Annotated in this window: 55 protein-coding genes (2 of these 55 running past the window's edge); 14 read left to right on the top strand and 41 right to left on the bottom strand. The window is 26.2% G+C overall.

The annotated features are described in order from the left end of the window. Positions 1–629, bottom strand: the 5' portion of a protein-coding gene (locus I4U66_RS06640; protein WP_330383729.1) for a TVP38/TMEM64 family protein. The gene continues 91 nt to the left of window position 1, outside the view; 629 of the gene's 720 nt are visible here — the first part of the coding sequence; it begins with the start codon at positions 627–629; the stop codon falls past the left edge of the window. Positions 630–911: 282 nt separating this feature from the next. Here I4U66_RS06640 and I4U66_RS06645 point away from each other — a divergent pair, with 282 nt between their 5' ends. Beyond that, complete coding sequence (locus tag I4U66_RS06645; RefSeq protein ID WP_092925366.1) at positions 912–1,262, top strand: hypothetical protein; 351 nt, start codon at positions 912–914, stop codon at positions 1,260–1,262. A 40-nt stretch (positions 1,263–1,302) separates the two neighbouring features. Here the strand turns inward: I4U66_RS06645 and I4U66_RS06650 are convergent, their stop codons facing one another. The 4 genes from I4U66_RS06650 to I4U66_RS06660 form a co-directional block, all read right to left on the bottom strand. After that, entirely contained in the window at positions 1,303–1,527 is a 225-nt protein-coding gene (locus I4U66_RS06650; protein ID WP_092925364.1) for a hypothetical protein, read from the bottom strand. Between the two features lie 87 nt (positions 1,528–1,614). Beyond that, entirely contained in the window at positions 1,615–2,415 is an 801-nt protein-coding gene (locus I4U66_RS06655; RefSeq protein ID WP_330617299.1) for a DUF362 domain-containing protein, read from the bottom strand. Positions 2,416–2,417: 2 nt separating this feature from the next. Further along, positions 2,418–2,546: a hypothetical protein gene (locus I4U66_RS14935; protein WP_330617298.1), complete on the bottom strand. Its 129-nt coding sequence runs from the start codon at positions 2,544–2,546 to the stop codon at positions 2,418–2,420. Positions 2,547–2,712: 166 nt separating this feature from the next. Next, entirely contained in the window at positions 2,713–3,462 is a 750-nt protein-coding gene (locus tag I4U66_RS06660; protein WP_092925360.1) for an acyl-[acyl-carrier-protein] thioesterase, read from the bottom strand. A 234-nt stretch (positions 3,463–3,696) separates the two neighbouring features. Here I4U66_RS06660 and I4U66_RS06665 point away from each other — a divergent pair, with 234 nt between their 5' ends. After that, positions 3,697–4,545: a DegV family protein gene (locus I4U66_RS06665; RefSeq protein ID WP_166505580.1), complete on the top strand. Its 849-nt coding sequence runs from the start codon at positions 3,697–3,699 to the stop codon at positions 4,543–4,545. Positions 4,546–4,696: 151 nt separating this feature from the next. Here I4U66_RS06665 and I4U66_RS06670 read toward each other — a convergent pair whose 3' ends face one another. From I4U66_RS06670 to I4U66_RS06685, 4 genes are all read right to left on the bottom strand, one after another. Further along, positions 4,697–6,961 (bottom strand): xanthine dehydrogenase family protein molybdopterin-binding subunit, encoded by a 2,265-nt coding sequence (locus tag I4U66_RS06670; RefSeq protein ID WP_195928627.1) that lies wholly within the window; start codon positions 6,959–6,961, stop codon positions 4,697–4,699. Further along, positions 6,962–7,411, bottom strand: coding sequence for a (2Fe-2S)-binding protein (locus I4U66_RS06675; RefSeq protein WP_092925355.1), 450 nt, complete (start codon positions 7,409–7,411; stop codon positions 6,962–6,964). Then, entirely contained in the window at positions 7,411–8,199 is a 789-nt protein-coding gene (locus I4U66_RS06680; RefSeq protein WP_092925352.1) for an FAD binding domain-containing protein, read from the bottom strand. The genes I4U66_RS06675 and I4U66_RS06680 overlap by 1 nt, the downstream gene beginning before the upstream one ends. Positions 8,200–8,399: 200 nt before the next feature. After that, positions 8,400–9,197 (bottom strand): HAD family hydrolase, encoded by a 798-nt coding sequence (locus I4U66_RS06685; RefSeq protein WP_092925350.1) that lies wholly within the window; start codon positions 9,195–9,197, stop codon positions 8,400–8,402. A gap of 96 nt (positions 9,198–9,293) precedes the next feature. Here I4U66_RS06685 and I4U66_RS06690 point away from each other — a divergent pair, with 96 nt between their 5' ends. Then, the gene (locus I4U66_RS06690; protein ID WP_092925348.1) at positions 9,294–9,647 is read left to right on the top strand and encodes a hypothetical protein; all 354 of its coding nucleotides are present in this window, start codon (positions 9,294–9,296) and stop codon (positions 9,645–9,647) included. Between the two features lie 158 nt (positions 9,648–9,805). Further along, positions 9,806–10,009, top strand: a complete 204-nt coding sequence (locus tag I4U66_RS06695) for a hypothetical protein (protein WP_092925346.1) — start codon at positions 9,806–9,808, stop codon at positions 10,007–10,009. Between the two features lie 126 nt (positions 10,010–10,135). On the opposite strand, the gene msrA is transcribed toward I4U66_RS06695, so the two are convergent. The 3 genes from msrA to I4U66_RS06710 all read right to left on the bottom strand — a co-directional run bounded on the left by msrA (position 10,136) and on the right by I4U66_RS06710 (position 13,439). Continuing rightward, positions 10,136–11,089 carry a peptide-methionine (S)-S-oxide reductase MsrA gene (gene msrA, locus I4U66_RS06700; protein ID WP_166505584.1) on the bottom strand — a complete coding sequence of 318 codons (954 nt, stop codon included), beginning with the start codon at positions 11,087–11,089 and terminating at the stop codon, positions 10,136–10,138. 122 nt (positions 11,090–11,211) lie between these two features. Further along, positions 11,212–12,027, bottom strand: coding sequence for a CPBP family intramembrane glutamic endopeptidase (locus I4U66_RS06705; RefSeq protein ID WP_195928628.1), 816 nt, complete (start codon positions 12,025–12,027; stop codon positions 11,212–11,214). Between the two features lie 218 nt (positions 12,028–12,245). Further along, positions 12,246–13,439 carry a pyridoxal phosphate-dependent aminotransferase gene (locus I4U66_RS06710; RefSeq protein ID WP_092925342.1) on the bottom strand — a complete coding sequence of 398 codons (1,194 nt, stop codon included), beginning with the start codon at positions 13,437–13,439 and terminating at the stop codon, positions 12,246–12,248. Between the two features lie 248 nt (positions 13,440–13,687). Here I4U66_RS06710 and I4U66_RS06715 point away from each other — a divergent pair, with 248 nt between their 5' ends. After that, positions 13,688–14,530 (top strand): sulfurtransferase, encoded by an 843-nt coding sequence (locus I4U66_RS06715; protein ID WP_195581576.1) that lies wholly within the window; start codon positions 13,688–13,690, stop codon positions 14,528–14,530. A gap of 52 nt (positions 14,531–14,582) precedes the next feature. On the opposite strand, the gene I4U66_RS06720 is transcribed toward I4U66_RS06715, so the two are convergent. The 4 genes from I4U66_RS06720 to I4U66_RS06735 all read right to left on the bottom strand — a co-directional run bounded on the left by I4U66_RS06720 (position 14,583) and on the right by I4U66_RS06735 (position 20,618). Next, positions 14,583–16,295 (bottom strand): GGDEF domain-containing protein, encoded by a 1,713-nt coding sequence (locus I4U66_RS06720; RefSeq protein ID WP_195581577.1) that lies wholly within the window; start codon positions 16,293–16,295, stop codon positions 14,583–14,585. Between the two features lie 172 nt (positions 16,296–16,467). Next, positions 16,468–18,360, bottom strand: coding sequence for an endonuclease MutS2 (locus tag I4U66_RS06725; protein ID WP_195928629.1), 1,893 nt, complete (start codon positions 18,358–18,360; stop codon positions 16,468–16,470). A gap of 301 nt (positions 18,361–18,661) precedes the next feature. Next, a complete protein-coding gene (locus I4U66_RS06730) occupies positions 18,662–19,387 on the bottom strand; it encodes a YwaF family protein (RefSeq protein ID WP_195928630.1) in 726 nt (241 codons plus the stop codon). A gap of 112 nt (positions 19,388–19,499) precedes the next feature. Continuing rightward, positions 19,500–20,618: a 4-hydroxybutyrate dehydrogenase gene (locus tag I4U66_RS06735; protein WP_195928631.1), complete on the bottom strand. Its 1,119-nt coding sequence runs from the start codon at positions 20,616–20,618 to the stop codon at positions 19,500–19,502. Positions 20,619–21,227: 609 nt separating this feature from the next. Here I4U66_RS06735 and I4U66_RS06745 point away from each other — a divergent pair. The 3 genes from I4U66_RS06745 (at position 21,228) to I4U66_RS06755 (ending at position 23,138) form a co-directional block, all read left to right on the top strand. Further along, the gene (locus I4U66_RS06745) at positions 21,228–21,923 is read left to right on the top strand and encodes a hypothetical protein (protein WP_092925330.1); all 696 of its coding nucleotides are present in this window, start codon (positions 21,228–21,230) and stop codon (positions 21,921–21,923) included. Between the two features lie 282 nt (positions 21,924–22,205). Beyond that, positions 22,206–22,697, top strand: a complete 492-nt coding sequence (locus I4U66_RS06750) for an HdeD family acid-resistance protein (RefSeq protein WP_092925328.1) — start codon at positions 22,206–22,208, stop codon at positions 22,695–22,697. Positions 22,698–22,808: 111 nt separating this feature from the next. Continuing rightward, a complete protein-coding gene (locus I4U66_RS06755) occupies positions 22,809–23,138 on the top strand; it encodes a hypothetical protein (RefSeq protein WP_092925326.1) in 330 nt (109 codons plus the stop codon). A gap of 281 nt (positions 23,139–23,419) precedes the next feature. Here the strand turns inward: I4U66_RS06755 and I4U66_RS06760 are convergent, their stop codons facing one another. The 3 genes from I4U66_RS06760 to I4U66_RS06770 form a co-directional block, all read right to left on the bottom strand. Further along, positions 23,420–24,658 carry a chloride channel protein gene (locus I4U66_RS06760; RefSeq protein WP_195928632.1) on the bottom strand — a complete coding sequence of 413 codons (1,239 nt, stop codon included), beginning with the start codon at positions 24,656–24,658 and terminating at the stop codon, positions 23,420–23,422. Between the two features lie 239 nt (positions 24,659–24,897). After that, entirely contained in the window at positions 24,898–25,827 is a 930-nt protein-coding gene (locus I4U66_RS06765; protein WP_195928633.1) for an LCP family protein, read from the bottom strand. Between the two features lie 70 nt (positions 25,828–25,897). Continuing rightward, the gene (locus tag I4U66_RS06770; protein ID WP_195928634.1) at positions 25,898–26,533 is read right to left on the bottom strand and encodes a cyclase family protein; all 636 of its coding nucleotides are present in this window, start codon (positions 26,531–26,533) and stop codon (positions 25,898–25,900) included. A gap of 200 nt (positions 26,534–26,733) precedes the next feature. Between I4U66_RS06770 and grpE the strand changes: the two genes are divergently transcribed. Beyond that, a complete protein-coding gene (gene grpE, locus I4U66_RS06775; RefSeq protein WP_166505595.1) occupies positions 26,734–27,318 on the top strand; it encodes a nucleotide exchange factor GrpE in 585 nt (194 codons plus the stop codon). Positions 27,319–27,353: 35 nt separating this feature from the next. Here grpE and I4U66_RS06780 read toward each other — a convergent pair whose 3' ends face one another. The 4 genes from I4U66_RS06780 to I4U66_RS06795 all read right to left on the bottom strand — a co-directional run bounded on the left by I4U66_RS06780 (position 27,354) and on the right by I4U66_RS06795 (position 30,220). Continuing rightward, positions 27,354–28,031 (bottom strand): DUF3298 and DUF4163 domain-containing protein, encoded by a 678-nt coding sequence (locus I4U66_RS06780; protein ID WP_195928635.1) that lies wholly within the window; start codon positions 28,029–28,031, stop codon positions 27,354–27,356. A gap of 93 nt (positions 28,032–28,124) precedes the next feature. Next, positions 28,125–28,973, bottom strand: a complete 849-nt coding sequence (locus tag I4U66_RS06785) for a hypothetical protein (RefSeq protein ID WP_195928636.1) — start codon at positions 28,971–28,973, stop codon at positions 28,125–28,127. Beyond that, the gene (locus I4U66_RS06790) at positions 28,973–29,848 is read right to left on the bottom strand and encodes an ATP-binding cassette domain-containing protein (protein ID WP_092925312.1); all 876 of its coding nucleotides are present in this window, start codon (positions 29,846–29,848) and stop codon (positions 28,973–28,975) included. Before I4U66_RS06790 ends, I4U66_RS06785 begins: the two co-directional genes overlap by 1 nt. Then, positions 29,849–30,220 (bottom strand): GntR family transcriptional regulator, encoded by a 372-nt coding sequence (locus tag I4U66_RS06795; RefSeq protein ID WP_092925310.1) that lies wholly within the window; start codon positions 30,218–30,220, stop codon positions 29,849–29,851. A gap of 181 nt (positions 30,221–30,401) precedes the next feature. On the opposite strand from I4U66_RS06795, the gene I4U66_RS06800 reads away from it, so the two are divergent. Beyond that, positions 30,402–30,818, top strand: coding sequence for a DUF3783 domain-containing protein (locus tag I4U66_RS06800; protein WP_195238202.1), 417 nt, complete (start codon positions 30,402–30,404; stop codon positions 30,816–30,818). Between the two features lie 176 nt (positions 30,819–30,994). On the opposite strand, the gene I4U66_RS06805 is transcribed toward I4U66_RS06800, so the two are convergent. Both I4U66_RS06805 and I4U66_RS06810 read right to left on the bottom strand, forming a co-directional pair. Beyond that, positions 30,995–31,879, bottom strand: a complete 885-nt coding sequence (locus tag I4U66_RS06805) for a sigma-70 family RNA polymerase sigma factor (protein ID WP_092925306.1) — start codon at positions 31,877–31,879, stop codon at positions 30,995–30,997. A gap of 696 nt (positions 31,880–32,575) precedes the next feature. Next, positions 32,576–33,079: a type I restriction enzyme HsdR N-terminal domain-containing protein gene (locus I4U66_RS06810; RefSeq protein WP_092925304.1), complete on the bottom strand. Its 504-nt coding sequence runs from the start codon at positions 33,077–33,079 to the stop codon at positions 32,576–32,578. A gap of 301 nt (positions 33,080–33,380) precedes the next feature. On the opposite strand from I4U66_RS06810, the gene I4U66_RS06815 reads away from it, so the two are divergent. The 3 genes from I4U66_RS06815 to aspD all read left to right on the top strand — a co-directional run bounded on the left by I4U66_RS06815 (position 33,381) and on the right by aspD (position 38,275). Further along, entirely contained in the window at positions 33,381–34,319 is a 939-nt protein-coding gene (locus I4U66_RS06815; RefSeq protein ID WP_195928637.1) for a CAP domain-containing protein, read from the top strand. A 206-nt stretch (positions 34,320–34,525) separates the two neighbouring features. Continuing rightward, positions 34,526–35,821 carry a DUF1002 domain-containing protein gene (locus I4U66_RS06820; RefSeq protein ID WP_195238205.1) on the top strand — a complete coding sequence of 432 codons (1,296 nt, stop codon included), beginning with the start codon at positions 34,526–34,528 and terminating at the stop codon, positions 35,819–35,821. An 828-nt stretch (positions 35,822–36,649) separates the two neighbouring features. Beyond that, positions 36,650–38,275 carry an aspartate 4-decarboxylase gene (gene aspD / locus I4U66_RS06825; protein WP_195928638.1) on the top strand — a complete coding sequence of 542 codons (1,626 nt, stop codon included), beginning with the start codon at positions 36,650–36,652 and terminating at the stop codon, positions 38,273–38,275. Positions 38,276–38,327: 52 nt separating this feature from the next. Here aspD and I4U66_RS06830 read toward each other — a convergent pair whose 3' ends face one another. The 3 genes from I4U66_RS06830 to I4U66_RS06840 form a co-directional block, all read right to left on the bottom strand. Then, positions 38,328–39,947, bottom strand: coding sequence for a hypothetical protein (locus I4U66_RS06830; protein WP_195928639.1), 1,620 nt, complete (start codon positions 39,945–39,947; stop codon positions 38,328–38,330). 1 nt (position 39,948) lies between these two features. Further along, a complete protein-coding gene (locus I4U66_RS06835; protein ID WP_092925294.1) occupies positions 39,949–40,722 on the bottom strand; it encodes an ABC transporter ATP-binding protein in 774 nt (257 codons plus the stop codon). Positions 40,723–40,865: 143 nt separating this feature from the next. Beyond that, complete coding sequence (locus I4U66_RS06840) at positions 40,866–42,131, bottom strand: SulP family inorganic anion transporter (RefSeq protein WP_330383727.1); 1,266 nt, start codon at positions 42,129–42,131, stop codon at positions 40,866–40,868. Between the two features lie 186 nt (positions 42,132–42,317). On the opposite strand from I4U66_RS06840, the gene I4U66_RS06845 reads away from it, so the two are divergent. After that, the gene (locus I4U66_RS06845) at positions 42,318–42,932 is read left to right on the top strand and encodes a hypothetical protein (RefSeq protein WP_092925292.1); all 615 of its coding nucleotides are present in this window, start codon (positions 42,318–42,320) and stop codon (positions 42,930–42,932) included. Between the two features lie 135 nt (positions 42,933–43,067). Here I4U66_RS06845 and I4U66_RS06850 read toward each other — a convergent pair whose 3' ends face one another. From I4U66_RS06850 to I4U66_RS06910, 13 genes are all read right to left on the bottom strand, one after another. Next, positions 43,068–43,982, bottom strand: a complete 915-nt coding sequence (locus I4U66_RS06850; RefSeq protein WP_092925290.1) for a sensor histidine kinase — start codon at positions 43,980–43,982, stop codon at positions 43,068–43,070. Between the two features lie 31 nt (positions 43,983–44,013). After that, positions 44,014–44,811, bottom strand: a complete 798-nt coding sequence (locus I4U66_RS06855) for a hypothetical protein (protein ID WP_195928640.1) — start codon at positions 44,809–44,811, stop codon at positions 44,014–44,016. Next, positions 44,811–45,728 carry an ATP-binding cassette domain-containing protein gene (locus tag I4U66_RS06860; RefSeq protein ID WP_092925286.1) on the bottom strand — a complete coding sequence of 306 codons (918 nt, stop codon included), beginning with the start codon at positions 45,726–45,728 and terminating at the stop codon, positions 44,811–44,813. Before I4U66_RS06860 ends, I4U66_RS06855 begins: the two co-directional genes overlap by 1 nt. 77 nt (positions 45,729–45,805) lie before the next feature. Further along, positions 45,806–46,504: a response regulator transcription factor gene (locus I4U66_RS06865; protein WP_195928641.1), complete on the bottom strand. Its 699-nt coding sequence runs from the start codon at positions 46,502–46,504 to the stop codon at positions 45,806–45,808. Between the two features lie 52 nt (positions 46,505–46,556). Then, positions 46,557–47,186, bottom strand: a complete 630-nt coding sequence (locus tag I4U66_RS06870) for a DNA-3-methyladenine glycosylase (RefSeq protein ID WP_092925282.1) — start codon at positions 47,184–47,186, stop codon at positions 46,557–46,559. 155 nt (positions 47,187–47,341) lie between these two features. After that, on the bottom strand, positions 47,342–48,040 hold the full coding sequence (locus I4U66_RS06875; protein ID WP_092925280.1) for a response regulator: 699 nt from the start codon (positions 48,038–48,040) through the stop codon (positions 47,342–47,344). 16 nt (positions 48,041–48,056) lie between these two features. Then, positions 48,057–50,753 (bottom strand): sensor histidine kinase, encoded by a 2,697-nt coding sequence (locus I4U66_RS06880; RefSeq protein WP_195928642.1) that lies wholly within the window; start codon positions 50,751–50,753, stop codon positions 48,057–48,059. Between the two features lie 14 nt (positions 50,754–50,767). Further along, on the bottom strand, positions 50,768–51,337 hold the full coding sequence (gene kdpC / locus I4U66_RS06885) for a potassium-transporting ATPase subunit KdpC (RefSeq protein WP_092925276.1): 570 nt from the start codon (positions 51,335–51,337) through the stop codon (positions 50,768–50,770). 20 nt (positions 51,338–51,357) lie between these two features. Further along, on the bottom strand, positions 51,358–53,424 hold the full coding sequence (kdpB, locus tag I4U66_RS06890; protein ID WP_195928643.1) for a potassium-transporting ATPase subunit KdpB: 2,067 nt from the start codon (positions 53,422–53,424) through the stop codon (positions 51,358–51,360). A gap of 17 nt (positions 53,425–53,441) precedes the next feature. Beyond that, a complete protein-coding gene (gene kdpA / locus I4U66_RS06895) occupies positions 53,442–55,184 on the bottom strand; it encodes a potassium-transporting ATPase subunit KdpA (RefSeq protein ID WP_195928644.1) in 1,743 nt (580 codons plus the stop codon). 136 nt (positions 55,185–55,320) lie between these two features. Then, positions 55,321–55,485 carry a hypothetical protein gene (locus I4U66_RS06900; RefSeq protein ID WP_166505610.1) on the bottom strand — a complete coding sequence of 55 codons (165 nt, stop codon included), beginning with the start codon at positions 55,483–55,485 and terminating at the stop codon, positions 55,321–55,323. A gap of 58 nt (positions 55,486–55,543) precedes the next feature. After that, a complete protein-coding gene (locus tag I4U66_RS06905; RefSeq protein WP_092925270.1) occupies positions 55,544–57,037 on the bottom strand; it encodes a glycine betaine uptake BCCT transporter in 1,494 nt (497 codons plus the stop codon). Positions 57,038–57,224: 187 nt separating this feature from the next. Next, positions 57,225–57,671 carry the 3' portion of a hypothetical protein gene (locus tag I4U66_RS06910; protein ID WP_195928645.1) on the bottom strand. 252 nt of this gene lie beyond the right edge of the window, so 447 of the gene's 699 nt are visible here — the last part of the coding sequence; the start codon falls outside the window, past its right edge — the gene reads right to left on this strand; it ends in the stop codon at positions 57,225–57,227.

Genomic DNA, 57,671 nt, shown 5'->3' on the forward strand with positions numbered 1-57,671 from the left:
ATCATAAGGCCTGTTACTACAAATTTTAAGGAACCTGTTAACATATCTCCAACATAAGAATATATTATAGTTGCAGGAAGCTGTCCTATGCCTGTTGCTATAAAAAATGAACTAAACTTCATTGAAGTAAGACCTGCTGCGTAGCTAACAAGGTCAAAAGATATAAATGGTAGTAATCTAGCTATTAAGATTGTATGTTTTCCGTACTTGTCAAAGAAGTTATCTATGTTATCTAATGCATATTTGCTTGTAAGCTTTATAACTACATCTCTACCTAAAAACCTTGCTATATAAAAGCATAATGCTGCTCCTACCATTGAACTAGTCCATGAAAGCATTGCTCCTTTTACCCACCCAAATAAAGCCGCATTAGCAAAAGTTATTAAAAATGCTGGAAGTGGTGCTGCCACTGATTGAAGTATCATAAGTAAAAAAGATATTATAGGTGCTAATATACCAAAAGATAATATATATTCTTTTATAGCATCTATGTTTAGCATACTTAAATAAAATATCATCTGATTTATACCTTTATTTATCTGCGGTATAAATAAATATATACCTATTACTAATAACGATACACCTATTTTTACTGATATATTTTTTAATTTATTATCTATTTTTATCACCTACTATGTCCTATTTATATATTTTTTATGACATTATGACCATTTTTAATATAATTCATAATAATATTTAAATTTTTAAAGTCATTCTTAAATATTTTAGCATAAACAGTGCAAAATTCTTATAAATATATATATTGTAATTTTATATACCAATAACTACATATATTGATTTTTTCTATACATAATTTATATTTTACAAAAATTTATTTATATATAAATTTTGTGTAACAATTTTTATCAAGATGCATATCATAAATATTAATATGTATAATTGGAGGTTTTATGCCTAGAAATAAAGGTCTTAATAACTGTAATTTACTAGTCAATAATTGTAATTCATTTTCTAATCAAAATCTTATACTAGTTACTATATTGGCAGCAATCATAGGTCAAGAAATAGAAAACGATGAAGAATTAGCACTTCTTGGTACATTTTTTATAGTTTTAGGAGAACAGTTATCTTTAGTCTCTGAAAGTAGAATAGTATGTAGAGAAGTCAATAAAGAATTAGAAAATTTAAATGATGAAGCAGAAGTTGATGAAATTAATGAAGTATTTTTAAGAAATACCTCAAGAAAAAAAGTAAAAAAAATTAAGAAAAAATACATAAAAAAATATAGTGACAAAAAATAAAAAGGCTATAATTTATGCATTATAGCCTTTTTATTTAACATTACTCTCTATAGTAATTTTTTTCTCTTGCTGTTTTTTGATCATTATTTAAATTACTATTTTTAGTTCTAGTTTTGCTGCTATAGATAGCTTCATTTTCTGATGCCATCTTAGCATTTACTTCAGTTTCATTAGCTCCATTTATACCTAATTCATGTGCTATTTCTATTTTTTCATTTTCATAATCTTGCATTCTTCTAGTGCTATGTTTTTTTTGGTTAGTCATGTTGCCACATCCTTTGGTTTTATTTCTATATATATTATTTCACTTCTATAATTTAAAATTCTTATAAAACATTACCAATTTATATATCTATCTACCATGTATATCTTTAAGCTTTTCTTTATCAACCCTTACTTCACTATCACCATATGCACACTTGCTAAATATCTTTTCTGCTTCTTCTAAGCTTAACCCTTTTATTTCCATATTCTTAGGGTCAGATTCTCCTATGTTATCTTTATCTAATCCATAGAGATAACATACTGCTTGTGGTAAAAAGCCTAGAAGCCTTGCTCCTATGCAATCTGCTGCTAGTGGATCTGTTGATGCTATAATAAGTCCTGGTGTATCTACTGCCATTCCATTATGAGGTCCTGTACCTACCATAGCTTTATCACAGCTTATTATACTTAAGTCTATAGGTATTTCATTTGCCATAGCTCTTATGAATCCATGCAAGTCCTTATGAATCCCTGTATTTTTTTTTGGATACCCATGGATTTCTGCTGGCGGCCATCCCATTGCTATATTTTTTATCGCACTTGTTATTGTTGCTTCTTCATGATGCTTTAACTGAGTAAATGATATTATTACATCTGCTTTATTTACTATTTCATTTATAGGAGTTGATTTTATTATGTCATGCTTTAGCTTTAAATCTATATATGGACCATAATTCATATCAACAAATTCTATTTTTTCTTCTTCTATTATTTTGTCATACCCTACATTTTTCATAACCTCTGTAGTCTTTTTACTTCCAGATCCTGTTGCTATATATATTTTGCTAGGTTCTTTTTCTTTTATATACTGTATAAGTGTTTTTAAAGTTTTAGGACCTACAATTCCTGCATCTTTTGGTTTGCTATCTTTTACCCAGTTAGGATTTATAACTACTGCGTCTCCTTTTTTATAATTTTATCTATTGGCAATAAATCTAAAGCTTTTTCTAATGATTTAGATTCTGTCATTGCCTTAGTTATTGAAACTATAGGTTCTTTAATCCTTCTCTCTCTTATCATAAAATCACCTCTTCTTTAGTATTTTTTTAAAATTTTAAATTTTATGTAACTAGCTATTATCATCAATATTTATATATCTATTATTTTCATATATTTAAATAAAATACTAGCAACTACTAAAGGATTCTAATTTCATATATAAAAATAGTCTAAGTTTGTATAAAACTTAGACTATTTTTACCCATTTACTTTCAAGAAGGGATATTTCATTTTTATTTTCATCAACTATTTGATGTATTGCTATTATATAATCGTCTTCATATTCTATCTGACTTTCTACCACTACTTCATTATTATATTTAAGCTGCTTTTCATAAGCTACTAAAAGTTCACTTATTCTATAGTTTTTAAGTACTTCAAAAGGCATTGAATCTATTATCCACATTATATAATGAGAATTACCTACATGTATATTTATATCTATATCAGAGTATCTTATATCAAAATTCTTAGATATATCTATTCTAGATGGTCTTCTCATTTTTAACTTATTTATCTTAACACTTCTATCCTCTTTTACTTCATATCTCTCATAATAGCTACTTGGTATACTGCAAGGCTTAGCTTTTTTTATATCTATATAAAATGCTAAAGTGTCTCCACTTAATATTAATTCTTCTTTTTCATTATATATTTTAAAGTTTCTAAGTGCATAAAACTTTCTAAATGCTTTTACATATGTTACAATTTTAAGCTTTTCTTTATAATTAGCTTTACCATGTACTTTTATATCATAATTAAATATAACCCAAGTATAATCACTTTCTTTAAAATCAGTAAATGATGCTCCTAAGCTAATATCCTGGCTAAATGCTGCATCTGACATAAAATCCATATATGACGAAAAATTACATTCGCCTCTTATATTCGTATCTCTATACGTTACTTCATATATTTTTTCAAATACTTTAGACATAATTAAAACTCCTAATACTTGTAATTATTCCTCTACTTTATTGATTATACTTCAAATTATATTCGAAATCAAATTAATATTATTTTACATAATTAAACTCAAAAACTATATATTTTACTTAGTTGCCAATTTAGTATATAATTCTATTATAGAGTAATTATTTAATATTCTATTACCAAGTTATAATATATTTATTATAATATTGTTCATATAAAAAAGGAGAGATATATATATATGGCTGTAAAAATAGTTACCGATAGTACTTCTTATATACCTAATGAGTATATACAAAAATATGACATATCTATCGTCTCATTAAATGTAGTTATGGATAATAACAGTATACGTGAGCTAGATGTAGATAACAAAGTCTTTTATGATGATATGGAAAAATGTGAGGAAATCCCTAAATCATCTCAACCATTTCCCGAAGAAATGTTAGATACATTTGAGAAAATAGTAAAAAATGGAGATTCTATTGTAGGAATATTCTTATCTTCTAAACTAAGCGGAACTTTTTCAAATGCTAACTTAATAAAGAATATGACAATTGAAAATTATCCAGATGCCGATATTACAATAATCGACTCTAAGACTACTTGTATGCAAATGGGATTTGCAGCTATTGAAGGTGCTAAAGCATCTTTAGAAGGAAAATCAAAAGACGAAATAGTTGATATAGTAAATCATACACTTGATAAAAGCAATTTCTTATTTACACCAGAAACACTGGAGTATTTAAAAAAAGGCGGTAGAATAGGTTCAGCTTCTGCCCTTTTAGGTACTTTACTTCAAATAAAACCAATTCTTACTGTTAGAGATGGTATAACTGGAGTATATACTAAAGTTAGAACTAGAAAAAAAGCAATTAATACTATTGCTAATACCGTGTTTGAAGATATCGAAAAAAACGGACTTGGAGATGTTATAGTCCATCATATAAACTGTGAGGAAGATGGATTAGAGCTTGCTAAAGCTTTAGAAGCTAAGTTAAATATTCCTGTTAAAATACAATCTATAGGGCCTATTGTAGGTGTTCATGTTGGACCTGGAAGTATAGGTATTGCTTACTTTACAAAATAATATAATTTTAGGCACTTATTATTTAATGATAGCATTTTATAAATTACATATTTTTCATTTTTATTTAAGTAAATAACTTTTAAATATTATAAAAGGTATGAAATACAAGTTGTATTTCATACCTTTTTATAATATTTATTCATATTTACAATTATTTATTCATAGCCATAAATATTTTTTCTGGAGTCATTGGTAAATTATTTATTCTAACACCTACACCATTGTATATAGCATCTTGTATAGCCGGTGCTGGAGTATTTACAACAACCTCTCCAACAGACTTAGCTCCAAATGGACCTGTTGGTTCATGAGTTTCTACAAAATCAACTATTATATTACCTACATCGCATCTAGCTGGTATTTTATATTGCATAAATGTATTAGTATCCATTTTACCTTTATCCGTATATCTTATTTCTTCAAATAATCCAAGTCCTATACCTTGTACTATTCCACCTTCAACTTGAACTTTAGCAAGATTTTTATTTATAACAGTTCCACAGTCTACTACTGCTACATAATCTATTACATCAACTTTACCGGTTTCTTTATCTATTTCAGTTTCTACAAATCCTGCTATAAATGGAGGAGGTGAAACAGGGCTACCATGAGATGCACATCCCACTAATTGATTTTTTTCAGGCCCTACGGTACAGTCAACAGCTATATCAAATACTAATATAGACTTATTTTCTGTAAATACTTTTTCCCCATCAAACTCTACATCTTCTTTATCTACACCAAGTCTAGTTGCTCCTAAACTCATTATTTTATTTCTAAGTTCATTAGCAGCTTTTACTACTGCCATACCTGTTACATATGTTGTAGATGATGCATATGAACCTGGATCATATGGAACTACATCTGTATCTGCTGCTATTACAGTTATTTTATCCATGGTAGTTTCAAGTATTTCACAAGCCATTTGAGAAAGTATAGTGTCACTTCCCGTACCCATATCCGTTGAGCCTACTAGTAATGTATAATTTCCGTCATCGTTTAATCTTATTTCAGCACTTGCTGTATCTATCCCTGCAATTCCAGAACCTTGCATAGTAAGTGCCATACCAACACTTCTAACTTTTCCATTTCCTAAGTCTTTAGATGGGTATTTTTCATTCCATTTTATAAGATTTTTCCCTTTTTCTATACACTCTTTTAGATCTACTGAATTTAAAGTCTTATCATATGCAAATGAAATTTCTCCTTCATTTACTATATTTTTAAGCCTAAGTTCAGTTGGGTCCATATTTATCTCTTTTGCTAATTTATTTATAGTAGACTCTACTGCAAAACATCCTTGAGTAGCACCATATCCTCTAAATGCTCCTGCTGGCATTTTATTAGTATATACTACATGCCCTTTAAATCTAGATGCTTCTAATTTATTGTACATTGGCATAGTTTTTTCACCTACTAATCCAAATGTAGTTGATGCATGTTCTCCATAAGCACCAGTATCAGATAATGCATCTATATCTATAACTTTTATTATTCCATCTTTAGTGGCACCTATTTTAACATTTAATTTCATAGCATGTCTACTAGTTGAACAATTTTGAGTTTCTTTTCTGTCATAAAGTATTTTGGCTGGTTTTCCAGTTTTAAGTGTAACTATTGCACTAAATATTTCAACACAAGCAGTTTGCTTACCTCCAAAACCACCACCTATTCTTGGTTTTATAACTCTTATCTTACTAGATGGTATGTTTAAAGCTCTCGATAGATGTCGCCTAACATGAAATGGTATTTGTGTAGAACTTACTACTACCAATCTTCCCATATGATCTAGGTAATTATAAGATCTATAAGTTTCCATCATAGAATGAAGTTGTGATTGAGTATAATATGTTTCTTCTATAACTACGTCACATTCATTTAAAGTTTTTTCTACATCTCCTTTAGTATAATTATGAGTTGATACTATATTTTTCTCTCTAATCATACCTATATCAAAGTTGCAATGTCTCTCTTCATCATGAACTAATATATTAGTTTCAGTTGCCTTTTCAAAATCAAGTACTGGTTCTAGTACTTCATATTCTACTTTTATCATATTCATAGCTTTAACTGCTGTTTTTTCATCCTTAGCAGCAACTATTGCAACTTCATCTCCTACATATCTAACAGTATCTTCAAGTATTAATCTATCATATGGCGATGGCTCTGGGTAAGATTGACCTGCTAGTGTAAACCTAGTATCTGGTACATCTTTATATGTAAGTACACATTCCACTCCATCTACTAATAAAGCTCTTTTAGTGTCTATATTTTTTATTTTCGCATATGCATACGGGCTTCTTAGTATTTTTACAACTAAAGCATCTTTTGATGCTAAATCGTCTGTATATACTGGTTTTCCTGTAGCTATTGCCATTCCGTCTATTTTACCTATACTTTTACCTATTATCTTCATTTAATTTACCCCCAGATAAGTTTTAACTGCTCTTAGCTGTCCCATATACCCTGTACATCTACATAGATTTCCAGTTAAGTAGTGTATTATATCCTCTTCTGTAGGATTGTTTAATTCTTCTTTCATTGCTATTACTGTCATTATAAATCCTGGTGAACAAAATCCACATTGTTCAGAACCTTCACTAACTAATATCTTAGCAAAGTCACTAGCTTCCTTTTCTAATCCTTCTATTGTTGTTATCTCTTTATTTATAGCTCTAACTGTTAAAGTTGCACAAGATAGTACTGGCTTTTTATCTATCCATATAGAACATAAGCCACAGCATCCTGTATCACAGCCTCTTTTTACACTTAAGTTCCCTAATTTTCTTAAAGTGTCTACTAAATACTCTTCACATTCTATGTCAACTTTTCTTTTTTTACCATTTACTTTAAGTTCTACTAACATTATATAACCTCCATTATAGCTCTTTTTATAAGTACCCTAGCCATAGCATATCTATATTCTTTAGATGCTTTCATATTAGTTCCAAAAGATAATTCATCAACTGCTATTTGTACAGCCTTATCTATATTTTCATCAGTTATATTATTGTTCGATAAAAACTCACTTGCATTTTTTGCTTCTTTTGCAACTTGAGGTCTAGCTCCTATACATATTTTAAATGTATTATCTAATTTTGATACTGCTACATTTACTATTGGATAGTCACTTTTAGCATTTCTTAAAGATTTATATGATGCTTTTTTATTATTCTTTTTTATGTATATCTTAGTTAATAAATCTTTTTCATAACCTTTATCTAAAAATTTATCTAAAGTCATTCTTCCTTTACTAAAAGTCTCTATTTCAGTATCTAAACAAAGTAGAGCTATTATTAAATCAGAAAATCCATACTTAGAAAATACTGTAGCACCTACAGTTACAACACTTCTAAATTGAACTCCTATTATATCTCTTACACTGTGGTTTAAAATATCACCAAAGTTATTTTTTATTATATCACTAGTTTCTAATTCTCTAAATGTTGTCATAGCACCTATTTCAACATAATCTTCATCTTCTTTTATATAATCTAGATTTAAATTAGATAACTCTATTCCTGTGCCTATTCTTTTTTTACCCATCCTTAAAAAAGCACTTCCACCTATTATCTGATTATTTTTTCTTTTCATTAATATGGCATATGCTTCTTCTATTGTTGTCGGTTGAACAATGTCTGTAAGTGTAAACATATTTCCTCCCCAATTTGTATTAGTTTTGATTAATTATACCATATTTTAGCCATTCTAGACAATAAAATTCGTTATATATACTAACGTTTATTTTCCATTTAAAAAGTAAGTTCGATTTTATTTAACTTAAAATATATTTACTATTTTTAATAAAAAAAGTCATTCTAAATATTTTTTAGAATGACCTTTAAATTTAAATATTAAGCAAAAGCTTCATTTCCTATAGCTAATTCTTTTATAGCTTCTATAACTCCATTTTCATCATTGGTTTTTGTTACAAACCTTGCTTTTTCTTTTATTTTATCCTCTGCGTTTCCCATTGCAAAACTATAGTAAGCCGATTCCATCATCTCTAAATCATTCATATGATCTCCAAATACCATAGTTTCTTCATATGATATATTAAATTTTTTTTGTATTACTTTTATAGCTTGCTTTTTATTTCCATTAGATTCACATATATCTAGACTATTAGGCCCAGACATAGATATACTTAAATCTTTCTTATAATCTTTAATATTTGTTAACACGTCTTTTATTATATTTTCATCTGCAAAAACACTAACCTTCATTATACTATCATTTATCTTGGTTATATCTTCTACAACCTCAACATCTGTATTCCATGCTTTACAAGCTATCTTAACCTTCAAACTTTCACTATATGTTTTTTCTTTTCCACAAAATATAGTATTATGATTAGCATATTTTCTTATAATGTTTGATATACTTTTTAATTTTTTCTTATCTATATAATTTTCATATAAAACTTCGCCCTTATAGACAACTAAATTTCCATTGTTAGGTGCAAGTATTATATTATCTATTATTTCTTTCTTAAATATATTAGTTAAAGACTGTATTTCCCTACCACTTACTGCTGCAAATAGTATGTTATTAGAATTAAGTTGTTCTAAAACTTCATAAAATTCTTTATCAACACATTTATTTGAGTCAAGTAGTGTCCCATCCATATCTGAACCGATTAATTTTATCATACCCTTTACTCCTTGCCATATATTTTGTAAATTTATTGTATATCACTTATACAACATTATATAATAATTATAAACTTTTAGAAAGGATTGTGCTTTATGAAAATAGTTTCATCAAAAAAAGATCTAGATATAGCCCTTAACGATAACGAAAATAAAATTGTAGTTAGTAATTTTAAAATTGTAAATTCTTTAAAGTTGCTTAACAATATTAATATAACGCATGCACAACGAAACAGATGCAAATATACCCTAGAAAATAATATAGATGATTCGGCATTTTTAGGATTTATAGGTTTTGCACCAATAATATCTGAAATAGGAAACGTTTCATTCTTAAATTCTATGGGTATAATTTCTAGTGTAGGTTTACATCAAATACTTATAATATTAAGTCATTATACTATAAAATATGACGATAAAAACAATAATATTATATTAACTAAGATATAATAATTCATAATAAATTAATTTTAGGAGGGCTTATGATTATAAATATAACCGATTTAGCAAAAAATGCGTTAGATAATTTATTTATAGAGTATAATGTTGATTTAAAAAATATAAGACTTTATTTAAAAGAAATTGCATGACATGGACCTATATTTGACTTGGCTCTGGATGAGGCAAAAGAAAATGATAATATATTTAAAGTAGATGGGTATAATGTAATAATTGATAAGGATTTATCTACTAAATTTAGCGTTGTTAACATCTATTATAATTCATTTGAATATTATGGTAATTTTAAAATAACAACTGATTTTATATGGAAAGATGAATACCATTACTGCGATTGGTCTAAAAAATGGTAAAAAATACCCTAGCTTACTAGGGTATTTTTTATATTAGTCTTATGTCTTTATAAAATTTCTTGTTTATAAAAAGTTTAGTTAATATTTAATTTTGTTGTAATTTAAAATCCTTATTACCTAAGACTCTTATTCAAACAAGCTTAAATAGTCTTCATATCCTTCTTCTTTCATTTTCTCTTTAGGTATAAAGTTTAAGGATGCTGAATTTATGCAGTATCTAAGACCACCTTTTTCTTTAGGGCCATCATCAAATACATGACCTAAGTGAGAATTGGCCTTGCTACTTCTAACTTCTGTTCTGAACATACCATGAGAAAAATCACTTTTTTCCATTATAGAATTTTTATTTACTGGCTTTGTAAAACTTGGCCATCCACATCCTGAATCAAATTTATCTTTTGATGAAAATAAAACTTCACCACTTACTATATCTACATATATACCTTCTTCTTTATTATCAAAATACTTATTTTTAAATGCAGGTTCAGTCTTATCATTTTGTGTTACTTCAAATTGAATTGGAGTTAGTTTCTTTTTTAGTTCTTCTCTATTAAAATTATTTTTATCCCAATTTTCCTTTATAAACTTATATCTACCTGATCCTACATAATACATATAGTAATGATTTGGATTTTTCTTATAATAATCTTGATGATAGTCTTCCGCTTCGTAAAATTTAGTAGCCTCTCTTATCTCTGTAACTATTTCAGAATCAAATACCTTACTATTTTCTAGTTTTTTCTTTGATCTAGTAGCAATCTCTTTTTGCTCTTTATCATGATAAAATATTACAGTTTTATATTTTTCTCCTCTATCATTAAATTGACCATAACTATCTGTTGGGTCTATTTGTTTCCAATATATATCTAAAAGTTCATCATAGCTTATTACTTCATCATCATAAGTAACTTCTATAGCCTCTATGTGGCCTGTTTTATCACTACAAACTTCTTCATATGTAGGATTTTTCGTGTGTCCTCCAGTATATCCTGATACAACTTTAAGTACTCCATCATATTTATCAAAAGGTTTTACCATACACCAAAAACATCCACCTGCAAAAGTTGCCTTTTTTATCAAACTTATCACTCCTTATAAAATGTATACGTTATTTATTCCCTTTTTCTACATTAGATAATCTCCTTTTTATATAGTCTTTTTCTAAAGATATTTTATAATCTTCATATATATTAGCACTATTATTATTTAATATATTTTTTATTTAGATTTATAAATCTTATGTAGTAGTATACAGAAAGTGTCGTTATGACCAATCCTAAAATCAAGTACATATGTATTGTTGATGTAGTCATATCTATATTTTTATTTATCTTAGATTCTTGTGGTAACTTTAAAACTATAGACATTGAGTTATTTATAATATGTAAAAAAATTGGAATTAAGATATTTTCATATTTTATATATAATATACAAAGCACCCCTCCAAACAAACTTGCAAGTATAGATTTATCTATGCTATGACCTATTCCGAATAAAATAGATGATATTAATATACCAATTTTATAATTATATTTTTTAGATATACTGATAAATAATACTTTCCTAAATATTATTTCTTCTAATATTGGTCCTATTATTGCTACACTTACTATCATTATAATAATATTTCCTGTATATATTGGATCACCTGATGATGTTAATAAGCTATTTTCATATGGTTTATAAGTTAACATAGCTATAGATATTAATAGCAATGTAACTCCTAAGCTTAACATAATGGAGTTTATATATCGTCCTATTATTTCTTTTATGTCTAATTTTTCTTTGAAATCTATGTAAGATTTTTTTATATCATCTATTGATATCCCTAAATATAATAATAAAATTATTATAGATATTACCTGAGTACAAATAATAAGTATCTTATTTCTATCATCATATATAGATAGATTTATAAGAATACCTATATACTTATAATTAAAGGTTAGTACTATTAAAAATGATATTACTTGTATTAATATAAAATCTATTATTTTTATATCACTCTTTCTCCTCATAAAATGTCTCCTAGTTCATATATGATTTTTACATTTTAATACTTCCCTTTATATTATATCATTAGATATCAATTTTAAATTAATATTATTTATCATTAACTTAAAATAAAATATTACTATTGTTTATATACAAGCTACTTACCTAAATTTAAATGTATAACTTTATTTTAAATAAAAAAGAGCTTATATATTAATCTATATAAACCCTTTTTATTTATTTATTTATCAAGTTCTAAATATGCTTCTAATCCTTCTTTTAAAATTTTAGATGCCTTAGCTAAATCTTCTTTATTTAATATATATGCAAGTCTTATCTCATCTTTTCCAAGACCTTCTGTTGCATAAAATCCTTCAGCAGGACAAGGCATAACTGTTTCTCCATCTATATCAAAATCTTTCAATAACCATTTTACAAAATCATCAGCACTTTTAACTGGTAATTTAGCAACTATATAAAATGCACCAGTTGGTTTTTTACATATAACTCCAGGTACTTTTACAAGTTCATTATATAATACGTCTCTTCTTTCCTTATATTCTTTATTCACATCTTGTAGATAAGATTTATCAGTTTTATAAAGTTCTACAGCTCCTATTTGCTCTAAAGTAGGTACTGATAGCCTAGCTTGACATAATTTTAATATTTGTGCCATAAATTCTTTATTTTTAGATGCTAGTGATCCTATTCTAGCTCCACAAGCACTATATCTTTTAGATACACTGTCAACTATTATAACTCTATCTTCTACTTCTTTAACACTTCCTAAACTAGTATATTCTCCATCATATACAAACTCTCTATAAACTTCGTCTGCTATTATCCATAAATCATGTTCTTTAGCTATATCACTAATCATTTTTATTTCTTCCTTAGAGTAAACTACTCCTGTTGGATTGCCTGGGTTTGAGAATAATATAGCACGAGTTTTTGAGTCTATCTTTTCTACTATTTCTTCCTTTTTAGGTAAGTGGAAACCATTTTCTGCAAGTGTAGTTATTGGCTTGATCTCAACACCTACTGAATTTGCAAAACTATTGTAGTTTGAGTAAAATGGTTCTGGTATTAATATATTGTCTCCTTCATTACATAAAGCTATCATGCAGAAAAATAATGCTTCACTACCACCATTTAATATAAGTATATCTTCCTTTTCAAAATCTATATTATATTCATTATAGTATCTTTTTATAGCTTCTCTAAGTTCGTCTAACCCTTCTGATAAAGCATACTCTAATACATCTTCTTTGTTGCTTGAAATAGCTTCAAAGAAACTTTTAGGTGTTATTATATCGGGTTGACCTATATTAAGATGATAAACCTTTTTTCCTTTTTTCTTGGCTTCTGCTGAATAAGTTAATAATTCCATTATAGTAGAAGCTGGTACTGATTTTATTCTTGAAGAAATATTCATAACGTTTGCCTCCTAATGATTCATTGTCAGTTATTTTATTTTTGATATCTAATTAACGTTTCATCTATATTCTAACATAAATATAATTTTTTTTTAATGTTTTTACATATTTACCCAAAAGTAATTATTTTCAATATATTAAGTAAATTTAGTAATATATTGAATTTTATTGTCTATATGTATATATTTATAAATGTAAGTGTAGTATTTAACTTAATAATTTTATATTAGTACTAGGAGGAATATTTATGACAAATTTAGTTAGCCCTAATTGGTTAAAAGAAAATATGGATAATAAAGACTTAGTTATAGTAGATTGTAGGTTTGACTTAATAGACAAAGAATACGGTAAAAAAAGCTACAATGAGAGCCATATAAAAAATGCAGTAAGAGTTGATATAGAAAATCAGCTATCTAGTGAGGTTAAAATCCATGGTGGTAGACATCCTCTTCCTAGTGTAGATGACCTAGTAAATACCTTTAAAAGTATAGGGATAGATAATAATTCTATAGTTGTAGCATATGATGAGGGTGATTTAGCAGGGCCTTCTAGATTATGGTGGATATTAAAGTATCTAGGTCATGATAAAGTTTATGTTTTAAACGGAGGTATAAATGAATTTAAAAGCATTGGTGGAGAAATTACTAATGAAATACCAAAAACTAAAATAGGTAACTTTAAAGCTACTGTAAACAATAATATGAGAGTTGATATGAATTATGTAAAAGAGAGATTATATAATAAGGATATTGCTATCATAGATTCCAGAGAATATAAAAGATACTTAGGTGAATTTGAGCCAGTAGATAAAAAAGCTGGACATATACCTAGTGCCAAGAACTATTTTTGGATGGATGTATTAAATAAGGACAATGAGTTTATAAACTTAAAATGTTTAGATGATTTAAAAAGACACTTTGAAAAGTTAAATGATTATAAGGAAATTATAGTTTATTGTGGTTCTGGTATAACAGCTTGTCCTAATAGTTTAGCTCTTAGTGAAGTTGGTATATGCCATAAAGTATATCCTGGAAGTTTTAGTGACTGGATAAGTTATGATGAAAATGAAGTTAGTACTTTAAGCGAATAAATTAAAAAGCATGTTAGGTAATATCAACTAACATGCTTTTTAATTTAAATTATTATTTCTTATCGTTATCCACAACAACTTTATTTTTTCCTGTATTTTTAGCTTTATACATATTTTCATCTGATTTTTTTAAGGTATTTTCATAATGTATATTTGAAAAAGCCACTCCTATACTTACAGTTGTTTTTATATCCTTGCTCCAACTTATACCTTCTACTGAAGACCTAATCATTTCAGCTAAAAGTAATACTTCTTCTTTTATTTTATAACAGGATATTATTACAAATTCTTCTCCACCATACCTACATAAATAAGTGTGTTCTTGCAATAATTTTTTTATGGTATTAGTTATAACTTTTAAAACTTCATCTCCAAATTGATGCCCATAAGTATCATTTATATATTTAAAATTATCTATATCTATCATTACTATAGAGAATTTTATATTTTTATCCAATAATTCCTCATATTTACTATCAAAATAAGCTCTATTGTGTGTATTTGTCAGTTTATCTTGTAATGTTAAATGTTTCATACTTATTAATCTATTTTTATTATACATATGTATTACGACAAATATAATACTTCCAAATAGTATTATTATAAATAGAAACTTTATCATATTATTTTCCTTCTCTAACTTGTACTCTTTACTAGCTTGCTCTATTATATAATATGAATAATCTTTATATCTATTGTCTTCAGATTCTTTTATTACCTCAAGTAACTTATCTGTATATAAATTTGCTTCATTATATTTTTTTTGTTCTTCTAATAATTTTATTAATCTTGTTAAGGCATACCTTATGTCCTGTTCTCTATTTTTTTCATATTCATCTTCTTTAAGTACTTCTTTATATGTATATACTGCCTTATCAATATCTCCAATAGCCTCATAATATTTACCCGTAGCAAGTTGATATATAGTTTTTCTATTTCCTACCATTAACTTTTCATTATTTAACAATTCTTTAGATTTATCTAAATATATCTTTGCTTGTTTTGAATTATTTTCTGATAAATAGATTGAAGATTTTATAGTATATATCAATATATTTAAATCGTAATATTCATTTACATCTATATAATTACTATATTTTTCTACCTCTTCTACGTATTTTTTTGCATTACTATACTCATTGTTTTTTAAATATATTTCAGCTATGTTTAAATTTCCATACACTTGTATAAATTTATTTTTATATTCATCATTAATTTTAACGGCAAGTCCATCTTTTATACTCTTTATTCCGGTACTTTCACCTTCTATCTCCGAAAACAATACACCTAGATCTACTAAGCATTTAGCTTCATTAAATTTGTCATCCCTTTTTTTAGATAATATTAGTGTGTTTAATATATACCTAGATGCTTTTGCATAGTTTTGTTCTAGTAAATACGCACTTTGAAGTTTACTGGATACTATAAATTTAGAATTTATTGATAAGTACTTACTTTGTTCCATTGTAGTTAGTATGTTTATAACTTCTTTTAATCCTCTTTCTGTATTTCTAATATAATCAGTCATTTGAATTATATATTCACATACTATGTTGTAATCTTTAGGCTTTATTTTTGAAAATTCATTTTTAAAGATATCTATTGCTTTATTATATTGTTTATCATATGTATTTTTTTTTATTTTACTTTCTATTTGCATAATCTCATTTTTTATATTTTGTTTATGTGCCCCATATGATAATGATATACATGTAGCAATAGCTATGATTATATATATTATTTTTCTTATTTTTACTCCCCCCAAAATATATCCTTTCTTTTTTGTATAGATATTCCTAAACTTCTTACAGTTTATATTTTATCATATTTTTAAATTTTGTCATGTTTTACATTTTTATTTAATTATTCTTTATATATCAAACTATCTTCATAGTTACTTTTATAATAAAAAACTCCCTATTTCTAGGGAGTTATTGTTATAACCTATTATTTTTTATATCTTTTTTTATCTTCTTTAAAGCTTTTTTAGAGCCTCTTTTTATATCTTTCTCTAACTTTCTTTCCTTGTAACTTACAAATAAAGAATTTAAATCATAATCTTTAGGGTATAAATCAATAGCTTTTAGATTTAAGCTAATTCTTTTTATGTTTACAGCTATTATCTCTTCATTATACAATACCTTGACGTTGTTGAACTTATCTACACCTTCATATACTATAGCAAATTCATCTTCATCTAGTAATTTTACTCTATCTCCCATTTCATAATTAGGTATATCTTTTAATACTTCTTCCGTTTCATTAATTTTATTTCTATCTACTAAGTCAAAGTTGTAATTTTTACTTTCTATATATCTTTTCGCTCTACTTAGTACTTTATCTCTTATACCCATTTTCTTTGATATAAATAAAGCATTACTATCTTCTGATTTACCTATAGTAAGTTTATATAATGGTTCTAATGTATTTTTATCAAACATCATTCCTGCATTTTCAAACTCTGGATGCATTGTGGCAAAATGTTTAATTTCTGCATAATGAGTTGATGCTACAATTATAGACCCCATTTTATATAACTCTTCAAGTATTGATATTGCAAGACCAGCACCTTCATTAGGTTCAGTACCTGACCCAATTTCATCAAATAATACTAATGTTGACTTATTTGATGCATTTATAATGTTTGCTATATTTTGTATGTGAGATGAAAATGTACTTAAAGAATTCTCTATGCTTTGATTATCTCCTATGTCAACAAATATCTTCTCAAATACGCTTATTTCAGTATTTTTATCTGCACATATATCAAATCCACATTGAGTCATAAGAGTTAAAATTCCAACTGTTTTTAAAGCTACAGTTTTCCCTCCTGCATTAGGTCCTGTTATAACTAAACTTCTATAATACTTACCTATTGCAAAATTAAGAGGAACCACATCACCTTTAAGTAGTGGATGTTTTCCATTTATTATATTTATATATCCATAGTTATTTAGTTTAGGTGTTATTCCTTTTATAGAATCACTATATTTAGCTTTTGCAAATACCATATCATATTCTGCAATTATTTCTATATTTATTTTTATATTTTGTATTTTTTCATAAATAAGGTCTGTTAAATAAGAAAGTACCTTGTATTCTTCTACAGATTCTTCTGATTTTAAGGTTATAAGCTCTATACTAAATTTTGAAACACTATTTGGTTCTACAAAAACTGTATTTCCTTTTGATGATGTATCTAACACTACTCCATCTACTTCATTTTTATATGATGCTTTAATCGGTATTACATACCTTTCATCCCTTTTACTTATTATAAACTCTTGTATATATTTTTTATTTCCTGATGCTGTTAAAAATTTATTTAATCTTTCTTTTATTTTTTCTTCGGTAACTTCAATATGCCTTCTAATCTTTTTTAATTCTTTGCTAGCATTAGAATCTACTTTATTTCCTTTTATACAATATTTAATTTCTTCCTCTATACTTTTGCACTCTGTTATATTAAGTGCATAAGAACTTAATGTAGGAGAATAAAATTCTTTATCTATCATAAAAGATTTTATCTTTCTACATCCTCTTAAAAAATCTTCAATACGTATAAGTTCTCTAGGCTCTAGTATCATACCTTTTTCTACTTTTTCTATAGTTGGCATTATATTAAAAAGTCCTTCTAAAGGTATATGATTGCTATTTTCTATTATTTTTCTAGCTTCATTATTTTCATCCAGCCTTCTTTTAACTACTTTATAGCTACTACTTGGCATTAATTTATCTATAAGTTCTTTTCCAAGTGAGCTTACACAATATATTTTAACTAATTCTTTAACTTCGTTTAATTGTAATTTTTCATATGTTTGTGTGTTCATTATTATCTCCTTTATTTATCAGCTTTTATTCTTAAAAGGCTTCTTGATAAATAAGGACTTTTATTATTGCTCCTTATTTATCAAGAAGCTCACACACACTCTCAAAATATTTATTTTTTTTCAAAAAAATCCTCTCCTTCCTTAATACATTTTATTATCTCATATAAATAGGGTACTTTCAATTTATCATAATCATTTATAATATTTTTATATTAAAATAATATTTAATTAAATCAAATATTATTTTATTAATAAAAAAGTACTGGAAATTTTTAATTCCCAGTACTTTTATTTAAAGTATTTATGCAACTTCATAAAGTTCTTCTACAGAACTATCTTCCTTTTTATTTATAATTATATATTCTATACCCAAAACCATATTAAAAATCATCATAACCATAAATCCATATAAAAATGGGTTTAAATTATTACCTATACCAATAGGTGATGATTTCATATATGCATAGTTAGCATTTATTGTTCTATCAACAAAAAATATTACTATATGATATAAATTTGTTGCAATAAGTATTTTCTTAAAATCGTCTTTACTCATACCTATGTTCTTTACAAATAGTAAATAAACAGACCCCCAAAGTAATAGTATATGACCTATAAAATATGAGAATTGAGTTATATGAGGAAATGAAAAAGGATCTAGCCCTAAAAATATTAAAGCTGATATTGAACCAAACATTCCCCAATAAGATCCCATTTTACAAATGAAATCTTTCTTAAAAATCAAGCCTATTGCCAACATAAGTATTGCTATCCTACAGTGAAACAATGGCAGACCTTCTCTTATAAAATTATAGTTTCCAACAAAGTACCAAAGATATAATGTTAATTGTTGAACTAATAATATACTACCAGTAAAAACTTCAAATAATCTACTTTCCTTTTTTAATTTTATAATAAGTAAACTACCAAAAAAAGCTATCAATAATAACGTTATGTGTATAATTCCAAAGTTAACAAAATTATTTTGTTCTGTAGATGTTCTAAAAAAATAATAAAATTTACCCATTTATGTCTCCTTAATTTGATTGTATACCTTCAATATTATAAATTGCTATAAGCTTTTTTGCAAATATTAAATTAATACAATTATTTTTGGGAGACTTTTAATTATATTTTGATTAATATAATTTCATATATATGTTTTTCATTTCTTCTTCGCTTATCTTTACATAATTGTTTTGTAATAGTCTTTGTTGTGTATTTATAACACTTTGAGCAAATATACTTATTTCTTCTTCCTTCATTCCAAAGTCTCTAAGTGGTTTTTTAGTTAATAAATTATTCAATAATTTTTCTATTTCAAAATAAACATTTTTTTCATCATCTAATCCTAAAATTTGGGCTAATACCTTATTTACTTCTTTTATCTTTCCATTTGGATTTTTTTCATTATAAAGCTTAAATACTTCTGTAAACATATGGTAGTTAGCCTCTCCATGAGGAACATGATAAACTCCACCTAATGGGTAACTCATAGCATGAACTGCTCCTACTCCAGTATTCCCAAATGCTATTCCTGCATAATTACTAGCCAATAAAAATTCTTTTAATAAATTTTTTCTATGGTCTTTTCCATTTTCAACAATTTCTTTGTATCCTTTAATGATTATCTCAATAGCTTTTATAGCAAATAACTCTGTAAATGAATTTGATTTTGGTGAAACAAAAGATTCTATAGCATGTATTAATGCATCTACTGAACTTGACATAAATACATTAAAAGGTAAGTTCTTCATTAATTCTGGTATTAAAACTGCATAATCTGGAATTAATTCATCACATGCTAAACCTAGCTTAGTATTTTTAGATTTTATTTCTGCTATAGATATATTTGTAACTTCACTTCCTGTTCCACAAGTTGTTGGTATTATTATAAGTTCTTTTTCTTTTATAAGTTCTACTTTTCTTTCAAATAAATCTACACAATCATCAACATCTTTAAATATAAGTAATTTAGCTATATCTATAACAGTCCCACCACCTATAGCTATAACTCTTTTATAATCTAAATCTTTTATGTCTTTTATTATGCCATTTATCATTTCATCATTTGGTTCTCCATTTCCATATTCATTTTGTAAAACCAAATTACAATCTAAATTTAAATCTTTTATAAATCCATTATATATAGATCTACGAGTTAATATTAAATCATTCTTTTCTAATTTGAATTCATCTACAAACTCTTTGAAGTTTTCGAAAGAATGAATTTCTGTTAATAGTTTTAATTGTTTCATATGATTTTCTCCTTATGTATTATTAATCTAACCATTTTTAATTTCCATCATATATTACTCCTACTTAAAACTTTTCCCTAATATTTATCTTTAATTATATATATAATTAAAGATAAAATCCATAATATAATTTAAATATTTATGTATAGAGATTATAATTCATTTTACTATTTTTTAATTATTATAGTTTTTTTACACTAAAAAACCTCCTAAAGCATAAATAATTTTAAATTCTCTATCTTTAAGAAGTTGTATATTGTCTACTCATTTATAAGTTTACCAAACTCTTTCTCTTCATGAATCTTATTTTGTTCTTTTACTTACTTTATAGGATTAAGAAGAAGTCCATATCTTACAAATATACAAACAAGGATTAATATCCAAACTACATTAAATCTAGAACTATCAACTACGGCTTTAAATAGTGTTGAATCAAAAGCAAACCCTAGTACAAATAATAAGCTATTATATATCATCATAGATTTGTGTTTTATATTTATTATCTCTTGTATACCAAGTATTACTTAGCAATAATATAATACATTTTAAAATAACTACTTTGCATCCTATGGTATAATATTAGATATCTAATTTTTATTAGGAGGTAATATGAAAAAATTTAAACACTATTTTATAGTATCACTTATATTAATTTTTCTATCGGCTGTGATGTTTTTTGTACATTATTTAGTTTTTGGCCAAGCTGTAAATACCGCCTATTATTCTCTTATGAATCTATGTTTTATACCTATAAACAGTTTAGTTGTAACTATAATACTTGAAAAATTAATAGATTATAGAGCTAAGAAGGAAAGGCTAGATAAAATAAATATGTTAGTTGGAATATTCTTCACAGAGGTGGGCTTTAAGCTAATGCGTTTAATAATAAATGGTGATGTAGAGGCTAAAAACTACATAATCTGTTTTGATGATTTAGTAAAAGTTAAAAATAGTATAATAAATCATGATTATAAAGTCGATATGCGATATATTGATTTAGATGCTATTGAAGATATATTAGTAACTAATAGTAATCTATTTATAAACTTAATTGGTAATGAAAGTGTACATCAACATGAAGTATTTACTGATTTATTAATGTCTGTTGTACATTTAAGAGATGAAATTGCTTTTTATAAAAACGGTAATCAAAACCAAATAGATATTCATCATTTAGAAAATGATATTTTAAGGGTTTATAAAAACACTGCTGCTCAATGGATTTATTATCTTGAATATTTAAATAAATCTTATCCATTTTTATATAATAATGCTATAATGATTAACCCATTTAAATTTGATTAAAATAAAAAAGAGTGTACAATTCTTTGCTTTTTTCAATTCTATGATATTAATTTTAAACCTAAACCTTTTTGTATTAGTAGAAGTTCGTACTATTTAGAATATTTAATTTACAAATATTTACAAATTTCTGTGTTATAATACAAAAAAGGACTTTTATATTATAACTATGGATCCATATATATAAAGCCCAAACAATATAAGTATAGTTTTTTTATTAAGTAGCAGTAATTATTTTATAATAATTTAATAAAAGAATCATACTATAAGAGGATGGTGTACTTTATGAAAAAACTTGAAGCTCTTCTTATTATAGAAGGTATATTACTTGGAATAATTGGTGTATTATTTTTTACTAATCCAATACAATCATACTTTAATTTCACAACTATTGCTGGGATAATGTTAATTGTATCAGGTATATTTACATTAATTAGAGCATTTAAGTCAACAGACAAATCTCACTATATTTTTAGTGGTATTATAAACGTATTATTTGGTCTTATATTATGGTTATTCCCTATATCTACTACAAGTTCATTAATATTTGTATATGGTATATGGGCACTTGTAAGAGGACTTTACCTATTTATAATATCATTTAAAAGAAAAACTTTTGGGTTTAATGCAAATACTTTATACAATATATGTCTTGTAATATTAGGTTTATTAATATTTATAAATCCTATACAGATATTACTTTATACTCCATTTATAATAGGAATTTATTTTATAATATCTGCTATATTTGAGATATACTTAGGTTTTAAATTATAGTAATTACTAAAAGCTAGTCAATTGACTAGCTTTTTTTTGTATAAAAATATTATTATGTATGAGTTTTAATTAAAATGATAAACTAAATATATATATATAGGAGGGATGCTTGTGGATAAACTACTATGCTCTTTTAAATCTGTTATAAATTGTGATAATTTTTCTACTTGTAGTAACTGCATGTTTAATAAACATTTTGTGCATCATTCTAACATGTCAGTTTTTAATATAGATGCTCTATCATTTGATAAAAGTCTAGTTAATGATACTAATTCTTTAGCTAACTTTTTGGGTAAATTTATATCTGCATTAGATGAAAATTATAATGGTATGGAAATTTCTGAAATTCACTTTAAAAAAGATAATAGAGAAAGAAATCATTATGAACTAAAAGTAGTAAGTTATCCTTTAAACTCTAAAAGATACATAAATAAATCTTAAAAGAGTGTAAAATTTATATAAACTTTAAGACACTAAGTTATTTAATTATTTTCGCCTTCTTAATGAACCATTTTTATAAGTAAAAATCCTATTCAAAGTGTATTATATTTTAAAACTTTAAATTGAACTATTTTAGATATTCAAATTGCAAATATATAAAAAGGACAGTTTAATTTTTAAAATTATTCTGTCCTTTTTATATATTTACAAATAAGATTACATATAAAATATTTAATTAAAATAAACTATACACATATTAATTTACATTAATAATTATGTCATTAGTTCAATAAATTATTTTGTGTTGAATTGTACTTTTTTATAAGTTCAACACCTAATATTGCCGATATTATTATAAAAATAGCAAGATTTATTGAGAAAAATAACACAAGTAAAAATATTGCTACAATATAATTTTCCATTATCGCACTTAAAAAAGTAGTAGCAACTACGCATGCTGAGAATACTGGGTCTACTCCAAATATAATCGAGATAGCAAACCCCATAGTAATTCCAGAAAACATTATAGGGAAAAGATGCCCTCCAATCCATCCTGTTGAAATACATAACTCTGTTGCTAAAAGCTTGAAAAAGCATATTATAAGAAGACATGCTAATCCTAGACTTTTCCAATTTAATATTATATCTTTTAACTCATGTTCTCCAGAGAAAAATATATAAGGTATTGTTATACCTAATATTGCTAATAATCTCCCTCCTAAAACTGCTTTTATTACTTTATAATCATCTAAAGGTTTTAGTATCTTATTTAATACACTTCCCATTTTTTTATAATACAATGTTAAAAGAAATCCTACTATTAAAAGAGGTATAAAAAATAATAGTTCCCTTTTGCCTATATTAGCCTTTGAAAATCTTGTTATAAATGATGCTCGATTATCAAGTTTTGATAATAAATCAAATACATAAAAACCTGAGGATATAGTTAATACATATACTATTGTCTTAGCTTTTTTTATTTTATCTTTATTACTTATTAAACTATAAAAACCATATAATGGAGCAGCAAATATGATACCTATAGTTGATTCTATACTTGATTCAATTAAAATTTCATTTAGATCATTTTCAATTTCTTTTCTTTTAAATCCATATTTAAGTAAATCACCGGATAAAGTAACTAATCCTCCTACAATTCCACTTAATGCTGCCTCTGGCCCAAGACTCGCTCCAAACCAAAGAATAATCAATGCTGATATTATTGACTTATGCAACGATTTATACTCAACTCTTTTGGTTTCTTTAAACTCCTTTAAAACAATTGGCATTGTTTTTGGATATTTCCCAAAATATTTTTGACATAATCCTACCATAATGCCACCTAAAATACATACAAATAAAACTAAGTAGTTATTATTAATCTTAAATATAAAGTCATACCATATCAAGTTTATTCCACTAAATATTAAAGTTAAAAATAACCATGTGATAGCTCCAACAGACGCTCCTATTAAGATGCTATAACTTCCAGCAACACATAAACTTAAAAATCTTTTCATTTGTTTTTCTTCCTTTGTTGTAAATTTTAAGACATATAATAAGAATACACTTTGTTATATATCTTACTTCTTATTTTTATATTTTATACAATCTAACTATTTTTATCTAACCCCTAAATCTTCTTATATGTTAACCGGTATGTTATTTTTTATTTATATTCCAAGATTTATACTCATTGTAAGTATATAATATATATTCATTAAAAAACCTACGTCAATTTTTCAGACGTAGGGTCATTTTACTTAATATATTTATGTAAAACTCTTATATTATCCTCCATATTAGCTTCTATACACCACATTCCTTTATAAGTAGTACTCTTAAAGCTATCCTCATAAGGAATCATATTCTGACTTACTTTGAAGTTTATATTTTCATTAATAATACTTTTAAGCTTTTTAATATCATTTATAGGTATATTAGTACTAACTTTTCCTATAATTGCCATAGCCATTTCAAATTGCTCATCCTTTTCTTTTTCTTCATACTTTTTTAAAAGCCCTTTTAACACATTTCTTTGTCTTTCAGTTCTTTCATAATCTCCATTACCTTTTTTTCTTATTCGAGAATAGGCTACAGCTTGACGACCATTTAAAGTCTTAATTCCACTTCCTTTTATGTAATCAGCTTTTTTATCTAGTTCTTCTATTTTATTTAATTCTACTAGATTTTTATTTATCTCTTCAACTTCATAATCTTTTAAATCTATATCAACTCCACCTATAATATCTATAACCTTAGCTAGGCTATAAAAATCCACAGCCAAGTATTTATCTATATCTAAATCAAAGTTTGTATTTATAGTGTCAAGTGCAAGTTCTGCACCTCCATAGGCATAAGCGTGATTTAATTTGTCTTTTTTATGACCTTTTATATCTACTAAAGTATCTCTTAAAAGTGATACTAAATTAATTTCTTTGGTTTTTAAATCAATACTTGCTATCATAATAGAATCAGAACGAGCTGGTTCATTATCTTTTCTTCTATCTAATCCAAATAATGCTATATTTATATTTTTATTACTTTTAATATCTTCTTCTATATTTTGTGGATTTATAGTTATTTTTTTATTATTTTGTGATTTATTTATTATCCCTACTAATAGTAATATTGGTATTATGATTATTAATAATGCTAATAATATACTTCTTTTCTTAAAGATTTTCAATTTTTCACATCCTTTAAATTTTCACTTGATTATTCACTTTCTTCATTCATTTTATAGTTATAATATTTTTTTATTGATAATTAACTATGCCTATAGCTCTTACCTGTGAACCATCTGCATTATCATATTTTAAAGGTGCAGCTATAAATAGAAATTTTTCTGGTAAACTTTCTAAATTAGTTAAATTCTCTATTATTACTTTACTTTTTTCAAATAATATAGTATGTATTTCAAAATCATTTGACTCATAAGTATCCACTGATAGCATATCTATTCCTATACCTTTTATAGATGTATTTCCTAAATAAATTGCACACTCTTTAGTTAGTGTGGGATAGTTTTTATAATATAAATCTTTATTAAAATATTTACTCCATCCTGATTTAAATATTATAAAATCACTTTCTAATATATCTTTTTCAAAATTTTTAATATAATCTAGTTCTATTTTTTTCATATTATTTACATCTATAAGCAAAGCATTTCCTAGGAAATTATTTATTTCCATCTCATCTAAACTTTTTCCCTTGCTATCCATATGCTTAGGTGCATCTATATGAGTTCCATTATGAGAATACATACTTATTAAAGTTTCTTCATATCCATCCTTCTCTATATTTGCTACTTTTTTTATATTTGGACATGTTCCTTTCGAATATACTAACATATCATCATGTAATTTTTGAGTTAAATCATATACCTTCATATCTATTCACTCCTAATTTTATATTTTCCTCAATATAATTAATATGATTATAGCACATACATTTACCATAAAGTACATGTTTTATTTTTGTATATTTTTTTACATAATAATTTAATTTTTAGCACAAAATTTTCTTTTATTTCATATATAAGATTAAAGGGGTTTACTCTTACTAAATTTAAAAGGTTGGTGTTTTGATTATGATTTGTAAAAAATTTAATAGATGTAATAACTGTAATAATAGATGTAATTGTAATTGCACGAATAATAATTGCAATCATCATTGGACAAATCCAAACCATATTTGCGGATGTAATAATGGAGGAGGTTCTAGACCAAAGGTTTGCCAAGATGAAATAAGAAGAACTAACAACTTGATAGATCAAATAGATAATAAAAATGAAGAAGCTATAGATAACTTAGAAAATGCCTTAGATAATTTTGATAATGTTAATTTATTAGCATTAAGAGATGATGTAGCTAACGCAAAATGTCAGCTTGATAAATTGACTAACTGCTTAATGGATATAATAGATAATTTAGGTGATGTTGTAGACGAATTTAATGATGAAGCTATACCTAATCAAGTTCAAGGTATAAGAAATGTTTTAAAAGCTTTAGATGATCAAGATGATATAGCAGACTTAATAGAAGATTTAGAAGATGCTTTTGATGATACAGTAGACTGTTTTAGAGAAAATTGTAGAAGAAATTCAGATGACGATAATCATCATCATGATCATGATTGTCACTGTAAATGTGAGTGTAAAAAATGCAGAGATTAATATAAAAAATCTAGCCCTAAATTAGGCTAGATTTTTTATTTGTATATTAAGTATTTTTTATAATCTTTAAATTTCAATTTAAACTTTGGTATACCTACATAATATGGTGATATTTCATAAAGTGGGAAATATATAACTATTCCATCTTCATCTATATAAAAACTTTGATCTTCACTTATACCTTTAAATCCATAATCATCTTTAAAATATTTTTCAGGTTCTTTCATAATTTCTTCTCTTATAAAATCATTTATAAGCTTTTTATAATCTATACCTTCTCCAAATAAATCTTTAAGCTTTAAAATTTTACCTGTTAATAAATCATAATTGTAGCTTTCTAAGTAAGTCATTCCATGTGCTCCACCACTAAATTTATATTTAGTCATAGGTATACTTATTATTCTATTTCTATCATAAGTTGCTTCGTAGTTAATATATACTTCATATTTATACTTTACACATTCCTTACATTCTTTACTTATCTTAGTATCATACAGTTTCTTATACTCTTTTGCCTCTAGTTTTGTATTATTTTTAAAATCTAATACATCTTTATATATCTTATTGTTTATTTCGTTTATTATATATAAGTCAAATTTTTCTTGACAAATACATTCTTCTTTAAGTTTTATAATAGGATAATTTATATCATATATAAAAAATTCACTATCCCTACTTATATTAATTTTAGATATATACAAGCAATTTTCCATTTAATCACCTCTTTAAATTAACATCTATATACTTATATATATGACTTTATGTATTTGTATAATATTAATTTAATTTAAATTGGTGTTAAAATTCTATATTAAATCATGAGCATATTCTTTTATCGGTGCTTTTATTAGTAATAATATAGCACCAATTATAAATATCATAGCTATTAATACTTTTACTAATATATTTTGACAAGTAGTTATTATATGAACTAAATTTGACCAATAAGTCTCTATATACTTTTCTACAAAACCATACTTATCTTTAAAAAATTCTATTAATAGATAAATTATAGATAAAACTGGCATTCCTGCAAATAATAATAGAATAGTTACTTTTTTAAGCCTATAAACTAATGCTCCTATAAAAAGACCTAGAGCACTAAAAATAAAATTGTTTATAAATATATTTATAATCATATCTAGTATATATAATAATGTATCATCCCTAGTTGTATATATTAATGATGTAGCCCAACTACCTCCTGTTATTTCTTCTTGAATTTTATTTAATACCTCACTTATTTCCCAAAAGATAGATCTACTAATTATTACTGCATCATATCCAGTAAATCCATTTAGTATTGTGCTTTCTAAAAACTCTACACCAACACCAATTATAGTAAATACAAAACACATACATATGATATATAAAATCATACTTTTTAAATAACTTTTCCTGTCACCTTTTATGCTTATCGCAATACTAAAGTCCTTTTGTGAAATACAAATTGAACATATAAACATCATAAGTCCTAATATATAATAGGTTTCACTTCTAAATATTAGAAAATTATCTTCTATTGTATAATTTTTAGTGTATATAGCACCTATTAAATTCATTCCATCTATTCCAATAATTAATAGTAAAAGAATAAACATGTATATATATGTATTTTTATTTAACATCTTTAAGTATGGTTTTAATTCTTTCATTATTTTATCTCCTCTTTAGAAATACTTATAAACATATCCTGAAGGCTCATTGCCTCTATATCTAAACTTAACTCTTTAATTTTGTTTAATTCCTCTTTACTTAACTTTTCATAATATGCATAAGTTTCATTATTTCTAAAGGTTTTAATAGGCTTTTTATTTTTAACTATGTCTAACTTATTTAGATCTTCTTTGTTTCCACTAATATATACTGAGTTCTCCTTTAAATTTTCTATACTATCATTAAAAACTACTTTTTTATTATTTATTATTACTACCTCTTCCAATAGATTTTCAACTTCATCTATTAAATGTGTTGCTATTATTATAGTTTTAGGGTAATTTATATAATTATCTAGTAATAAATCATAAAACTCTACTCTATTTAATGCATCAAGGCCTATAGTTGGTTCATCAAATATTACTATATCGGCATTAGAACATATTCCGATTATATTAAATACTAATGTTTTTAATCCTCTTGACAGATTTTTGTACCTCTTTTTTGTATCTATATTAAATTTTTTACAAAGCTTATGTTGAAGTTTTTTATCGTAGTTTTTGTAAAAATAAAAATATATATCAAATATGTCTTTTATCTTGGCATCTTCATTTAAATATTCTTTTTCTCTAACTATACATATATTTTCTAATATACTTGGATTTTTTCTTGCCTCTACCCCCTTTATATATATTTTACCCTCTTTTGATAATAGTTGATTAGTTATTATATTTAAAAGTGTAGTTTTCCCTGCCCCATTTTTACCTAAAAGACCATATATTTTATTTTCATGAAAATCTATATTTATATCGTCTAATATTTTTTGATTTTTGAAACTATAACTTAAATTCTCTACTTTAACCCCTATATTCATTTACTCCACCTCTTTGTAACATTTAATCATATCTATTAATTCTTGTTTTTCTATTTGAAGTTTTTTAGCTTCTATCAATAATTCCCTTATAAAGATATTCTTAAAGTTTTCTTTTCTAAAATTTCTTATAATTTCTTTAGCACCCTCATTTACAAACATACCAATTCCTCGTTTTTTATAAACTACATCTTTATCTACCAACGTATTTATCCCCTTTAATACTGTTGCTGGGTTGATTTTATAAAGCTTTGATATTTCAGTAGTTGATGGTATTTGTTCATGTTCTTTTATTTCATCTATTAGTATTTCATCTTCTATAGCTTTTGCTATTTGAATAAATATTGGTTCTTCTTCATTTAGTGTAAGCTTCATGCAACCTCCTTACCTAAATGGTTAGTTAATATAGTAACTAACCTATTTTTTAAAAATGGTAATACATTTTATACTAAATAGCAAGTTAATTTTATTATTTGATAATTATTTTTAAAATATATTTAAATGTTAATGACAATGGGTAATAATAATTACTATAATTAAAATATAGGAGGATGTTATGAGTTTTAAAAGAATAAACAGCTTATGCACTACAAATAATGAGAGAAGTTTTGTTATAGTTTATAACTTTAATGCAAAAGATACTTTAATGATTAAAAACATATTAAAATTATTAGGAATAAAAGATGTTTGCACTTTAAATAAAGATAATGCAAACTCTAAAATAGAGGACATAATAAAAGGTAATATAGATGACACTTGTGTCCAAGGTATAAATCAAAGGGCTGTTATATTTAATAATATAGCACATACTAAGATAAGTGGATTTTCTGATAACTTAAGAAAATTTAAAATAAATAGACCTTTAATGGCTGTAGTTACAGAAGACAATATTTCCTGGTCATTAAATACTTTAATAAACAATTTAATTAATGAAAGAAATGCAATAAATAGTGGCAATACTTTAAATCACTAATTTATATCTGCATTTTTTCCTAAATATTATCAATATTTAGATGTTTTATTGATTATTTTGTGCTATGATTTAAGTAAGTAAACTAACTTTGATTATAAAAGAAAATATAGACCTTTGTTATTTATTTAAGTTATATATTATCTAAAAAAATAAGTAGGAGGTATCTCCTACTTATACTAATAAAAATATTTCAGTTGTTTAATTCTACTTGGGTGTCTTAACTTTCTTATGGCCTTAGCTTCGATTTGTCTAATTCTTTCTCTAGTTACACCAAAAACTTTACCTATTTCTTCTAAAGTTTTTGGGATATCATCATCAAGACCAAATCTCATTCTAAGTACCCTTTGTTCTTGTTCAGTAAGACCTGTTAATAGTTCTTCTATCTTTTCTCTTAGGTTATTTTTTTCAACCTCATGCATAACTACATCACCAAAATTAGCATCCGATGGTATAAATTCAACTAAACTACTATCTTCATCTTCTTTTATAGGTGTATCTAATGATACTACATTTTTATCCCTTTTTAGTATATCTATCACTTTTTCTACTTCTAACTCACATATTTCTGCCAATTCTTCAATTTTTGGATCTCTTTGTAATATGTTTGCAAGTTCTTGCTTTTTTCTTTTTACAAAATTTATTCTTTGATGAAGATGTACCGGTATTCTAATAGTATTTTCACAGTCATCTATGTACCTTGTTATACTTTGCTTGATCCACCAAGTAGCATAAGTACTAAATTTATATCCCTTTGTATAGTCATATTTTTCAACAGCTTTAATTAAACCAATATTTCCAGCTTGAATTAGGTCTAGCATATCTACATTTTCTTTTCTATATTTTTTTGCTATACTAACAACTAATCTGTAATTTGCATTAATAAATTTTTCCTTAGCTTCTAATGAAGAGTTAGTTATTTCCTTAGCAAGTTCTACTTCTTCACCTGCAGATAGCATTTTGTACTCCTCTATTTCCTTTAAGTACATTTTCATTGCATTTGATCCACCTGATGAGTCTGAATAAATATAATTTTCGTAAGTGTTTTCAGTTTTAGCCCCCATAATCTAACCCCTTTTGCATATAGTTCAGTAATTAATATATTAAATTACCTTTACCTAATTTTATAATATGATTACTAATATTAAAAAATTCCTTTTAAGATACTTTTATAGCACATAAAAAATTATAATTCTTTAAATAATTTAATATATAATTTTATCCATGTACTTTAAAAGAATCCTCCTTTAATTATATTTGATAAAAGACATGTTTATATCTTTTAGTCAATAGATTTATTATTCTACTATTCTCTCTTACTTACCAAATTTCCTTCTTTTTTTTATTTTTTTTTAATTTTTTTGAATATATCAAATAAATTACTAAGCTATCTAAAATGTATATATGATTTTAAATTAATTAAAGCTTTAGTTCTTATTCAAAGTAAAGTTAAATAATTATTATAAAAATTTATTTCAAAAAGAAAAAAAAGACTGCTTTATAGCAATCTTTTTTTCCCGAACGACTTTAATAAGTCCCCTATTAATAAATCCTTAGCGTTTGCCCCAACACTTGCGGTTTTATAGTTATTTTTTAACTATTTAATAATACCATCATTAAAAAATCTAGTCAAGCAAATATACATTCTACTTACTTAAAGAGTTTTATTTAATAAGTTTTTAGTTTTATTAGCTTAATATATTTGTAATAAAAAATCCTCTTAAGTAAGAGGATTTTTTGTACTTATATATGTATGTTTATTAGTGTTTGCAACCACAATCATCTCCACAGCCACATTCATGACCTTCTTCATGAGAACAACCGCATCCTTCGTGATTATGAGCCTCTTCATGTTTTTTAGCTATTTCTTCCATTTCAAAGAATTCTTTAACCATTTGTTCATATGTTGGAAGTGAAGCTTCTGTATCATACTCTTCTCCAGTCCAATCAGCATACATCATAGAATCTCCATTAGTTAATACTAATCTTCCTGCCATAGTCATATTGTCAACATCTTCTAAGAAATCTATTTGCTTTTGAACTACTTCACCTTCTAGTTCTATATCTTCATCCATACAAGTTACTATCATAACTGGTGCATAGTAATCTTCTTCATCTTTAACGTTAACTACTATATCTAATGTTCCTTCTGCTCCTTCTTCAAATTCAGCTAAAGGTACATCTGTATCTATCATATCATGTGGAACTAATAAATCTTCCATTAAATATTTTATAACTCTTTCTTTTACTAATTGTTTTGACATGTTAATATCTCCTTTCTTATTAAAGCTTTTATAGTAAAACTTTACCTTTTTATAGTATACCACATTTGTTTATTTTTCAATCTTTAATAGCTAAAATTTCACTTACATTATAAATTTATAATGTCTTTCCTTCAAGATTTTATCTATATTTCGACATCTTTAGATAATCATTTACATATCTTTACAGTATATTTTTTGTTATTTTGTATGTTATTATTATTCACGAGGGGATCCCCCCTAATCTAAAGGTTACAAATCAGTAACATTTTAAAAATATTCAATCAAAGAGGTGTATTATTTTATGAAATTAAATAAAAAGATAAAAACTTTATTAGCTTTAGGTGTAATAAGTGTTACAACTGCATCTTCAATGATTCCAGTTAATGCTTTATCTAAAGATACTATTAAATCTAATTGTGAGAAAAAATCTATATATGTATGTATAAATGGAGTTGACTTTAAACTTCCATTAGACGTACTATGTCCTATAAAAGCAAATGTACCTAAATTTTCATTTGATTTAAAAAATAACTCTGTAACAGCTTTAAATCCTGATAAAAATTCTGAAGCATGTAAAAAACCTTCTACTTCTAACAATAATACTAATGTAGATAATAAACCTTCTACTCCTAACAATAGTACTAATGTAGATAATAAACCTTCTACTCCTAATAATAATACTAATGTAGATAGTAAACCTTCTACTCCTAACAATAACACTAATGTAGATAATAAACCTTCTACTCCTAGCAATAACACTAATGTAGATAATAAACCTTCTACTCCTAGCAATAACACTAATGTAGATAATAAACCTTCTACTCCTGACAACTCAACTGCTCAAAGTGGTAATTTCTCATCTTATCAAAGAGAAATTGTAAATATAGTAAATGCTGAAAGAAGTAAAAGAGGTTTAGCTCCACTTACACTTGATAGCTCATTATCAAATGTTGCTACTAAAAAATCACAAGATATGATAAATAGAGGATATTTTGATCATAATTCACCAACTTACGGTTCTCCATTTGATATGATGAAGCAATTTGGTATAAACTACAAAGCTGCTGGAGAAAACATCGCTATGGGACAAAAAGATCCACAAGATGTTATGAATTCATGGATGAACTCAGATGGCCACAGAAAAAATATACTAAGTCCTAACTTTACTCATATAGGTGTTGGTATTGCCAAAGCTAGTAATGGACAACTTTACTGGACACAAATGTTTATCGGAAAATAATAAATCAAATAAAAAGGTAGTCATAAAAAATGACTATCTTTTTATTTTGCTTAATTTTTATGCTAAATTTTTATCAAACAGAAATCATACTATTTATTAAGATTTTATTACAATCTTGTAATCCACTTTATACTAAAAATAGTTTATAGTATACTATATTGGAAATGTATTATGGTTAACTTTAAAAGTTGAAAGGAATGAAATTTATGAATAAAGGATTTAAGAATTTTAAGAAAAAGGCTATAGGTTTGTCTCTTGCACTTTGCTTAACAATAGCAAACTTAGGAGTAGCATTTGCTGATGGTTCACGTGTTGTTACACTAGGTGCTAACTTAAACCCTTCTCAAAGAGAACAAATGTTAAAATACTTTGGTGTTAATGAAAATCAGGCAGTTATAATAGAAGTTAACAACAAAGAAGAAAGAGAATACTTACAAGGAGTTGCAACTGAAGAACAATTAGGTAAAGTTACTATGTCTTGTTCTTATGTTGAGCCAACTAAAAAAGGAAATGGAATAAATGTTAAAACTGCAAACTTAACTTGGGTAACTAGTGCAATGATAGCTACTACTTTATCTACTGCAGGAATAGAAAATGCTAACGTAATAGCAGCAGCTCCATTCCCTGTATCTGGTACTGGTGCATTAACAGGTGTTATGAAGGCATTTGAGGATGCTACAGGTAAGTCACTTTCAGAAGAGAAAAAGGAATTAGCTACAGAAGAGTTAGTTACAACTGGTGATTTAGGTGATTCAATAGGTCAGGATAAAGCTACTGGTGTTATAAATGATATAAAAACAGAAATCATAAAAAATAACACTAAGGATACAGTTCAAATTGCTGATACTATAAACAATATAACTAATAACTATAATGTTAATCTATCTGATGAGCAATTTAAACAAATAGAATCTTTAATGTCAAAGATAGCTAGCCAAGACTACAATTACAATGACATGAAAGATACTTTAGAAAATGTATCTAATGTTGTTGAAAATAACTTAAAAGATCTTGGTGAAAGTATACAAAACTCTGGAATACTTGATACTATAAAAGGATGGTTTGAAGGTATTGGAGATTGGTTTGGTAATTTATTCAGTAAAGATCAAAATAAGGATCTAGGTATACTTGAAAATACTAATGACCAAATGTTAGGTGAAAATGCTACTATAAATGCTACAGATGATAAAGCTGTTAATTTACCATCTAGTGAAGAAGTTGAAGGATTCTTTGCTAAAGTATGGAACTGGCTTACAGGATTATTTACATCTGATGAAAAAGCTCCAACTAAAGAATCAACGCCAAATAATACAACAACTACAAATGATGGCAGTTCAAATGTAGAAAATACTACTAATGAAGGTAAAGATATACCAGTATCAAATGAAGAAAATAATAATTCACAAGATACTACAAATAGTGAGAATAACTCTACTGAAATGCCATCACAAAATACAAACCAAAATGATAGTTCAAACGCAGAGATACCCCCTGCACAGTAAAATTAATTAAAAAATGTCTATAAATTAAAAGGTATCAGATTAGAATCTGATACCTTTTTTGTATTATAATTTATTCTTCTATTCACTATATCTTACTCTATCTATTAATGACTCTTTGTTAAATAACTTATTTATAAATTTTCCTATAAATGAACTAAAACATTGCTATTACAGGAATTTATAAACTACATAGTACACCCCACTATTTTTCATAACTTTATATACTATATATCCAATAACAATCCCTACACTAAATGATAAAATTAGAGTAATAAATGTGTAAAATGACCCTTCTAACTTTAGCATTTTAAGTAATTATTTATCACTCATGCCTATAGCTTAAAGTATACCTATTTCTCTTTTTCTAGATATAATACTAGTTATAATAGTATTTATAATATTTGCTAAACTTATAGCTCCTATAACACTTAACTTCTTATTATAATTATTTATTTAACTTAGTCAACAATTTAGACAATTTTATGACTTTTCAGATTTTTCGCATTTCATTTATTTAGTATATTAATTAATTAAATAAGATATTATATTAATAAAACCATTTATAAACTTTAATATTTTTAGTATATACATACTTTTTATTTATATTTTAAGCAGTTTATATGTATTATATTGTCTTTTTAAAGCAATTTTATTATAATTATCTTAAATAAGAAAGCCTTTTTTAAAATTTTATATTTTATAAATGAAAACTTTCTAAAAGTGCATGTACAAAGATTTTATCTAATCTAAACTTTAAAATGATTATAATTTCTAATGTGCTATAAAAAAGAGATAAATGTCATATAATTAAATTAAGGAGATACTATCATGGAACCGATTAATATTAAGAGACAAGAACTAGAAAACATCTATGGAAAAATCAGTCCATTTGAATTTAAAAACAAACTTTTAGAATTAGCAACTAATCCTTCTAAGAAAAGTACACGTACATTACTTGATGCGGGAAGAGGTAATCCTAACTGGATAGCACATGCTCCTCGTAACGCATTTTTCACTTTTGGGCATTTTGCTATTGAAGAAAGTAAACACACTTGGAATAATGGACCTTTATCTGGTATGCCAAGAAAAAAAGATATATCTAAAAGATTTTTTACATATCTAGATAATAACTCTAATCTTCCAGAAGTAGATTTTCTACGTAAAATGGTTGAGTTTTGCGTATACGAATTAGGATTTAATTCTGATGATTTTTTACATGAAATAACTGATGCAATAATTGGGGATAACTACCCATTTCCAGATAGAATGCTTATTCATATAGAAAAAATAGTTAAGGCTTATTTAACTAAAGAGCTTAAATACGATACTTTAAAAGGTGGAGATTTTGACATTTTTGCTGTTGAGGGTGCTACTGCTGCAATGTGTTATGTATTTGACTCATTAATAGCTAATAATCTACTTTTAAAAGGAGATAAAATAGCTATAATGACACCAGTATTTACTCCATATTTAGAAATACCTCATCTACCAAGATATGAATTTGATGTTGTATATATAAATGCAGATGAGAAAACGCCTGATGGAAAACATACATGGCAATGTACTGATAAAGAACTTGAAAAGCTTTGTGATAAAGATATAAAAGCTCTATTTGTTGTAAATCCTAGTAATCCACCATCAATGGCTATATCTCCTGAAAGTACTAGTAAAATAGTAAATATAGTTAAAAATCATAATCCTAATTTAATGATTATATCTGATGATGTTTATGGAACTTTTGTCCATGGATTTAAGTCTTTAATGTCGGAGTTACCATATAACACAATAGGTGCTTATTCATATTCTAAATACTTTGGTGTAACAGGTTGGAGATTAGGTACTTTAGCACTGCATCACAACAATGTATTTGATAAACTTATAAATGAACTTCCATACTCTATAAGAAAAAGAACTAATAAAAGATATGCTGATATGAATACTAATCCAGAAAAAGTACCATTTATAGATAGATTAGTCGCAGATAGTAGACAAGTTGCACTAAACCATACTGCTGGTCTTTCTACTCCTCAACAAGTTCAAATGGCATTTTTATCATTAGTATCTCTTATGGATAATAATGATTCATACAAAAACCTTACAATAGACATATGTAGAACTCGTAAAAAGTTATTATTTGATAGTCTTGGTATGGATTTAGAATTTGATAAAAATGATGCATCATACTATACTCAATTTGATGTATTAGATTTAGCTAAAGACTACTATGGAGAAGATTTTTCTTATTACTTAGAAATAAATTACAATCCTGTGGATATATTATTTGATTTAGCAGAGGAATCATCAATAGTTTTACTAGGTGGAGGTGGATTTGCTGGACCTAAGTGGTCTATAAGAATATCACTTGCTAATCTATTTGATGATGCCTATTCTGAAATAGGTCACTCTCTTAAAAAAGTACTAGATAACTACTTTAATGAATATAAAAAAGCCTAAAAATAAAAAGAGTAATCTTAATTTATTAAGATTACTCTTTTTATATAATTATTTATACTTCAAATACTTTATTCCATATTAACCTAACTAAAATTACTAAACCTATTAAATAAGTTACTTTTAAAAATATGCTACTACTAAGTAAGAAATGACCTAATGCTATTACACCAACAAACACCATGGATTTTATCATAGTTCCTATGTTTGATGCTGTATTAGTATTTTGATATTCACAAGTAAATGGCATATGCTTTTCATTTAATTTAAAAGTAATCATTGATGATAATACAGTAGCTACAAATACTATTGCTAAATCTACTATAACTTTTGGTGATAATATTATTATAAATCCTATACTCATTAATATAAATAAAGGAAGTATTAAAAGATATATACTAGCTTTAAAAGCTGCTGTATATATATTTTTCTTATTATTTATCGGAAGTATATCATATATCCAACTAGCTTCATATTCTTTAGAAAATTTCAGAGTTGTTAATATACTTTGGCTCATAAGCACAAAAAAGTACATTAATAGATATACTGGCTCAGATCTAAGTTCTGTTAAAAAATTATTATCACTCCTAAAGCTACTAATCATCATTAAAAATGGCATAAATGCCCCCATAACTAATGATGGATATACTTTTGTTTTAAACTCTCTATCTTTTTTAAGAATATCATATACAAAGTTAAAGAATGCTCTTTCTTCTTTATCTTTACATATTAGTTTACTAACTTTTATACTTAATTTTTCTTTAAATTTTTTATTGACATAAGTATTATCATTTAATTTTTGAAGGTTATATTCAAATCTTGGTATTAGCTTTACATATACGAATATAGATACTATAGGAACTACAATAGCTAATCCACTCATGATTATAATTAAATTATTTACATCTATATTATATAAAAGATTAAAGCTTGAACCAAACCACATAGGAGGAAGTAGTAGATTCCAAAACTTTGGTTCATATACAAATTGTAAATCTACAAAGGTAAATGCTCTTGCTACAACTTGATATCCTAGTATAAATACCAATATAAATAAAGCTTGAAAAGCATTTAAGACATCCTTTAGCCTTTCTCCACTAAATAACTTTAATATGACAAAATACATTATGGCAGTAACTATAATCATAAATACATTTATTAAAAATATATTTAGTATAAATAATAATATAAACTTAATACCATATCTAATACTACAAAGTATAGCTGCTATACTTATTGATAAGCTAAGTAATGTCATATATATAAATATATGTGTAAATTTAGCTGCATTTAGAGTTTTTACATCTACGCCTTTAGTTTCTAATATATCTTTATCATTTATATCAAGTATTACACTTGAAAAATCTGATACAAATACACTTAAGATCATAACCATAAAAAAACTAAAATATAAACTCATTTTTACAATAGGGTTAATATCTAGTGTTATAATAGGTGCTGATGCTAACCCAACAATTGCATATATTATTAAGCTTATATAAAAATTATTTTTATCTTTACCTTCTTCATTGCTACTTATATTGCGCTGCCCACGTCTACCATCCATTATAAGTTTATGCTTAACTATAAGTCGCATTAAACTATAATTTACACCAGCTTTAGTATATAAATATTTAAATATATCTAGTATTTTTAAAATAAAAGAGTCTTTCATGCTACACCTCTTTTAATACTTTTATAAATTCATCAGACAGATTTGAATGTTCTTCAAATCCTGTTAGCTGGTTAAATATCTCTTCTAAAGAACCTTCAAAATTAGTATTTTTTATTTGTTCAAAGTTACCATCTGCTACAATATTTCCTTTATCTAGAAGTATTATTCTATCGCTTATTTTTTCAACAACTTCCATTATGTGAGATGAGTAAAATATAGTCTTTCCTTCTTGCTTTAATTTGTGTAGTATTTCTTTTATTAAAAGTACACTATTAGCATCAAGTCCACTTAATGGTTCATCTAAAAATAATATGTCTGGATTGTGAAGCATTGAGCTTATTATAACTACCTTTTGCTTCATTCCTTTTGAAAATGATGATAGTCTAGACTCATAAGCATGTTCTATTTTAAGTATTTCCATAAGCCTTCTAGCTTTTTTATCACTCTTTTCATAACTTAGCCCATACACTTGGCCAATAAAAGTTAAGTATTCTCTAGCTGTTAAACTTTCATAGACTTTGGCTACTTCAGGAACATAACCTATTTTATTTTTATATTTATTATTAATATCTTCTATATCATTCCCAAATATATATACGCTACCGCTATATCCCTTAACTAATCCCAGTAGTATTTTTATAGTAGTACTTTTACCTGCTCCATTTGATCCTATATACCCTATAATATTTCCCCTATCTATATTTAGATTGATCCCCTTTAAAACTTCTTTTTGACCGTAATTCATCCTTAGGTCTTTTATTTCTATAACATTCATATTCTACCTCCCTGAATACGTTTTACATCTAATTATAACATAGGTATATCTATCTAACAAACTAAGTTAAACTCACTATTTTAAAAATATTTAATCTCTTAGTAAACAAAAATACTACCTAATTAGGTAGTATTTTTTATAATTTATGCTACATCTTCTATCTCACTATCAACTTTATTCTTAAGTACTATGTTAGCTACTATATGTATAGTCATTCCAACTGCTATAGCGATAACTAAGTCAAATACTATAGTTAATATAAATGTAGCTAAAAGAACTACTACATCTTTTTTAGGTAAGCTCATCATTTCTTTCATTTCTTTCCACTCACCCATATTATAAGATACTATTATTAATATCGCAGATAAAACTGTCATAGGTATCATTTTTGCAAGTGGCATTAAAACTACCATTATTAAAAGAAGAGTTATTGCATGTACCATACCTGATATAGGACTTTTCCCACCATTTTTTACATTCGCTGCTGTTCTTGCTATTGCTCCAGTTGCTGGTATCCCACCAAATAGTGCTGATGCTATGTTTCCAAGTCCTTGTGCTACAAGCTCCATATTAGAATCATGTTTGTCATTTATCATATTATCTGATACTACACAAGAAAGAAGTGATTCTATCCCAGCTAATACTGCTATAGTTATAGCTGGTTGTATTAAGGATACTATTTTATCTATACTAAAACTTGGCACACTTGGCATTGGTATGCTTGCTGATATGTTAGTATATACACTTCCTATAGTGTCTACATTTAAGCTAAAAACATTTACAACTACTGTTGAAAGTATTAATGCTATTATAGATGCTGGTACAGTTTTATTTATTTTTGGCCAGTATATCATAATTAATATACATGCTATACCCACTATGAAAGTCATCATATCAAATGTATTTATATTATGTATGTAGCTTTCTATTTTTCCTATAGCTTCTGCTGGAACATCATTTATTTTAAGACCTAGTAAATCTTTGATTTGAGTTATAAGTAAAGTTACTGCTATACCACTAGTAAATCCTACTGTAACAGTATGAGGAACATATTCTATAAGATTTCCAAATTTTAAAAGACCCATTATTACAAGAAGTATACCTGCCATAATAGTTGCTGTTATAAGACCATCCATACCGTACATTTTCACAATACCATAGACTATTACAACAAAGGCTCCTGTTGGCCCTCCAATTTGAACTTTACTTCCTCCAAGGAAAGATATGATAAATCCTGCAAATATTGCAGTAATAAGACCTTTTTCTGGTGATACACCTGAAGATATAGCAAGAGCTATTGATAATGGTAATGCTATAATTGCTACTATAAATCCTGCTACTATATCTTTTCTCACTTGCTCACCACTTAATTCATTTTGCTTAAACATTGTAAATAACTTTGGCGACATATTCTGTTTTTCCCTCCAATAAATTTCATCCTTATACATAATACTCCTACTTTACAATAAAGTCAAAAAAATTTCTTATATTTATTTTAAAAATTTTATACATCCCTATTTATTAGTTTTCAAATTATGTTTTTATAATTTTTAGTGGTATAATATGCTTATGATAATTTTGTGGAGGTGTCTATTTTGACTAAAATATTTAGACGATTATTTATATTCTTATTCATATTTTTCATATCATCTATAATGATACAGAATATAACTATTTTTATAATTCCAATAATTTGTGTTAATCTATTTGCTATATATTATTCTATAAAAGTGCCTATTAATAGAAATCATTCTAAAAAACAAGTTACTCATATAATAAATGTTGACTGTAAAGAAATTACAGATTATTCTTTTTTAGCACTTTTACTTATATTTTATATACTACCTGCATTAAATGATTTTAGATTTAGTACATTATATAACTTTTTTAATGTTTCTTTTAAGCAACAATTTATATTTTTAAGTTTGTTAACTTTTATATTAATATCTTTACTACTTTTATTTGTGTCTATACTTGAACATAATAATACTAAAAATAAAGTATTTGATGAAGGCATAATATTTAATGATGGAGTTTTACATTCTTGGGATGAACTTACTGGTTATAAGTTTGGTTATTTAGTGGCTGGTTCTAAATATGTAGATCTTACACTATACTATGGTAGTATATCTAAGACTCTTAGAATAAATAAAAAAGACCTTCACATATATGAAGATTTAATGAATAAAAAATATTTTAAAATTGCTTAAATTAATGTGTTTTTATATGAAAAGAGTACATTCATAGATTTTAATTTTAATCTATGAATGTACTCTTTTTCGTTGTTTTAAATAAGTTAGGTTATATTTAAATTTTTAAAGATATACTTCTAAATTAATATTTGCTTAATCTTTATCATGTTTTTTAGTATTTAAATTTAACTTACAGCTTATTACTAAATCATAATTTCTAAGAGTAGCATTTATATCACCATTCATTTTTTGCATTAAACTTTTGGCTATATAAAGTCCTAGACCTGTACTATCATTATTTCTTGTTTTATCTTTTTTGTAAAATCTATTAAACATGTTATCTATATCTTCACTATTAAGATTAGTATTATATTCTATAAACTTAACTATAGCAAACTCTTTTTCTTTTTTTATTATTATATCTATATCTGACTTAGAATACTTAAGACTATTAGATATTACATTTTCTATAACTCTAGTAAAAGCATTACTATCTATACTTACAATTATGTCTTTTTCTTCTACATATATATTTGGCTTTATATTTTTATTTGTAAAATCTTCATAGAAACTAGCTATTATATTATATATAATATTATTTAAATTATCCTTTTTTATATTCAATTTATAACTATCCAGTTCTATAAGTGATAGTTTAAAAAACTCATCAAGTAATATTTCAAGTCGCTTTGAACGTTCTTGAATCGTATTTATATATTCATTCTTACTTTCCTCATTTACTTTATCACTCTTTAGCATTTGAACATACCCAAGTATAGATGTTAAAGGTGTTCTCAAATCATGAGATATACTTGCTATTGACTGCTTTAAATTTTCTTCTCTTAGTTTTTTATTTATATTTGTAGCTTCTATTATATCTATTTGATTATTGATATTATAAGCCAACATTTCTAGATCTTTATCTATTAACTTTATATCTATCTTTTTATTAGTTTTATTTTCATTATAGTATTTCAGCTGTTTTGTAATGTTTCTTATTTCCTTTTTTATAGAAAATAAATAGATGAGTAATATTATAATAATTACTCCAAAGAATATTGCTATCATAATTTACTCATTCTCCTTTTCTATCATAAATTTATTTAGTATCTTGTTTATTTATTAATATACATCCAAGTGTAGATGTTATTATTATAACTATTATAGCATTTAATCCTAAACTTACCATAACCTCATTACTTGGATATTTTCCACAAATATCAAGTAATCCACCATATGGAATATATTTAGTTAAATACAATACATTTTTTTCTGTCAAAAATGCTGGTAAAAGTAGGATTAATACTCCAAATCCCATAAGTTCTGATTTTATATTCATTATACTAGCTAAAAGTACATAAAAACTTGTAGATGCGTATAATAGTAGCATATATAAAGTTAAAAACTTTGATATTTTTAAAATATCAAAATTTCCAAATTCATACATTAATCCGCCTATTAATGTATTGAGTATTATTGGAAATAAAGCTATAATACTTACCCCTATAAATGAAACTATTAACTTTGATATATATATACTCGTTCTGCTATATCCATAGTTTATCTTATGCATTATAGTTTTATCTACGTATTCATCTACAACTATATTTCCTACAAAATATACTAAAATCATATACGTAACAGCTGTAAATCCTATTGCTGAGAATAAAAAATCTTGAGCACTTAAATTTTTTATATTGCTAAAATCATTCATAGTAAATCCATATTTTCTGTTATTTATAAAAGTTACTATTAAGCTAAGAATTTCATCTCCTTGAGGCTTAAATATGTGAAGACCTAATCCTAATAATAATGGAATTAGAGTTATTAGTAGCATTTTTATAAAAACTTTACTTTTTCTTAGCTTGTACAGTTCTGACTTAATTAAATTTTCCATTATAATCTACCTCCTATTAAGTTCATAAAGTAATCTTCTAAATCATCTCCAATAGATACAATTTCTTCAGTTATTACATTAGAACTAATAAGAGCTTTAGATACTTCTATTTGGTTATCTATATAATCATATAATTTTATAGTATTATTTTTTAATACTTTAAAATTAGTAGTTTTTAATACAGATTCTAAACAAACTACAGCTTTGTTTATATCATCTACCTTTATTCTAAGAGCCTTTTTACATTTATCATATAACTCCTTTTGGCTTATTTCTTCTATTAATTTTCCATTATTTATTATCCCATAGCAAGTTGCTACTTGATTTAACTCGCTTAATAAATGACTCGATATAATTATTGTCATATTCTTTTCTTTATTTAATTTTTTTAATAAATCTCTTATTTCAACTATTCCCTTAGGATCTAGTCCATTTACAGGTTCATCAAGTATTAAAATTTCAGGATCAGATAGTAATGCCATAGCTATTCCTAGTCTTTGTTTCATTCCTAATGAAAACTGCTTAACTTTCTTTTTGCCTGTATTTTCTAATCCTACCATCTTTAACTTTTCATTTACACAACTACTTCCTGGTATTCCTTTTTGTATTCTTAATACTTCTAAATTTTCACTAGCACTCATATCTAAATATAAAGCTGGTGTTTCTATAAGTGCTCCTAATCTTTTTCTTTCTTTATTTATTTTATTTTTCTCTACTTCTTTAAATATTTCTATATATCCTTCGCTAGGATTGACTAATCCCGTTATCATTTTCATTATAGTAGTTTTACCAGCTCCATTTTGACCGATAAATCCATATATATCCCCTCTTTTTACAGATATACTTACATTATCTACGACTAAGTTTTTCTTATATTTCTTACTTATATTGTAAGTTTTTAGTATATATTCTTTCATGGCCCCTTCTCCTTCCTTTATACCTATATATTAAGATTTAAGTTCTAATAAAGCATAAAGAAATTATTAAGAAAGTATTAATTTTTATCTATTAGCTTATATCCTATTCCCCATACAGTTTGTATGTATTCTTTATGTATTCCATATTTAGATAGTTTATTTCTAATATTACTAATATGTACTGTTATAGTATTGTCATCTCCTAAAAATTCATCTTCCCAAACACTTTCAAATAAATTAGCTTTTGTAAATACCTTATTTGGATTTTTTATAAATATATTTAAAATTTTATATTCTATATTAGTAAATTCTATTAATTTATCATTAACGGTTACTTCTCTTTGTATATTATTCATTTTTATATCTTTAAAGCTTATTACATCTTCATTTATAGTATTTTTACCTATTTTATATCGTCTTAAATTCGTTTCTATTCTAGCTAGCACCTCATCTATATCAAAAGGCTTTGTTATATAATCATCCGCTCCCATTTTTAGTATTTTTACCTTTAAATCTATCTCCTCTCTAGCAGATATAACTATTGTAGGTATATCCATTTCTTTTCTTATATAATAAAGTACATCTTCTCCATTTTTTCCTGGTAGCATTATATCTAAAAGTACCATAGATATATTTTCATACTTTATATTTATAATAGCCTCTGTACCTGAAAAGGCAGATATTATATCATATCCATTTTGCCTTAGCATATCACATAAGAGCTTATTTATGCTTATATCATCTTCAACCACTAATATTTTTGTATTTTTCCTCATAATATCCCCTTTATTAATTTGTTATTTATATAATTGTACCATAAACTCACATTTATTTAACAGAGACGAATTTATTGTCTTTTATATAAAATCTCCATAAATAATCTTTAGCTTCTTTAGCGTAATCTATATTAACTCTTTTACTATTTATTATTTCAAAATCATTACTACTATATATTTTCTTATTTCCTTCATAATAAAAATCACTTATAAAAAGTTCTTCACCTAGTATACTTTTACTATTTAAATCTCTACCTATATTAAGTGCCATACAAAGCTTCCCTGGTCCATTAGTTATATTTTTTTTCTGATATGAATTTAAGTCTTTATAATGTTTTTTATATCTATTAAAAGATATCTCATCTATTTCTTTAATAGGTTCTACTGCTCTTATAAGTACACATTCTGGTATATTTTCCTTGTTTGCAGATATATTTAAACAATTGTACATACCATATATTAAGTATACATATATATGACCGCCTTCTAAATAAAGAGGTGCTGTTCTATTGCTTTTTTTATCATTATATACATGTGATGCTTTATCATCTTTTCCCATGTAGCTTTCAGTTTCTACGATTTTTGTTACTATTGTTTCATTGTTGTATTTTCTTATTAAATATTTACCTAATATACCTTTAGCCACTTCTATACCATCTTTATTAAAAAAATCTTTATTCAAATATTATACCTCCTTGTTTTTTATATATTTTAATGTCATATGATTAGTATGTATCAAATTGAATAAATTTAATATCTATATTAGATACATTTAATTTTACTATAAAAAAAGAGTACTATTCTATTTAGACTAAGTACTCTTTTTTATTATTCTTTTTATAATTCATCATTTAACTTATATCCTATACCTATTTCAGTTATTATATATTCTGGATTTGCTGGTTCTTTTTCAATTTTTCTTCTTATCGTTGCCATAAATACTCTTAATGATTTTATTTCACCTCCAAGCGTACTTCCCCATATTTCTTTTGCAATAAACTTGTGTGTAAGAACTTTACCATGATATCTTACAAGTAAAGATAATATATCATATTCAATAGGAGTTAGATGTATTTCTTCATTTTTAATTGTTACCTTCCTTTTGTCAAAATCTATATATAAATCTTTATAATCAAAATTATTTTTAATTATAGCCTTAGGCTTATTTTTTTGCGAATGTCTAATAGCTACTCTAACCCTAGCTAATAGTTCAGCTACAGAAAATGGCTTTGTTATATAATCATCTGCTCCCATATCAAAAGCTTCTACTTTTTCTCTATCTTGTTCTCTTGCTGATACTACTATTATAGGTACATCACTCAAATTTCTTATATTTTTTATGACCTCTATACCATCTATATCTTCAAGACCTAAATCTAGTAATATGACATCTGGAGAGTAAGACATACAAAGAGATATACCTTCTTTACCAGTTGTTGCTTCTTTAACCATATAGTCTTGTGTTGTTAGTGATGCATTTATAAATTTTCTTATTGTACTGTCATCTTCTATAATTAATATAAGATATTTACTCATTTTATTTCCCCTCTGTCTAGTCTTCTTTTGGAAGTATGAATTTAAATGTTGCTCCTTTGTCTTTATTATTTTTTACACTTATATCGCCTTTATGGGCATTTATTATAGACTTACATATGGAAAGACCTAGCCCAACTCCTTTTCTAGAATCGCTGTATTTTATTTCACCAGTAAAAAATCTATCAAAAATATTATCTATAACATTTTCACAAACACCCGGTCCATTGTCTTTTACCTCAAAAGCAATATATTCTCCCTCCTCATAAACCTTTATATTTATTTCACACTCCTCTTTAGAATATTTTATAGCATTATCTATTAAATTTATTAATACTTGTTCTATAAGTTTAGCATCCATAGGAACAAACAGTATTTCATTTGGTATATCTATCTTAAGTTTTATATATTGTATCCTCTTTTTTATATGGGATAAAGCCTCTGATATAACTTCTTCTATCATTTCTGGATTTTTCTTAACTTCAAGCTTTCCTTCATCTATCCTTGTCATACTAAGTAGGTTTTCAACTAACCTTATTAACCATTGAGTATCTTCAAATACTCCATGTAACAACTCATCTATTATACTTTCATTTATTGCATCTTTATTTTTTATGATAGTACTAACTGCACCACTTATTCCTGCAAGTGGTGTTCTTAAATCGTGGGATATTGCTCTTAATAGGCTACTTCTTAATCTTTCACTTTCAATTTCAAGGCTAGCTTCTTTTTGCACTTCTGCTAATATCTCTCTGTCTATAGATATAGCCATTTGTGCTATTACCGCTTCTATTAGGCATATATCCTCATTATCTATCTTTTTACCTAAAGAAGAAATACCTATAACACCTAAAGTCTCATTCATACCAATTATAGGCATATAAAAACCTCTAGATCCTGGTAATGTAGCTGTACCATTTCCGGCAATAGTACTATTGTTAAATACCCATTTAGCTACTGCCTTTTCAGACTCTGATATAAAAATCTCTTCATTTTCTTTATTTTTTATATTCTTATATAATTTTAATTCTTTTTGCTTCTTATCCTTTATATAACATACTACATTTTTATCAAGACCTACCGAAAGTAATTCTAATCCTTTTTTTATAATTTCTTCTTTATTCGATAATCTCAAGAAGCTTCTATTTATTTCATATAACATATGAGTATTTTGTTCTCTTTTTGAATATATTTCAACTTGCTGTTGTATTATTGATGTAAGTGTTGATGTTATTATACCTACTATACAAAATACAACTAGTGTTATTATATGATTTGGATCATCAATATCTAAAGTATAAAAAGGTTCTGTAAATAAGTAATTTAAAAGGATTACATTTATAACTGAGCTTATTATTCCCGCTGTATATCCTTTTGTAACAACAGATACTAAAGCAACACCTAGTATATAAATTAAATATATATTTTCTTGTATAAATCCCATATATTTTAATACAGAAGATATTACCGTAACTACTATTGTTATGCATAATAATTTTATTATATCAAGACTACTTACTTTAATCTTTGATATTAAACTACTTTCATTTTTAGTTATATATCTATTACTGCTTCTTCCTTTATAAGGTATTACATGTATATCTATGTAGTCAGCTTCATCTATTAATTTATCTACTATATCTTTTTTAACAAATTTAGAAAATATACTATGAGTTCTATGATTTCTACCTATTATAATTTTGGTTACATTTCTCATTTTTGCAAATCTTAAAATATCTTCCACCATATTATCGCCATGTAAAAGCACAATCTCAGCACCTAGTTTTTTTGCAAGTTCTAGGTTATTTTCTAACTGTTTTTTTGCTTCTTTTGACATTTCTTTCTGGCTTGGATTTTTTATATGTATAGCTATTAATTTTGATAACGATGCTTGTGATATTCTAGATGCAGTTCTAAGTATTTTTTGAGATGATGGCGATGGTGAAACACATGCAAGTATTGTTTCTGAGGTTGGGATTACTATTTCTTTTCCTTTTGATAGTCTAGTTATTTCAACCTCTTTATTTACCTTTTGTGCTGTTTTTCTAAGTGCCAATTCTCTTAGTGCTATTAAATTATCTTTAGTAAAAAAATTTTCTTGTGCTCTTATTGCTTGTTCTTTTTTGTATATTTTACCTTGATTAAATCTCTCTAACAACACATCCGGTTCTACATCTATTAACTCAAGTTGTGATGATAAATCTATTATTTTATCTGGGATAGTTTCTTTTACACATACATTGGTAACAATTTCAATTATATCATTTAAACTTTCTAAATGCTGTACATTTACTGTAGTATATACATCAATTCCTGCCATTAGAAGTTCCTCTATATCTTGCCATCTTTTAGCATGTCTGCATCCTTTAGCGTTTGTATGTGCCAACTCATCTACTAATATTATTTCTGGGTTTCTTTTAAGAGCTAAATCTAAATTAAATTCCTTTAAAACTATATTTTTATACTTTACTTCTTTTATGTCTAAAACCTCTAGTCCATCTATTAAAGCTAGAGTTTCTTTTCTTGAATGTTGTTCTACATATCCTACTACTACATCTACTCCATTTTCTTTTAGAGTATGTGCAGATTCAAGCATGGAGTAGGTTTTACCTACTCCTGCTGCATACCCAAAGAATATTTTCAATTTACCTCTTTTTGACTTTTCTTCTTCACTATTTAATTTTGATAATAAACTTTCTGGATCTGGTCTATTCATATTTCCCCCATTAACTATTTGATTTTTTCTAAATCTAAGTTAAGATTTAATACATTAACTTTATCTTCTCCAAATATACCCATAAATTTCTTTTCTGTATTGTTATCTATTAATTCTAATAATTTTTCTTTCGAAACTTTACTATATTTTGCTACACGATCTACTTGATATATTGCTCCTTTTAATGATATATGTGGGTCTAATCCACTTCCTGATGCTGTAACTAAATCAACAGGTATTTTCTTATCACTATTTTCTTCATACTTTTTATATAATTTTACTCTTTCATCTATTACTTTTTCAAAATCTTCTCCTGTTGGGGACATATTGCTTCCAGCAGAACTTAATCCATTATATGGATAGTCTGAAGTTGCTGATGGTCTTGACCAAAAGTAATCTGGGCTAGTAAAGTTTTGTCCTAATATTTCTGAACCTATGCTTTTACCATCTTCTTTTATTATACTACCATTTGCCTTGTACGGTACAAATATTTGTGCAAAAGCTGTTACTGTAACTGGATACAAAATTCCTGTTATTACTGTCATTATTATAAATATTAAAGATGCTTTTTTTATATATTCCATATTAAACTCTCCTTATTTAACTATATAAACATAATCATGCTTATAAGCATATCTATTAATTTTATAAATATAAATGGTGTGATAATGCCTCCGACACCATATATCATTAAGTTTTTTGATAATAACTTACTAGCAGGAAGCTCTATGTATTTAACTCCCTTTAAAGCAAGAGGAACTAACGCTATAATTACAAGTGCATTGTATATAACAGCACTCATTATTGCACTTTCTGGGCTAGATAGATTCATTATATTCAATTTATCAAGTTGAGGATATATACCTATAAATAGGGGTGGTATTATAGCAAAATATTTTGCTATGTCATTTGCTATACTAAAAGTTGTAAGAGCTCCTCTAGTCATTAATAGCTGTTTACCTATTTTTACAATCTCTATTAACTTTGTTGGACTTGAGTCTAAGTCTACCATATTACCAGCCTCTTTAGCAGCTTGAGTTCCTGTATTCATTGCAACTGCAACATCTGCTTGTGCAAGTGCCGGAGCATCATTACTTCCATCTCCTGTCATTGCTACTAAATGCCCTTTTCTTTGATATTCATGTATTAAATCAAGCTTAGCTTTAGGAGTTGCTTCTGCTAAAAAATCATCTACTCCAGCTTCTGCTGCAATAGCTGCTGCTGTTAATGGATTATCACCCGTTATCATAATAGTCTTTATTCCCATTTTTCTTAAATCGTTAAATTTTTCAGATACACCTTTTTTTAGTATATCTTTTAGATATATTACGCCTAATACTTTTTCATTTTTACAAACTACTAAAGGAGTTCCTCCCTTTTTAGATATTGACTCTACTATCTCATCACATTCCTTTGGATAATTACCTCCCATATTTTCTACAAATTCTTTAATAGCACTTGCTGCCCCTTTTCTTATCTTGTCTTGACCTATATTAGTACCACTCATTCTAGTTTTTGCAGAAAATGGAACAAATTCAGGATTTTTAACATCTAAGTAGTTTCCATTTATTGCCTTCTTCTTTTTTGCAAGTATTACTATACTTCTTCCTTCTGGAGTTTCATCTAGTGTAGAACTTAATTCAGTATAATAAACAAACTCCTCCATATCTACATTTTTAAGAGGTATAAATTCACTTGCCTGTCTATTTCCATAAGTTATAGTACCTGTTTTATCTAGAAGTAAAATGTCTACATCACCTGCTGCCTCTATAGCTCTTCCTGATGTTGCTAATACATTTTTATTATTTAATCTACTCATTCCTGCAATACCGATTGAGGAAAGTAGTGCTCCTATTGTAGTAGGTGCTAGACAAACTAATAAGGCTACTAAAGATGTTATAGAAACTACACTTCCTACTCCATTTTGATTTACAGCAAATCTACTAAATGGATATAGTGTAATTGTAACTACTAAAAATATTGCTGTTAACGCTATTAGTAAAGTTTGAAGAGCTATTTCATTTGGAGTTTTTTTTCTTTGTGCCCCTTCAACCATAGCAATCATTTTATCTAAGAAACTTTCACCTGCATTTGATGTAACTTTTACTATTAAGTAGTCTGATACCACCGTTGTTCCACCGGTTACTGCGCATCTATCTCCACCAGATTCTCTTATAACTGGTGCACTCTCACCTGTTATAGCACTTTCATCAACAGATGCCACTCCTTCTATAATATCTCCATCTGCTGGTATTTGGTTATTTGCTTCTACTAAAACTATATCTCCTTTTTTTAGTAAATTAGATGGAATCATTTCAAATTCACTATCTATATTACACTCTTTGAGCTTTTTAGCTAAAACGTCCTTTTTAGCAGCTCTTAAGCTACTTGCTTGTGCTTTTCCTCTACCTTCTGCTATTGCTTCTGCGAAATTTGCAAATAACACTGTTGACCATAAAAATATACTAATTGTTATAGTAAATGGTGTATTGTCATTTGTTATGTTAAAAATAGATAAAACACTTATAATACTAGTTATTATGGAACCTACATAAACTATAAACATTACCGGATTTTTTAGTTGATTCTTGAAATCTAATTTTTTTATAGAATCTTTAGTAGCCCCTTTTAAAATATCTTTATTTATGAAAGTCTTATTTAAATCACCCATAATCTTATCTCCTTATATTAAAATATCATGCTCAAGTGTTCTGCTATTGGTCCAAGTGCTAAAGATGGTAAGAAACTTAATGCACCTATCATAAGTACTACTCCTACCAATAAAAATACGAATAGTGTATTGTTAGTGGCTAATGTACCCGAACTTTGTGGAACTATTTTTTTGCTAGCTAAAGACTCTGCTATATTTATTATTAATATTATAGGTATAAAGCGAGCAAGTAACATTACTATACCTGTTAATAAATTTACGAATATATTATTTGCACCAAATCCTGCGAATGCACTACCATTATTGTTTCCTGTAGAGCTTAATGCATATAATATTTCTGAAAATCCATGAGCTCCACTATTGTTTAATAAATCACTTGCATTTGGTAACATACAAACCATAGCAGTTCCAACTAAAACCAAGACTGGAGTAGTTATTATTAAAATAGATGCCATCTTCATTTCAAAAGGTTCTATTTTCTTTCCTAGATACTCAGGAGTTCTACCTACCATAAGACCTGATATAAATACTGTTAATATTACAAACGCTAACATGCCATATAGTCCACAACCAACTCCTCCAAATACTACTTCACCTAGTTGCATAAGTAGTGTTAAAATCATTCCTCCTATTGGTGTGAAAGAGTCATGCATAGAATTTACAGAACCATTAGATGCTGATGTTGTTGTTACCCCCCATATAGCAGAATTCGTAACTCCGAATCTAACCTCTTTTCCTTCCATATTTCCTCCAGACTGATTATCATCTATCTCACTGTATATATATGGATTATTTACTAATTCTGGAGTTGACTTGTATTCATAATACATAGTTGTTGCCATAGCTATTACAAATATTACTATCATTGCAGATAAAAGTGTGGTTCCTTGTTTTTTATCTTTTACCATGTCACCAAATGTAAAGCATAATGCTGCTGGTATTAATATAATTGATACTACTTGAGCTATATTTGATAATAATGTTGGGTTTTCAAGTGGATGTGCTGAATTCGTTCCAAAGAATCCTCCTCCATTTGTTCCTAATTGTTTTATTGCTATTTGGCTTGCTGCAGGACCTCCTGGAATAATCTGAGTATCTACTGTACTTTTATCATCTAAAACTATTTCTTCTACTAAGCTTACTTCTTGATAAGGTTTAAAGTTTTGCACTACTCCTTGAGTTGTTAAGAATATTGCAAGTACCATAGATAAAGGTATCAGCACATATAAAGTCGATTTTATTAAATCTACCCAGAAGTTTCCTAGTTTAGAACATTTAGTTCTCTTAAATCCTCTTATTAAAACCATAAGTACACTTATCCCAACTGCTGCTGATACAAAGTTTTGAACTGTTAGACCTAACATTTGAGACATATAGCTTAATGTAGTCTCTCCACTATATGCTTGCCAATTTGTATTAGTTATAAAGCTTGCTGCTGTATTAAAAGCTAAATCCCAATTTACATTACTTAATTTTTCAGGATTTAGTGGTAATATATACTGAATCATTTGTAAAAACATAACAAATAATAAACTAATGACACTAAATGCCATTAAACTTAAAATATATTCTTTACCTGACATTTCTTCATTTTCATTTATTTTAAGAACTTTATATATCCATTTTTCTATAGGTTTTATTACTTTACTTAGAAATACTCTTTTACCTTTAAATACCTTAGATATATAAATTCCCAAAGGTTTTGCTAGCAATAAAACTATTGCTAGAAAAAATATTACTTGAATTACAATGCTACTCATTTTTTCTCCTCCTAATTTTTGTATATGATTATTCTATTATTTTTTATATAAAATGAATGTTAATATAATTCTATATACATTAAGATTGTATAAAGATTAAATAAAAAAGTACCTAGATTAATCTAGGTACTTTTTGCTATTTTTTATCATTATATATTTTACTACTATCAGAAACATTTTTTAAAGTTGACGTCCACTCATTATTAGTAGCGTCTTTTTTATTTCTATTAGCTTTATTAGTTACACATTCATTAGAACCTGACCATTGGTTATTTCCTTCACATTTTTTATTATTATTCATAATGTCACTCCTTAAAAGTAATATCGTTTATATTTTTTCTTATTTGTATATTTTAATACTAGTGCTTTTTAGGGTGCTTTGGTATTTTATATATTTTTTCTTTCCTAAGTTCCATTATAAAAGATAGCATCATAAGTACTAATATTATACTAAATGGAAGTGCCGTAACTATTGACATTGTTTGAAGTCCTTGAAGTCCTCCACTAAGAAGTAGTGCTACTGCAACTAATGCCTGAAGTATTCCCCAGACTAATTTTACCTTATTAGTTGGTTCCATAGAACCTTTAGCACTAAACATACCTAATACAAAAGTTGCTGAATCTGCCGATGATACGAAAAAAGTAAGTATAAGTATCGTTGCTATTATGCTTATAATATATCCAAATGGCAAACTCTCTAACATTACAAATAAAGTTGAACTCATATCTACTTTTAATGCTTCAAGTAGTGCTAGATTGGTATTTATCTCTAAGCTTAATGCAGTTCCTCCAAATACAGCAAACCATATACAACTAAATAAAGATGGTACTAATAATACTCCTATTATAAATTCTCTTATGGTTCTTCCTTTAGATACCCTTGCTATAAATACACCAACAAAAGGTGACCAAGCTATCCACCATGCCCAGTAAAATAATGTCCAATTGGCTATCCAATTTGATTCTTCAAATGGTGTTAATCTCAAACTCATAGATATAATATTTTGAAGATAATTTCCTAAATTATTAGTAAATACCTCAAGTATATTTGCTGTTGGTCCTAGTATAAATACAAATATTAAAAGTAATACAGCTATACCTACATTTATATTACTAAGTATTTTAATTCCTTTTTCAAGTCCAGTTGTTGAAGATATTAAAAATAATATAGTAGATATTATTATTATTATTATCTGATTAAATATATTTATATTTATTCCAAATAAATTGTTAAGTCCTCCGTTTATTTGCATGGCTCCAAGACCTAAAGATGTAGCAACTCCAAATGCCGTTGCTATTATTGCAAGAATATCTATAAACTTAGATTGTGGAGAATTCAAATCACCTCCTATAATTGGAGATAGAGTCTGACTTATAAGTAACTTTTTGTCCTTTCTAAATCTAAAATAAGCTATAGTAAGTCCTACTAAAGAATATATAGCCCATGCATGAAGTCCCCAATGAAAAAATGAAAAAGTTATAGCAGCATTAGCAGCTTCAGGTGTAAGTTTTGGTATTCCTGATAAAGGATAAATATAATGATCTAAAGGTTCTGCTACTCCCCAAAACACAAGACCTATACCCATTCCTGCGCTAAATAGCATTCCAAACCAAGTTATATTGCTAAATTCAGGTCTATCATCCTCATGCCCAAGTCTTAGTCTACCGTATTTACTAAAAGCTAATGCAATCATAAATACTAATACTAAAAATGTAATTATAAGAAACATCCATCCAAATTTATCTGTTGTAAAAGCTAACGCAAGTGTAGCTGTACTTGCTAAAGAATTTGGAGATATAAGTCCCCACAATACAAATAACCCAATTATTGCTACGGATATATAAAAAACCATATGAAAAACTCCTTATCAAATGTATTTCTGATTTAGTTTCTCTTAAATCTATATTTTGTATACTGATTTTTATAAAAAAGAGTACTTCTAAGAAGTACTCTTTTACTCTATCCGAAAAATTAATTATATAAATTTATATGTATTAATAAAAAACATCTATAAAAATTTATAGATGTTTTTATTAAAATTACTTTTTAACATTATCATTTTTATTAATATTGTTATTGTTATTATTATTGTTGTTATTATTATTATTGTTATTATTAGTATTGTTATATTTACTAGTATCTATTCCTAATGATCTATTCATATCTTCTAATAATTTTTCAAATTGGTTTTTTTCACCTTTATCTGTTTTTGTTGCTTCATCTACAACTCTCATAAAGTCTTCTTTTGACTTACTTAAATCTTCTTTTGATATTTTATCTAAATTTTTTAATTTTGTATCTATATTAGCTATAGTTTTTTCGCCTTCTCTTATAAGATCTTTATTCATTTTATCTAATTCTTTATCATCTGTTTTTACATCATTTTTTAAATTATTTACAAAAGCTTGAGTTTTATCTCTTGCATCTTTATATGCTTCTTTTACATTAGATAAATATTTTTCATTTCCTGGGTACTCATTTGTTTC

This window comes from Romboutsia sp. D33t1_170424_H2 (genome assembly GCF_015669105.1).
GTDB classification, from domain to species: Bacteria; Bacillota; Clostridia; order Peptostreptococcales; family Peptostreptococcaceae; genus Romboutsia_C; species Romboutsia_C hominis.

Excerpts from the sequence above, each read along its gene's own strand:
- I4U66_RS06760 (WP_195928632.1), bottom strand. The coding sequence starts at position 24,658 with ATGAAAAGATTTTTAAGTTTATGTGTTGCTGGAAGTTATAGCATCTTA.
- I4U66_RS06715 (WP_195581576.1), top strand. The coding sequence starts at position 13,688 with ATGACAAATTTAGTTAGCCCTAATTGGTTAAAAGAAAATATGGATAAT.
- I4U66_RS06650 (WP_092925364.1), bottom strand. The coding sequence starts at position 1,527 with ATGACTAACCAAAAAAAACATAGCACTAGAAGAATGCAAGATTATGAA.
- I4U66_RS06685 (WP_092925350.1), bottom strand. The coding sequence starts at position 9,197 with ATGATAAAATTAATCGGTTCAGATATGGATGGGACACTACTTGACTCA.
- I4U66_RS06880 (WP_195928642.1), bottom strand. The coding sequence starts at position 50,753 with ATGAATAGACCAGATCCAGAAAGTTTATTATCAAAATTAAATAGTGAA.
- I4U66_RS06830 (WP_195928639.1), bottom strand. The coding sequence starts at position 39,947 with ATGAAAGACTCTTTTATTTTAAAAATACTAGATATATTTAAATATTTA.
- I4U66_RS06645 (WP_092925366.1), top strand. The coding sequence starts at position 912 with ATGCCTAGAAATAAAGGTCTTAATAACTGTAATTTACTAGTCAATAAT.
- I4U66_RS06800 (WP_195238202.1), top strand. The coding sequence starts at position 30,402 with ATGAGTTTTAAAAGAATAAACAGCTTATGCACTACAAATAATGAGAGA.
- I4U66_RS06770 (WP_195928634.1), bottom strand. The coding sequence starts at position 26,533 with ATGAAGGTATATGATTTAACTCAAAAATTACATGATGATATGTTAGTA.
- I4U66_RS06730 (WP_195928630.1), bottom strand. The coding sequence starts at position 19,387 with ATGGGTAAATTTTATTATTTTTTTAGAACATCTACAGAACAAAATAAT.
- I4U66_RS06900 (WP_166505610.1), bottom strand. The coding sequence starts at position 55,485 with ATGAATAATAATAAAAAATGTGAAGGAAATAACCAATGGTCAGGTTCT.
- I4U66_RS06705 (WP_195928628.1), bottom strand. The coding sequence starts at position 12,027 with ATGAGGAGAAAGAGTGATATAAAAATAATAGATTTTATATTAATACAA.
- I4U66_RS14935 (WP_330617298.1), bottom strand. The coding sequence starts at position 2,546 with ATGATAAGAGAGAGAAGGATTAAAGAACCTATAGTTTCAATAACTAAG.
- kdpC (WP_092925276.1), bottom strand. The coding sequence starts at position 51,337 with ATGGAATATATAAAAAAAGCATCTTTAATATTTATAATAATGACAGTA.
- kdpB (WP_195928643.1), bottom strand. The coding sequence starts at position 53,424 with ATGGGTGATTTAAATAAGACTTTCATAAATAAAGATATTTTAAAAGGG.
- I4U66_RS06750 (WP_092925328.1), top strand. The coding sequence starts at position 22,206 with ATGAAAAAACTTGAAGCTCTTCTTATTATAGAAGGTATATTACTTGGA.
- I4U66_RS06815 (WP_195928637.1), top strand. The coding sequence starts at position 33,381 with ATGAAATTAAATAAAAAGATAAAAACTTTATTAGCTTTAGGTGTAATA.
- I4U66_RS06785 (WP_195928636.1), bottom strand. The coding sequence starts at position 28,973 with ATGAAAGAATTAAAACCATACTTAAAGATGTTAAATAAAAATACATAT.
- I4U66_RS06865 (WP_195928641.1), bottom strand. The coding sequence starts at position 46,504 with ATGAGGAAAAATACAAAAATATTAGTGGTTGAAGATGATATAAGCATA.
- I4U66_RS06790 (WP_092925312.1), bottom strand. The coding sequence starts at position 29,848 with ATGAATATAGGGGTTAAAGTAGAGAATTTAAGTTATAGTTTCAAAAAT.
- I4U66_RS06670 (WP_195928627.1), bottom strand. The coding sequence starts at position 6,961 with ATGAAGATAATAGGTAAAAGTATAGGTAAAATAGACGGAATGGCAATA.
- I4U66_RS06680 (WP_092925352.1), bottom strand. The coding sequence starts at position 8,199 with ATGTTTACACTTACAGACATTGTTCAACCGACAACAATAGAAGAAGCA.
- I4U66_RS06725 (WP_195928629.1), bottom strand. The coding sequence starts at position 18,360 with ATGAACACACAAACATATGAAAAATTACAATTAAACGAAGTTAAAGAA.
- I4U66_RS06860 (WP_092925286.1), bottom strand. The coding sequence starts at position 45,728 with ATGAAAGAATATATACTAAAAACTTACAATATAAGTAAGAAATATAAG.
- I4U66_RS06660 (WP_092925360.1), bottom strand. The coding sequence starts at position 3,462 with ATGTCTAAAGTATTTGAAAAAATATATGAAGTAACGTATAGAGATACG.
- I4U66_RS06840 (WP_330383727.1), bottom strand. The coding sequence starts at position 42,131 with ATGTCGCCAAAGTTATTTACAATGTTTAAGCAAAATGAATTAAGTGGT.
- I4U66_RS06835 (WP_092925294.1), bottom strand. The coding sequence starts at position 40,722 with ATGAATGTTATAGAAATAAAAGACCTAAGGATGAATTACGGTCAAAAA.
- I4U66_RS06820 (WP_195238205.1), top strand. The coding sequence starts at position 34,526 with ATGAATAAAGGATTTAAGAATTTTAAGAAAAAGGCTATAGGTTTGTCT.
- I4U66_RS06810 (WP_092925304.1), bottom strand. The coding sequence starts at position 33,079 with ATGTCAAAACAATTAGTAAAAGAAAGAGTTATAAAATATTTAATGGAA.
- I4U66_RS06855 (WP_195928640.1), bottom strand. The coding sequence starts at position 44,811 with ATGGAAAATTTAATTAAGTCAGAACTGTACAAGCTAAGAAAAAGTAAA.
- I4U66_RS06905 (WP_092925270.1), bottom strand. The coding sequence starts at position 57,037 with ATGGTTTTTTATATATCCGTAGCAATAATTGGGTTATTTGTATTGTGG.
- I4U66_RS06850 (WP_092925290.1), bottom strand. The coding sequence starts at position 43,982 with ATGATAGCAATATTCTTTGGAGTAATTATTATAATATTACTCATCTAT.
- I4U66_RS06665 (WP_166505580.1), top strand. The coding sequence starts at position 3,697 with ATGGCTGTAAAAATAGTTACCGATAGTACTTCTTATATACCTAATGAG.
- I4U66_RS06745 (WP_092925330.1), top strand. The coding sequence starts at position 21,228 with ATGAAAAAATTTAAACACTATTTTATAGTATCACTTATATTAATTTTT.
- I4U66_RS06805 (WP_092925306.1), bottom strand. The coding sequence starts at position 31,879 with ATGGGGGCTAAAACTGAAAACACTTACGAAAATTATATTTATTCAGAC.
- kdpA (WP_195928644.1), bottom strand. The coding sequence starts at position 55,184 with ATGAGTAGCATTGTAATTCAAGTAATATTTTTTCTAGCAATAGTTTTA.
- I4U66_RS06780 (WP_195928635.1), bottom strand. The coding sequence starts at position 28,031 with ATGGAAAATTGCTTGTATATATCTAAAATTAATATAAGTAGGGATAGT.
- I4U66_RS06710 (WP_092925342.1), bottom strand. The coding sequence starts at position 13,439 with ATGAATATTTCTTCAAGAATAAAATCAGTACCAGCTTCTACTATAATG.
- grpE (WP_166505595.1), top strand. The coding sequence starts at position 26,734 with ATGATTTGTAAAAAATTTAATAGATGTAATAACTGTAATAATAGATGT.
- I4U66_RS06690 (WP_092925348.1), top strand. The coding sequence starts at position 9,294 with ATGAAAATAGTTTCATCAAAAAAAGATCTAGATATAGCCCTTAACGAT.
- aspD (WP_195928638.1), top strand. The coding sequence starts at position 36,650 with ATGGAACCGATTAATATTAAGAGACAAGAACTAGAAAACATCTATGGA.
- I4U66_RS06735 (WP_195928631.1), bottom strand. The coding sequence starts at position 20,618 with ATGAAACAATTAAAACTATTAACAGAAATTCATTCTTTCGAAAACTTC.
- I4U66_RS06875 (WP_092925280.1), bottom strand. The coding sequence starts at position 48,040 with ATGAGTAAATATCTTATATTAATTATAGAAGATGACAGTACAATAAGA.
- I4U66_RS06795 (WP_092925310.1), bottom strand. The coding sequence starts at position 30,220 with ATGAAGCTTACACTAAATGAAGAAGAACCAATATTTATTCAAATAGCA.
- I4U66_RS06675 (WP_092925355.1), bottom strand. The coding sequence starts at position 7,411 with ATGTTAGTAGAACTTAAAGTAAATGGTAAAAAAAGAAAAGTTGACATA.